Raw genomic sequence first — 56,719 nt, forward strand, 5'->3', positions numbered from 1 at the left:
AGCGTTTCGACGAACTGCGGGCATTGTTGCCAGTGGACCCGATTGAAAGCCAATACCTGGGCCAGGACATCCTCTGCCAGGTGATCACCCGCTACCCGCAAATCGCCCACCTGGTCCCGCGCGACCTGCTGTGGTATTTCGCCGGTGACTGCCTGCACTACATGCCTGACGACGAAATCGATTTGTACCAGGCGCTGGAAGAACGTCGCTTCGAAGCCGAACAGAACGATGAGCCGTTCGACTGGAATCAGGAGAAGCAACTGCTGTCGATGTCCAACGACGACAGCAAGCACTGATCCACGATCAGCAATACCAGAGGCCCGCACGGTGAACATGCGGGCCTTTTTCGTGGCAGCCGATGACGCCATCGCGGGCAAGCCTTGCTCCCACAGGAAAAACCGGACCATGGCGGGCTGACCTTGACCCCGTGGGAGCAAGGCTCGTCCGCGATGGAGCCTCTCAGGGCAAACCTTCACTTTCAGGCGTCTCATAGGCCGCCAACTCAGCTCCCCGACCAGGCTTGCCCAAGGTCGGCTCTTTCTCCAGGCACTCCACCAGATAATCGATAAACACGCGCAACTTCGGCGGCATGTACCGGGTTGGTGAATGCAGCAGCCAGGCACCACCATGGTAGGACGCCAGAAAGGTCCAGTCCGGCAACACCTGCACGATCACCCCCTGCTCCAACGCGTGACGTGCCGTGAAATAAGGCAGGCTGCCAATTCCGATATGCTGCAACACCGCCCCCAGGCGAACGCCGGTGTGATTGGCGGCATAACGCCCGCGCACACCGACCGTGATCGCCTTGGTGCCCTTTTTAAATTTCCAGCGCGCATCGCTTGGGGTTTCTCCCAGGTAGATGCAACTGTGGTTGAGCAAATCATGGGGATGCGTCGGTATGCCGTGTTCGGCCAGGTACTGAGGAGTGGCGCACAGCATATGATCGATCGTCAGCAGCTGGCGCCCCACCAGCCCGGCAGGTGGCCGATCAGTGATTCGAATGGCCAGGTCGACATGGTCATCGATCAGATCCACCTGCCGATCCTCCAGCAGCAACTCAACGTCCACCTTGGGAAAACGCCGCAAGAATTCCGGCATGTGCGGGTGAATCACAAACCGCCCCACCGCCTTGGGCACGCTCACCCGTATCAGCCCTTCTGCCTCATCCGTGAACTGGCCACTGATCTCCATGACCGACCTGGCGGCGCTGACCATTTCCTGGCAACGCTTGAACACCTCCTCGCCACCATCACTGAGCCGCAACTTGCGCGTGGTGCGTTGCAGCAAGCGAGTGGCCAGCGCTTTTTCCAGGCGCGAAATGCTGCGACTGACCGCAGACGGCGAGGAGCCGAGTTGACGAGCCGCTTCAGAGAAGCTGCCAGTCTCGACAACCTTGACGAAAATTGCCATTTCACCCAGCAGCGGCAACGGAAGATTTATGCTCACAGCGCAACAGTCCTTTGATGTTTGACCGGATTATCACGCTTTTCCCCGCTACCTATAATAAAAAACAGTATTTATCCGGATTCGGCACATGACGCTTCGCCTCTTTTTCCACAGTGATGACCTCAATGCCAACGTGGAAGTACTGGACTGCATGCCGCACGAGAACGAATTCGCCGTCGTGCTGCGGGCCACACTCTTTCACCCCCAGGGCGGTGGACAGCCTTTTGATACCGGCTGGATCGGCGAGAGCCAAGTGCTTCGTGTGGTCCAGGATCCCGACCGCATCATCCATTTTGTCGACCGCCCGATAACCCCGGGCATGACCCGGATTCGGATCGACGAGCAACGTCGCCAATTCAATACCCGCATGCATTCTGCCGGACATTTGATCGGCCACCTCGTCCAGGCCATGGGCTGGATGCCAGTCAAGGCGCATCACTGGCCAGGTGAAGGCCGGGTGCAATTCAAACCTGCCGAGTCCGCCCAAGAGGTCGACGTAAAGACTGTCCAGATCGGCCTCGATCAGTGGATTGCCGACGACCTGCCGCGCCTGACGTCGCTACGCGAAGGCGCACGGGAAATCAGCTTTGGCGAGCTCCCTGCCTATGGCTGCGGCGGCACTCATGTACGCAGCCTGAGGGAGTTGGGCACGGTCGCCATCGCCTCCGTCTCGTCGAAAAAAGGCGTGCTATCGGTTCACTACAGCGTGGACTGAGGCTGGGGCAGCCATTCACTTCTGGCGGTATTGCCGGTCACCTGATCCTTTGGATCTAAACAGCCACACACGCAAAAGGCCCGCTCAGTCTGACTGGCGGGCCTCTTCACTTCTCGGGAACAAATTCTGCACAAACAAAAACGCCGCTCAATGAGCGGCGTTTTCGTTAAATATGGAGCGGGAAACGAGACTCGAACTCGCGACCCCGACCTTGGCAAGGTCGTGCTCTACCAACTGAGCTATTCCCGCAAATGGCGTCCCCTAGGGGACTCGAACCCCTGTTACCGCCGTGAAAGGGCGGTGTCCTAGGCCACTAGACGAAGGGGACACGCTGCCCGGAACACATGGTGTGTGTTTCGGTGCCCAGAGCCGTATCCGAAGACTTGGTTCTGGTTTCACTCAGTGCTGCCCGAAAGCAACACTGTTTAAAAATGGAGCGGGAAACGAGACTCGAACTCGCGACCCCGACCTTGGCAAGGTCGTGCTCTACCAACTGAGCTATTCCCGCATTGGCGTCCCCTAGGGGACTCGAACCCCTGTTACCGCCGTGAAAGGGCGGTGTCCTAGGCCACTAGACGAAGGGGACACACGTACAACATTCACTCCCTACCGCGTTTCGCTGTGTGCTTTACGCTGTAAGTGGCGCGCATTCTATGGATGGATTGAGAGGTCGTCAACCCCCAGATATAAATTTATTTAAATCAATGACTTCGACCTGGATTCAGGCGCGTTTCGGGCTTTTCCGCCGCCCGGTGTCTGACGCCTATATTCTGACGCCTGCCAAGACGTTATAGTCGATCCGGGCCACAGATGATGGCCATATGCACCCAGTACAGAGATTACTTATATAAGGCGCATGACGGCCGATACAGGCTGGACACTGTCCGATTCAACCCGTCGTGCGGCGCTATGCGCTCCAATGCCAAGCCACTACACTCGCTCGCGAATCCCATAAAGAGGTCTTACCGGTGACTCCACTCATGATCACCCTGCTCGTCGTAGCCGGGATCGCGCTATTGATCGTCATTGGCTACATGAACAATGTGGTGGAAAACAACAAGCTGGAGAAGGCCCGCACCAAGGTTGAGCTCAACGACCGCCTGCGTCGTTGCGGTGAGATCACCGAGACGTTCCCTGGGCAGTTGATGACACCGGCACTCAAGCTGCTGTTGACGCGCCTGGAGCTCAATGTCTGCCAGCGCCTGCTCAACCTGGAAAAATCCAATGCCGGGCTCAAGGCCCGGATTGCCGAGCTGACGGCGCTGGTCGCGCAAGGGGAATCGATTCCGGTCAATAACCCGCCGGCGCCGATCCAGACTGAGGCCAAAGCCAAGGACGTACGTTTCCTGCTTGAGGCCCTGCACGGTCAAATTACCCGCGCAGCCCAGGACGGTTTCCTGCCCACCAACGAAGCCAAGCGCTGGATCCGTGAAGTTCGCCATATCCTGGTGCTGCTGCACATCGAGTTTTTCAACAATCTGGGCCAGCACTCGCTGCAGCAAAATCAACCTGGCCAGGCGCGACTGGCTTTCGAGCGCGGCGTTCAATACCTTCGCAAACAGCAGGAACCGCAGGTTTACGCCGAACAGCTGCAGTATCTGGAGAAACTCCTGGCTCGTGCCAATGCCCAGGTGATGGACAAGACTGCGCCTGCCGAAGACGAAGTGAACCAGTTGACCGAAGGCCTCAAGGACGTCGAAGCCGATGCGGACTGGAAGAAAAAAGTCATCTACGACTGATCGACCTGTGCAGGGGCGAGCTTGCTCGCTAAAAACGTCTGAGCGCTGCGGGGTGTCTGAATCCCCGAGTCATCGTTGACGACCATCGCGAGCTCGCTCCTACAGAGTCAGAGCCTGAAATGCCCCACCATCCCCTTCAGTTCAATCCCCAACTGCGCCAGCTCGATACTGGAAGCGGCATTGCCCTGCATCGCCAGCGAAGACTGGTCGGCACTGGCACGGATGCTCGTTACGCTTCTATTGATTTCCTCGGCCACCGAGCTCTGTTCCTCGGCGGCTGCAGCAATTTGCTGGTTCATCTGCTGAATCAATGACACGGCAGCCGCGATGCTGCCCAAGGCACTTTCGGTCTGCAGTGCATCGCTCACCGCCAGCTTGACCAGCTCCCCGCTGTTCTGGATCTGTTGCACCGATGAGTGCGCCGCAGAACGCAAGGCGCTTACCAGGCGTTCTATTTCCTCGGTCGATTGCTGGGTGCGCTTGGCCAGGGCTCGAACTTCATCTGCAACCACTGCGAAGCCCCTGCCCTGCTCTCCGGCGCGCGCGGCTTCAATCGCCGCGTTCAGCGCCAGCAGATTGGTCTGCTCGGCCACGCTCTTGATGACGCCGAGCACCGTGCCGATGTTCTGGATCTCGGCGCTCAGGCTTTCAATGCTTGAACTGGCCGAGGTCGCTGAATCCGCCAGCAGCTCGATCCGGGCCATGCTCTGGCGCACCACTTGCTGTCCGCTTTCGACCTTGCTGTCCGCCGTCTGCGCCGCTTGAGCGGCCTCCTCTGCATTACGCGCGACGTCATGCACGGTGGCGGTCATCTGGTTCATTGCGGTGGCCACCTGCTCGGTTTCCTCCTTCTGGCTACTGACCTCAAGATTGGTCTGCTCGGTGCCTGCCGATAACGACTGCGCCGAACTGGCCAACTGTTCGATGCCGGCCTGCAAGCCACTGACGATGGTGCTTAGCCCGGTCCCCATCTGCTGCATGGCGTGCATCAGTTGACCGATTTCGTCGCGCCGGGTCACCTCGACCGTCGCACTCAGATCCCCCGATGCAATTCGCTGGGCGACCTGGATCACACTGCGCAGAGGCGCCACGATCAGGCGGGTGATCACCCACGCGGCAATCAGGCCGGCCAGGAGTGCCAGCACAGAGGAACCGATGATCAGCAATGCATTCTTTTTCAGCTCTGCCTGCATGGACTGATCTTCGGCGACATAGGCCTGGTCCACTCGATCCACCACGTGGGCGGCACGCTGGTGCAACTGCGCATAGACGGTCTTTTCCTGAGCCAGCAGCCCGGTGTACTCCGCGAGTTTTTCGCTGAAACCGGCAATGTGGCCAGTCACTTCGTTGAGCACCGTCTTGTAGCCGTCATCCAGGACCGTGGATTTGAGCTGCTCAGCCTGGGCCAGCGCCTGGTCAGCCTGCTCGATCTTGCCCTGGCCGGCGCCGTCATCACCCTTGCGACTCAAGTCCAGGCGTACACGTGCCTCGTTCATCGCCTGCAGCATCAACCGCGAGACCTGACTGACCTGACCGGCCTGTTCGATGAATTGCGCGCCATCCTTGCCCTGGGACTCTTTCAGGGTGTAAGCCCCATCATCGGCGAGCCCGGCCTGCAAAACATCGAGGTTGTTGGCAACGCTTGAGACTGACCAATTGGCCATTTCCAAGGCCAGGTCCTTGGTCTGGCTGAGCGAGACGAACTCGTCGAAGGCTTTTCTATAAGCCGCCAGCGATTGCTCCACGTCATTCATGACCGGCACATTCGCTGCAGAGGCCTGCTTGAGCCCGGTCGCCAGGGCAATCAGCTCGTCGACCCCGGCGTGCAAGGCCTCGACGGTTTTAGCGTCGCCCCGCAAGGCGTACTCCTGCTCGAGCAAGCGGACCTTGAGCAGGCCGCTATTAAGCGAGGACATCTGTTTGAGATCATTGAAGCGCTGGCTGATGGCCTGCAATGACCATACGCCGATTGCCGCGATAAGCGCCGTCAACAACAGTACCAAGGCAAACCCCACACCCATTTTTTTTGCCATACCGAGGTTGGCAAAACGTCCTTGCACGGCCGATTTCATTGCACTGGGTCCCCTGATCGAGTCTATTCAAGCAGATTCGCAACGGGCACAAGGCAACACAAGACTCTGGCGTCGGAATAATGGCAAAAAGCTACGCACCCGTCGTTTTCAGAACGCTGGAGGTCGATCCGGCGAAGTCGCCATGAAGAAGCGGCGAGCCTGCGGATCACACGCATGGAAAGTGGCTGGATCTTACTTGGGTGACACAGTAAAAGATCGCAGCCTCGTTGCACTCGACAGCGCCTACACAGCGTCCTAAGCAGGGTCTGCGCAGGCTTGTGCGAAGCGGGCGGGTTAGAAGGCCGTTACGCCGCCGTCCACTGCCAAGGAGTGCCCGGTGGTGAAAGCGGCGCCGTCGCTGCACAGGTACAACACCGCACTGGCGATCTCCTCCACTTTGCCGATGCGACCGACCGGGTGCATCGCGTTGGCGAACTCGCCCTTCTTCGGATCCGCCTCATAAGCGCGGCGGAACATGTCGGTGTCGATCACCGCAGGGCACACGGCATTGACCCGGATTTTCTTTTTCGCATACTCGATCGCAGCCGACTTGGTCAGGCCGATCACTGCGTGCTTGGACGCCGCATAGATGCTCATCTTCGGCGCAGCGCCCAGGCCCGCCACCGAAGCCGTGTTGACGATGGCGCCACCGCCCTGGGCCAGCAGCAGAGGCAGCTGATACTTCATGCACAGCCATACGCCTTTGACGTTGACCCCCATGATGGCGTCGAACTCGTCAAGCGTGCCGTCCGCCAGCTTGCCCTTCTCGATTTCAATGCCGGCGTTGTTGAAGGCATAGTCCAGGCGCCCGTAGGTATTCACCACCTCGTCCATCAGGTGTTTCACTTCGCTTTCCTGAGTGACGTCGCAGCGCACGAAGGTCGCTTCGCCGCCCAGAGTACGAATCAGCGCCACGGTACCTTCGCCGCTTGCCGTGTCCAGGTCGGCGACCACCACTTTCAAGCCTTCAGCGGCGAATGCCTGGGCAGTCGCGCGGCCGATACCATTACCGGCGCCCGTCACTACTGCTACCTGACCAGAAAACGTCATGCTCATTGTCATGTCCTCGAAGAAAGCCGGGAAAGTGCGTGCACCCAGTCTAGACACAGGTGCCTGCAGCACGTCAGCACTATCAAGAGGCCGGTTGGCTGCCCATGAGTAGCAGTGATGAAACCGCCCAAGCGACTATCACTGCTCTGGATCGAACTGCATTCGCCGTATCAGCGAGACTTGCGGCCTGGGTCATGAAGGGCTATCAACAAGGCTTCATCCCTCTTGAGCGCCTGTCATGACTACCCAGACCAATCGCCAGTTCCTGCTCGCCAAACGTCCGGTGGGCCCGGCGACCCGCGAAACCTTCACCTATCAGCAAGTACCGGTTGGTGAACCGGGCGCAGGACAGATCCTGGTCAAAAACGAATACCTGTCCCTGGACCCGGCCATGCGTGGCTGGATGAACGAGGGCAAGTCCTACATTCCTCCGGTCGGTATCGGCGAAGTCATGCGTGCATTGGGCGTGGGCAAAGTCGTTGCGTCGAACAATCCCGGTTTTGCCGTCGGCGACTACGTCAACGGTGCCCTTGGCGTGCAGGATTATTTCCTCGGCGAGCCAAGGGGTTTTTATAAGGTCGATCCGAAACTGGCCCCGCTGCCACGCTACTTGTCAGCGCTGGGCATGACGGGCATGACCGCTTACTTCGCCTTGCTCGACGTCGGCGCGCCAAAAGAAGGCGACACCGTGGTGCTGTCGGGCGCCGCTGGCGCTGTGGGCAGCATTGCCGGGCAGATCGCCAAGCTCAAGGGGTGTCGTGTGATCGGCATCGCAGGTGGCGCGGACAAGTGCAAGTTCCTGATCGAGGAACTGGGTTTCGACGGCGCTATCGACTACAAGAACGAAGATGTGCACGCCGGCCTGAAGCGTGAATGCCCCAAAGGGGTCGACGTCTATTTCGATAATGTCGGCGGCGATATTCTCGATGCAGTGCTGAGCCGCTTGGCGATGAAAGCGCGAGTGGTTATCTGCGGCGCCATTAGCCAGTACAACAACAAGGAGGCGGTCAAGGGACCCGCCAATTACCTGTCGCTATTGGTCAACCGCGCTCGCATGGAAGGCTTTGTGGTGATGGACTACGCGGCGCAGTTCGCCGCCGCCGGGCAGGAAATGGCGGGCTGGATGGCCAAGGGACAACTCAAGAGCAAGGAAGATATCGTCGAAGGGCTGGAGACGTTCCCGGAGACGCTGATGAAGTTGTTCAGCGGGGAGAACTTTGGCAAGTTGGTGCTGAAGGTGTAACGCTGTCACGGACTGAATCAAAACCCTGTGGGAGCGGGCTTGTGGGAGCAAGGCTTGCCCGCGATTGAGGCGCCGCGGCCCATAGGCTCGACCGCGTCATCGTTCATCGCGGGCAAGCCTTGCTCCCACAGAGGTGGATTACGCCAGCTCGGCTACCACGGCGGCCAACGCCTTGGCTGGATCAGCCGCCTGGCTGATTGGACGGCCGNAGGTGGATTACGCCAGCTCGGCTACCACGGCGGCCAACGCCTTGGCTGGATCAGCCGCCTGGCTGATTGGACGGCCGATCACCAGGTAATCCGAACCGGCATCCAGCGCCTGCCGCGGGGTCAGGATGCGGCGTTGATCGTCCTGGGCGCTGCCGGCCGGACGAATACCTGGGGTCACCAGTTGCAACGACGGGTGAGCCGATTTCAGGGCCTGGGCTTCCAGCGCCGAGCACACCAGGCCATCCATTCCGGCTTTTTGCGCCAATGCAGCCAGGCGCAGTACCTGCTCCTGCGGTTCGATGTCCAGGCCGATACCTGCCAGATCCTCACGCTCCATGCTGGTCAGCACGGTCACGCCGATCAACAGCGGCTTTGGCCCCGTGCGCTGGTCGAGCACTTCGCGACACGCAGCCATCATGCGCAGGCCACCGGAGCAGTGCACGTTGACCATCCACACGCCCATTTCCGCAGCGGCTTTCACCGCCATGGCGGTGGTGTTGGGGATGTCATGGAACTTGAGGTCGAGGAATACTTCGAAACCCTTGTCGCGCAGGGTGCCGACAATTTCCGACGCACAGCTGGTGAACAGCTCCTTGCCCACTTTGACCCGGCAGAGAGTCGGGTCCAGTTGATCGGCCAGCTTCAGTGCGGCGTCACGGGTGGGGAAATCCAGGGCGACGATGATAGGAGTCTGGCAGACGGACATGGGCGGGCTCTCAGGCAGGACGAAATCGGCGCGCATTGTAGCGGAACCAGCGGCGCTGCGGGACCCGATGATCGGTAAATCGTCCCGACAGCTCAGGCAATACCAGCTTTTCCCTCAGCGCCGCTCTTCTATGCGGGCGTGACTCTTGCTCCAGTCCGTCAACAAGCTATAGGCCACGGCCAGCAACGTGGGGCCGATGAACAAGCCAATGAAGCCGAATGCGATCAGGCCGCCAAATACGCCCAGCAACACAATCACCAGCGGCAGGTTGCCGCCGCGGCTGATCAGGTAGGGTTTGAGCACGTTGTCGACGCCGCTGATGATGAATGTGCCCCAGATCCCCAGGAACACCGCCATCCCGTAATCACCTTTCCACGCCAGCCACGCCGTCGCCGGAATCCACACCAGTGGCGGGCCCATGGGAATCAGGCTGAGCAGGAAGGTCACGATACCGAGCACCAGGGCCCCGGGAACGCCGGCAATCAGGAACCCGACCAACGCCAGCAACGCCTGCGCCGCTGCCGTGCCGATCACTCCGTTGACCACCCGCTGTACCGTACCGGCCACCAGCTCGATGTAATAGCCGGCGCGATCGCCGATCAATCGTTCGAGCAAGCCATGGACGAAGGCCGCCAGGCGCGGGCCGTCGCGATAGAAAAAGAATACAAAGACGATGCTCAAGGTCAGTTCGAGGATACCGCCGCCGATCTGCGCACTGCGGGCCAGCAGCCAGTTGCCGACCTGCCCCAGGTACGGCTTGACCGCCACCATCATCGCTGCGCCCTGCTGGTCGATGCTGTCCCAGATCCCCACCAGCCGCTCGCCAATCAGCGGAATCGAACCAAGCCAGGTCGGTGCCTCGGGCAGGCCGTCGACCTGCACGTCCTTGATGAACGCCGTGGCATCGCGCACGTGATCGGCCAGGTTGAACCCCAGCCATACCAGGGGCACCGCTACCAGCAACATCCAGCCCAGAGTCAGCACGGCGGCGGCCAGGGATTCGCGACCGTTCAGCCAGCGAGTCAGCAGTCGCATCAGTGGCCAACTGGCAAATGCCAGCACCGCCCCCCAGAACAACGCCGACCAGAACGGCGCCATCACCCATAAGCTCGCGCCAAACAGCACCAGGAGCAGGATCTGCACCAACAGCCGATCATTGTTGATCATGTAGGTCTCGTCAGTCAGGAAAGAGTCGGCGAGCGCGCATCGGCGCTCGCCTGATGAAGCTTATCGCAATAGTTCGATGTGCAGGCCAGAGCCTTCGTTGCTGCCGGTTTCCATCCTTGCCGCGCGCACGCCCTGCTTTACCAGCGCCTGACGCCAGGCTTCGGCGTTCGCCCCGGAGACACTGACGCGCAGGCCGGTATCCAGGTTCAAGCCACGCGACAGCAAGCGCAACCAGGTCTCGTCGGGGGCGCCGGACAACTTCGCAAAGTCGAGTTCGCCCGTACTTTTAAGCTGTCGCAGCAAGGTGGCGGAGGTCGGCAGCAATTCGCCCAGTGGCGCGGCGGCGTCAAACTGCTCGGCATGCAGGTACGCTTTACGATTGCCCCTGGTGATGCTGTAGAGCGCTACCAGGGTATTGTCCCGGGGCGCCGCCAGACGCAACAGCAGATAGGCCTGTTGATCATCGGCCCCGTACAGTTTTGCGTTGCCAAACACCTCATTGGCCCACAGGCTGCTCTCCCCGCAGTCACGCGCCTGGCACCAGAACAACAACTCGGCGCCCTGCTTCTGCAAGGCCTCACGGGCCGCGGTAAAAGCGTCAGTGGAAGAGTGTTCCGGGGGCAGTTCGTAGGTGACGGAAGTGATCTGCCCACGCGCCGTGACCTGTCCGTCAAAGCGCAACTGCCCGCTGATCTTGCGGATCGACCCCAGCGGATAGATCCGTTCCATTTCCACAGCGGGGCGATAGTCGACGATTTGCGCATCGCCCATCCGCGGCAGCATCGGCAGGTCCTGGCTACCGGGCAAGTCGGCAGCAAACGACTGGGCACTGAAACAGCACAGCGCGACAAAACTGAGTGAGCGCATGGAAAGACTCATCGGATCGGCATGCCCTGGGCACGCGGGACGACCTGTTGGTCATTCGGGGTCGCTGCGGTGTAGAGATCTTTCATGGTTGTCTCCCATTTCAAGCCGCCCAGCCTCGACAGTTGCCAGGCGCAAGTCAAGGAACGGTGAAGAACCGATTGAAACAGTCTGCGACAAGATCCGCGCCAGCCTCATCATTCAGGTGCAGATGATGGCCACCTGGCAGTTGTTCCCGGCTGAAGGGTAGACGTTCCAGCAACGCCTCGTGTCTGGCGAGCATGCCATCGGCGGCGACCACCAGTTTGGCTCGGCAGCTGACCCGCTGCACAAAGGTCATCGCCTGTTCCGTGGTCAGGCGCAGGGGCGAAGGCAGCGTCAGGCGGTTGTCGGTGCGCCAGGTATAACCGCCCGGCACCGGCATCAGCCCGCGCTGAGCCAGCAACTCGGCGGCTTCGCGACTTACCGCTACCAGGCCTTTCATCCGCGCTTCGATGGCCCGGTCGAGCGTGGCATACACCGGCTTGCGCTTCTCCCGCAGGTCCAGTTGCGCCTGCAAGGCCATCCCCATCCGCTGCGCGGCATTTTCCGCATCGTCCGTAGGAGGAATGATGCCGTCGATCAGCGCCAGGTGCGTGACGCGTTCCGGCAGTGAACCGGCGATGATCAATGAAGCAATCGCCCCCATCGAATGGCCCAGCAGCGCAAAGCGTTGCAAACCCAGTTGCTCGGCCACTTGCAGTACATCGTGGGCATAGTCCCACATCGCGTAGCCGGCACCGGCGGGCCGGTGTCCGGAATGACCGTGCCCGGCCATGTCCAGGGCAATGATACGCAGGCCATGGAGTCTGGGCGCCAGCCGGGCAAAACTGTTGGCGTTGTCCAGCCAGCCGTGCAAGGCGATCACGGGCAGCCCGTCCTCAGGCCCGAACAAGTGTGCCGCCAATTCGATGTGCGGCAGGTTCAGGCGAATTTCTTCCACGGCATGGCTCATGCGCAATCCTGCTTGGGACGAGCTTGCCAGCGGCTGAACAGGTTCTTCAGCAGCGTGGCGGTATCCTGGGGACGCTCGAGCGGAAACATGTGGCCGCCGGGCATGGTCAGGGACTCACCCAGCGGCATGCGACCCACGGCACTGGCGTGATGGCGCATGACCACCCGGCTCTTGTGCCCGCGAACCACCGCCAGCGGCACTTTCAACTGCCGCGCCCGGCCAGGACTGGTATGGGGCACGCCCCGATAGATACTGATTTCCGTGGCAGGATCGAAGCGCAATCGCAAGGTGTCGCCAACCTGATGCAATCCGTGAAGCAGGTAGGCATCCAGGCACTCCGGATCAAAGCTGCGAAACAGGCTTTTGCCAGCAAAATAGCGGCGGGCGCTGTCCATGTCGCGGAATTCTTCGCGCCGGCCCAGGGTGCGGCCGGCCGGCGTCAGGCGATCGATGAAGCCAAAGCGCTTGGCGGCGCGAATCACCCATTGATCGGCACGAGTCAACACCGGCGAATCAAGCATCACCACCCCGCGATACAACTCCGGGCAGCGCAACGCGGCATGCAGGTGCAGCACGCCGCCGAAGGAATGGCCGACGCCCCACACCGGCTCCGGCTGCTGTTGCAGGTGATGGATCAGTTCATCCACGAGGTTGTACCAGTTGTCGTCCGCCGGAAAGCGCGGATCGTGGGCGTGCTGCTCCAGATGCGTGACCTGAAACTCAGGCGCCAGCGCCGCAAACAATTTGCCATAGGTTCCGGAGGGGAAACCGTTGGCGTGGGCGAAGAATATCTGTTGCGGCATACCGGCAAATCCATGAGCGAGAACATGGGGGTGATTGTCCGTAAGACGGTGGGTTACGGCAATGACCATAACGGTCAGGAATGGTGGTAGGAGATATCGCAGAGATTAAAAGATCGTCCGAAAGCTCGGGCCGCGTTCGAACGATTTTTTGACTTTAAAACCTCAGCGCGCCGGAGGATTCTCGCCCAGCGGCACCACGGCCATGGTCAGGCGCGACACGCAACTGGCCTTGCCCTCGTCACTGGTCAGGCGGATATCCCAGACGTGGGTGGTACGGCCGATGTGAATCGCCCTGGCCACTGCCGTCACCCGGCCACTGCGCAGGCCACGCAGGTGGTTGGCATTGATCTCCAGGCCCACGCAGTAGAACTTGCTGGCGTCGATGCACAGGTAACTGGCCATCGACCCCACGGACTCCGCCAGCACCACCGAGGCGCCGCCATGCAGCAGGCCATAGGGCTGGTGAGTGCGATGGTCGATGACCATGCTCGCGGTCAGGGACTCGTCGTCGAACGCTTCGAAGCGAATATCCAGCACCTCGCCAATGGTGTTTTTCTGGATAGCGTTCAACTGCTCAATGTTCGGGGTGGTGCGCCACAGGCTCATCGCTGACATCCTTTGTTGGTTTTGTTCGTCACTCAATCCTGCCACAGCACGGTCTCGTTGCGCTCGCTCCATTCCTCGAACCGCCCACCGTAAGCCGCTTCGATCACATTGCGCTTGATCTTCAGGGTCGGCGTGAGGAACCCGTTCTCCACTGCCCAGCTGTCCCTGACCACCACCAGGCGGCGCAAGCGTTCATGTTTATCCAGGGCACCATTGACCTCCTCCAGGAGTTTTTCCAGGCTCGCATGCAGGCCCGCGCGGCCAGTGCCCCCGGCGTCCTGCTGGCCAACGGCGGACAGCACGCACAAGCCCAGCGGCGCGCTCAAGCCATCGCCCACCACGCACACCTGCTCGATGCGCGAGTGCACCGCCAGGCGATTTTCGATGGGCGCCGGGGCCACGTATTTGCCTTTGCTGGTCTTGAAGATTTCCTTCAGGCGTCCGGTCAGGCGCAGGTTGCCCTCGGCGTCTTCTTCACCTTTGTCCCCGGTACGCAGAAAGCCGTCGGCGGTGAGGGTGTCGGCGGTTTTGTCCGGTTCCTTGAAGTAACCGAGCATGGTCGCGCCGCTGCGTACCAGCACTTCTCCGGAAGGCTCGATACGTACCTCGACATCGGGGCAGGGTTTGCCGATCCAGCCGGGTTTCTGCTGGCCGGGCAGGCAGATATGCGAGTAACCACAGCTTTCGGTCATGCCGTAGACCTCCAGCACATCCAGCCCGAGTTTGCGGTACCACAGCAGCAACGTCTGCGGCACCGGAGCTGCGCCGGATAACGCGACACGCAACGCGTCCAGGCCAAGCCCGGCGAGCACTCTGTGCCCCACGCGTTTGCCAATGATTGGCAAGCCAAGCAGGAAATCCAGGCGCTTTGCCGGAATCTTGCTGTAGACGCCCATCTGGAATTTGGTCCAGATCCTGGGCACCCCAAACAAGGCCGTGGGCCGGGCGCGTTGCAGGTCGGTGAGGAAGGTGTCCAGGCTCTCGGCAAAGAACACCGTTTGCCCGGTGTAGATCGACGCCAGTTCAACGAACATCCGCTCGGCCACGTGACACAGCGGCAAATAGGACAGCAGGCGGTCCGACTCGTTGAGGCCGAACAACTGCGTGCCGCGGCTCGTGGCGAAACCCAGATTGGCGAAACTGTGCATCACGCCTTTGGGCATGCCGGTGGTGCCGGAGGTGTAGATGATGGTCGCCAGTTCGTCGGCGGCAGGTTTGGGATCGTCCTGTATGGGAGAACTGGCCTGCAGGTCGGCCCAGCTGAAATTGAAAGTACCCGGAGGATGCAGTGGCAGGCTGATGGTCGGCAGATCGGCGGCAACGCCCCGGGACATGCCTGGCCAGTCGTCGAGCTTGCCAATGAAGGCCAGCGCCGCTTCGGAATGCTCGAGCACCTGGCTCACCGATTCGGCAGTCAGATTGGGGTAGAGCGGAACAGACACATGGCCGGCCATCCAGATCGCCAGGTCGGCAATGATCCAGTGCGCACAGTTTTTCGAGATCAGGGCGATGTGGCTGCCTTGGGGCAATTCCCGCGCTCGCAGCCAGTGGGCAGCGCAGCGTGCCTGATGACCAACGTCGGCCCAGGTCAGCGTTTCGATCTGTCCACCGCCCGTGGGTTGCACCAGATAACGCTGGCGGGGATGGCGGGCTTCACGCTCGTAGAAGACATCCAGAGGCAATCGAAAAGCGCCATGCATGCGACTCGCTCCTTTTATTGGTCTGGAGCAAGCGTAGTCAACCAAGCGATTGCTTGGTTGGATATTTTGTTGCCGTATGAACAAGGCCTGCACGCGATGGGGTCGCCTCGGTGGCCGGTTGTGCATCGGTGAACTCATCGCGGGCAAGCCTTGCTCCCACAGCGATCGCTGAACAATCAAGGATGCTTGATGCTGTTGAGCTTCATCGCCCCCGCGAGCGGTAAATCGCCCTCCAGCTCCGCCAGTCCGGCCGTAGACACTCGTTCCGGATCCTGCACATGGCCATGCTGCAGATACCCGAGCAGATTGCCCACCAGCGGGTTATGACTCACCAGCAGCGCATAATCGACAGATACCAGCTGCTCCGCCACGGCTTGTGGGCGGGAATCGGGAGTGAGCCAATCAACCGTGCGAATATCCGGCTTGAAACCCAAGGCTTCACGCACCAGTTCTGCCGTCTGCTGCGCACGCTTGAAAGGACTGGCGTAGATCGCCGTCAACGGCTCGCTGATCAGTAAAGCAGCACTGCGCAACACTTCGGCGCGGCCACTGGCCGTCAATTCCCGCTCGGAATCAGGACGTGTGCCGTGCGGCTCAGCCTCACCATGGCGCAATACCCAGAGTTTCATAGTTTCGGTTCCTCATCTCGGGCCGGATGCGGTGCTGGCGGCACTGCGTGCGGCGCTTCACCTTCAGGTGTGCGCGGCGTCGGCCAGTCGGCGAAAGGCCAGGGCTTCTGGTCACTGTGAAAGCTGCCGAAGCGACCGATCTGCGCCAGGAACTGGCTCAGGCTGTCGCCGAAATTCATCAGGCTGGAGCTCGGGGCACCGTAGATCAAACGATAGATCAACTGTACCAGCACCACTGCGCCAAGGATGAATTGCGCGACTTGCCAGACCAGCACGTAAACGATCATCCACAGCACGCGCAGCAGAATGGACTCGTATTTGGCTTCTTCTTTCGGTTCGTTCATTTCTCGCTCCCTGATTCAATAGATTGGACGTGCGTAGATAAATTCAGTTGAAACCACTGGTAGAAATGAAGTCGACGTCGGTTTTCGGTTCGCCGCGCATCAACAGCCCGATCACCTGCTCAAGCGTGCGCCCTTCAAACAGTATCGCGTGCAGTCCGGCGACCAGCGGCATATATACACCCACTTCCTGAGACTTGACCTTGAGCACCTTGAGCGTATTCACGCCTTCGGCGACCTCGCCCAGGCGCGTCACCGCGTCTTCCAGGCTCAAGCCCTGGCCAAGGGCAAAACCCACCTGGTAATTTCGGCTTTTGGGCGATGAACAGGTAACAATCAAGTCGCCAACGCCGGCCAACCCCAGGAACGTCATCGGGTTGGCACCCTGGTTCACTGCAAAGCGGGTCATTTCCGCCAATGCCCGGGTGATGAGCATGCTCTTGGTGTTTTCACCCATGCCCAGTGCCGCCGCCATGCCAGCGATGATCGCATAGACGTTTTTCAACGCCCCGCCCAATTCCACGCCGTAGCGGTCGGCACTGGCATAAACGCGGAAGGTGCGGCCATGCAACGCCTCCTGCACGCGCTGGCACAGCGCTTCGTCTTCACTGGCGACCACTGTGGCGGTCAGCGCATGCTCGGCAATCTCCCGGGCGAGGTTGGGCCCGGAGATCACGCCAATGCGGGCCTGCGGGGCGATTTCCTCAAGGATCTGGCTCATCAACTTGAAGGTGTGGGCTTCGATGCCTTTGGTCAGGCTCACCAGCAACTTGCCGCTCAAACGTTCGGCATGCGGCATCAGCACCGCGCGCAACGCGCTGGAGGGCAGCGCGACGAAACACAGGTCGCAGGCGTCCAGCGTGGCCTGCAGGTCGGTGACCGGCTCCACTGCTGGCAAAATCTTGATGCCCTTGAGGTAACGCGGGTTCTCACGATTGACCCGGATAGCCTCGGCCTGCTCCGGATCTCGCATCCACTGTCGGACCTGATGCCCGTTTTCAGCCAGGAGATTGGCCACGGCGGTACCAAAACTTCCGCCTCCCAGGACCGCGATTGGGCGCTGTTCAGTCATATGCAATCCGTTAATCCATACCAATGGCGATGCCGGCATTATACGGAGCGTCCCGGTCGCGGCCAGCCCTCACGTCAATTAGCCTCGCGAACCGCGACACGCGCAACAAATCCTCGGAAATGCCGGCATCCTCCATGGAAAAGTCGACCGGCTCGGTTAACATGCGCGCCCATTCACCACGATCAGGGATGTGTTGTGTCATTTGGTTCCACGTCATCGCGCTCGCCGCTGGTTCTGGCGCTGATTTTCAGCTCGCCATTGCTGGCAGACGACCTGTTCCTCGACGGCGAACCCTTGCCGCAAGTCCTGACGGCGACTCGGCTGAAGCAGTCGCCGGCGGCGGTACCGGGCAGCATGACGGTGATCGACAGCCAACTGATCACAGCCAGCGGCGCCCGGGACATCAGCGAACTGCTGCGCCTGGTGCCGGGGATGATGGTCGGCAACATCAGCGGCAACCAGGCAGCGGTGAATTATCACGGCACCAGCGCCAGCGAAGCACGGCGCATGCAGGTGCTGATCGATGGTCGCTCGGTTTATCGAGCCGGCTTGTCCACAGTGGACTGGAGCGATATTCCGGTGCCCCTGGACGACATCGAGCGCATCGAGGTATTCCGCGGTCCGAATACCGTCAGCTACGGCGCAAATGCCTTGATGGCGGTGGTCAATATCATTACCCGCCGCCCCGCCGACAGCCATGGCTCCCGGATGAAAATCATCCGCGGTCAGCGTGACATCAATGATTACTACGCCAGCCAGGGCTTGGGCTGGGATTCCGGCGATCTGCGCCTGTCGCTGTCCGGCCTGCAAGACGACGGCTTTGACTCTGACCGCAACGGCGCCGACTACCGCGACAGCCGTCGCCTCAACCGCATTAACCTCGCCGTCAGCCAGACACTCGATGAACGACAGAGCATTGACTGGCAGCTCAACGCCAAGGACGGCAGCAACCAACGGCCGTACACCTACAGGCCGGTGTTCTCGGGGATTACTGACGCGGGTAACAATTCCGACGTAGTTGCCAAGACCTACGCAGGCTCACTGCGCTGGAACCTCGACGTCGATCCCGATCACAGCCTTTATATCCAGGGCACCGCCCAGCACTGGGACCGCCAGCAGACATGGCGTGCCTGCGATGCCGAAGTGTCATTCAGCCCGGAACTGACCCGGCTGTGGCAGCTCAACCCCAACTACACCGAAGCGCTGGCGCGTAATATTGCACGCTTCACCACCACCGGTGCGCCGCCGGGCCCGGCTGCGGAACGGGAGCTGGGCAATCAGGTGCTGGGGCAATGGAACAATGGCGCCCGCCAGACCCTGTGCGGCGATATCGACCAGAGTACCCGGGAATCACGCTTCGACCTGGAATTGCAGGACACCCTGAGCCTGTCCGATAGCCTGCGCCTGGTCAGCGGCCTGAACTATCGTTACGACCGGGCAGATTCCGAAACCTACTTCAATGGCACCCTGAATGACACCACCTGGCGCACGTTCGGCCAGCTGGAGTGGCGCGCCACCGAGCACTGGTTGCTGCAGGGCGGCGCCATGTTCGAAGACACCCGGTTGATCGGCAGCTCCCTGACCCCGCGACTGGCCATCAACTACCTGATCAACCCGCTCCATGGCCTGCGGGCCGTGTACTCCGAAGCGATCCGCTCGCCGGACATGTTCGAGAACAACGTCGACTGGAGCTACCGGGTCACCAACCTGCGCCCCAGCGCATACGGACAATCCAGTGCGCGCTATTTCGTCAGGACCCGAGGCCCCGGTGACCTCGAGCAGGAACACATGCGTTCCCGGGAGCTCGGCTACAACGGCTACTTCATCGAGCTGGGGCTGGCGCTGGACGTCAAAGTGTTCCACGACGAAATCAGCGGGATGATCAGCGAACCTTTGCGCAACAATCAGTACATTGCCAGTAACGCCAACCAGGCCCGCTTTACCGGGGCCGAAACGCAAATGGACTGGAGCATCAACCGCACCGACCGCCTGCGCCTGACCTATGCCTACGTCGATGCTCACGCAAGCAATCCGGAAGATGAACTGCAGACCGCGCGCAACAGTGGCTCGGCCGGTTGGCTGAGAGACTGGGGGCACGGCTGGAACAGCGCCCTGTTCTACTACGGCGACGATGCGCTGAACGGCTACCGCTTCGAACGGGTCGACACACGTATTGCCAAGCGCATCCAGCTGGGCAAGGCCAGCCTGGAACTGGCCGGCGTGCTGCAGCAGCGCCTGGACCATCAACCCACTACCTTTATCGACAACCAGTACGACCAGCGCCAGGTGATGTATTTCAGCGCGCAGCTGGAGTTTTAGAATGCCAGGTCGTTTGTCAGGAAAGACGCCGACCATTGGCCGCCTGTTGGCCGGTTTGTGCCTGGCCATTGGCGGCCTGCTGAACCTGCTGACGGCAAATGCCGCCGATATTCTGCTCATCGGCGCCGACGACAGTCCCGGCATGCGCTCCTTCGCCGCGGCACTGAGCGAGCGGCGGCCGGGCGACCGGGTGCGTTTTGAACCACTGGCCAATCTGCCTGCGCCGGGAAAACTGCCAGGCAACACCCGACTGGTACTGCTCGACCCGCCAAGCCTCGACTGGCGCCTGCAGGATGCCCAAGGCCCGCCCACACTGGTGTTGCGCATCAGTCGTCTGCAGGCACGACAGCGCCTGGGGTCCGCCCTACCCCCGCACCTGAGCCTGCTATGGAGCGATCCGCCCCTTGAACGCCAATTGCGCCTGATCCGCATTCTGTTGCCCCAGGCAAAACGGATCGGCGTGCTCTACGATCAGCACAGTGAGTTCCTGATCAAGGAACTGCGCCAGGCTGCGGGCCCCCTGCGCATGGAGATCGTCGCCGAGCACTGGGACGACATCAACGACAGCCGCCCCCTGCAAAGCCTGTTGAAAAACAGCGACGTATTGCTGGGCCTCGACGATCCGGACCTGTACAACCCCAAGACTGTCAAAAACCTGCTGCTTAGCAGCTATTCACGGCAAATGGCGCTGGTCGGCCCGAACGCCGCCTTCGTCAAGGCGGGCAGCCTCGCCAGCACCTACAGCGACCAGAACGACTGGCTGGCCGTGCTCGACCGGTTGCTCGACCGCTCGCCAGCCACCTGGCCACGCACGCACTATCCCGATCGGTTCAAAGTCCTGAACAACCCGCAGGTTGCTCGTTCATTAGGTATTGAACAGATCAATGAAGCATCTGTCGCAACACAGTTGGCCGAAGGAGTAAGCCGCCCGTGACCTTCCATCGTCGTTGGGACATCAACACCCGCACGCAACTGATCAGCCTCGGCCCTGCCCTGTTGCTGACGCTGCTGTTGATCAGCTTTTTCACCTTCGTGCGCATCCAGGACTTGCGCCAGGAGCTCAATCACACCGGTCAGCTGATTGCCAACCAACTGGCGCCCGCCGCTGAGTATGGCGTCATTTCCGGCAACAACGAGGTGCTCGAAGGCCTGCTTAAAGCCACCCTGGCCACGCCCAATGTGCGTTTCCTTGAAGTCCAGGACAGCGCCAACCGCATCCTGGTGTACGTCGAGCAACCTTCGGAAACCCATAACCGCTCACAGCAGGTCGAGGTGTTCCAGGCCCCCGTACGCCTGCAACGGATCGCGCTCAACAATGATTTCTTCCAGAACAGCCGGGTCGCCAGCATCGCCCCCACCGAGGATTACCTGGGGCGGGTAATCGTCGGCCTGTCGAACGACGCATTCAATCAGCGCCAGCAGGAAATCCTGCTCAAGGCCGCGATCCTGGCATTGTTTGCGCTGCTGTTTACGTTCCTGATCGCCCGGCGCCTGGCAGGCAGCCTGTCGCAACCGATTCGCGACATCGGCAACGCGGTCAAGGCCATCCAGGACGGTGACTACAAGACGCCCCTGCCGATTGTCGATGACACCGAGCTGGGCGCACTGTCCCAGCACATCAACAACCTCGCCAGCGGCCTCGAGCAAGCCAGTCGCGAACAGCACCAGGCAATGGAGCAGTTGATCCAGACGCGCGAAGAAGCGGAAAAGGCCAACAACGCCAAATCCGACTTCCTGGCGATGATGAGCCACGAACTGCGCACCCCGATGAATGGCGTGCTGGGCATGCTGCAGTTGCTCGAAACCACCGAGATGACCGAGGAACAGGTCGAGTATGCAGCGCTTGCTTCGGAGTCCACCGAACACCTGCTCAAGGTGATCAACGACATCCTCGACTTCTCGCGAATCGAGCGGTCGGCGCTGGAACTTGAGCACATCCCGTTCAACCTCGCGGACTTGATCAGCAGTTGCGCCCAGGCATTCCAGCACAGCGCGGCTCAGCGCGGGCTGGAGTTGGCGCTGCTGATTCCCGAAGACATGAAGTCGCTGCAGGTTCAAGGCGACCCGACGCGCATCCGGCAGGTTCTGGTGAACCTGGTCGGCAACGCGCTGAAATTTACCGAGCACGGTCGCGTCAGCATCGAAGCGCAATGGCAATCGCTCGACCATGAGCTGTTGTGGTTCACCTGCACCGTGCGCGACAGCGGCATCGGTATTTCGGCCGAGAGCCTGGAGTTGATGTTCAACGCATTCCAGCAGGCCGACAGCTCCATTTCCCGGCGCTACGGCGGCACCGGGCTGGGCCTGCCGATTGCCCGCACCCTGGCCGAACGCATGGGCGGCACCTTGCGCGCCAGGAGCGAAGAAGGCCTGGGTTCAGTGTTTACCCTGGAAATTCCCCTGGCGCTGTACAAGCAGAAGCTGCCTGTCATCACGCAGCGCCTGCCCGCGGACCAGGGCGGTGGCATGGGACGCAACGTGCTGCTGGTGGAGGACAATCCGGTCAATCAGACCGTCATCGAAGCAATGTTGCGCAGTCTGGGCTTTACTGTCAGCGTCGCCGTCGATGGTGCTCAGGCGGTACGCAGCGCGGAAAGCCTGATGTTCGAGGCCATCCTGATGGACTGCCGCCTGCCGGTCATGGACGGCTACGAGGCCACCCGGGAAATTCGCAAACTGCCCGGCTGCGACAACGTGCCGATCATCGCCCTGACCGCCAACGCCTTGCAGGGCGATCGCGAAGCGTGTTTAACGGCGGGAATGAACGATTACCTGGCCAAGCCCTTCAAACGCAATGACCTACAGCAAATTCTGCAACGTTGGGTGCAGTAGTACAGGCCTTTTGACCATCTGCGACTGGCGTGAAAGGCGAAAGTGCGGCAGTCTTAGGCACCCGAACAGGCCCGAAAAGGGGCTTGAAAAATAATTTCAGTGCACAAGTGTACTTTCATGTCCTTGGTGCTGTGACTTTCACCACAACGCAATAGTCTATGAGTAGGCTGCTGACTCGAGGCATTAAACGCTTCGATCGGCCGGGAAGATTCGCCCCACCTGCCGCATCGGATTATTGAGGAGCTCGCATGACCAAACAAAACGCCTTTACTCGGGAAGACCTGCTGCGCTGCAGTCGCGGTGAGCTGTTCGGCCCAGGTAACGCGCAACTGCCCGCCCCCAACATGCTGATGGTTGATCGAATCACCCACATCAGCGAAGAGGGTGGCAAGTACGGCAAAGGTGAATTGGTCGCCGAGCTGGATATCACTCCGGACCTGTGGTTCTTCGCCTGTCACTTCGAAGGTGATCCGGTGATGCCAGGCTGCCTGGGCCTCGACGCCATGTGGCAACTGGTCGGCTTCTTCCTTGGCTGGCAAGGCCTGCCAGGTCGCGGTCGCGCACTGGGTTCGGGCGAAGTGAAGTTCTTTGGTCAGGTCCTGCCGACCGCGAAGAAAGTTACGTATAACATTCAGATCAAGCGTGTGCTCAAAGGCAAGCTGAACCTGGCCATCGCCGATGGCTCGGTCAGCGTCGACGGCCGCGAGATCTACACCGCCGAAGGCCTTCGGGTCGGCGTATTTACATCCACTGACAACTTCTAAGGGTTATCCGCATGCGCCGCGTCGTTATCACTGGTCTGGGCATCGTTTCGTGCCTGGGCAATGACAAAGAGACCGTCTCCGCTAACCTGCGTGCAAGTCGCCCGGGCATCCGGTTCAACCCGGAATATGCCGAAATGGGTCTGCGTAGCCAGGTTTCCGGCTCCATTGACCTTCCTCTCGAAGAACTGATCGATCGCAAGATCTATCGCTTCGTTGGCCACGCGGCGGCTTACGCCTACCTGGCCATGAAAGACGCCATCGCCGACTCCGGTCTGACCGATGAGCAGGTCTCGAACCCGCGTACCGGCCTGATCGCCGGTTCCGGTGGCGCCTCCACGCTGAACCAGATGGAAGCGCTGGACATTCTGCGCGAGAAAGGCGTGAAGCGCGTCGGCCCGTACCGTGTCACGCGGACCATGAGCAGCACCGTTTCCGCTTGCCTGGCCACCCCGTTCAAGATCAAGGGCCTGAACTACTCCATCGCTTCTGCCTGTGCTACCAGTGCTCATTGCATCGGTACCGCCATGGAACAGATCCAGATGGGCAAGCAGGACATCGTGTTCGCCGGCGGCGGTGAAGAGGAGCACTGGAGCCAGTCGTTCCTGTTCGACGCCATGGGCGCACTGTCCAGCCAGTACAACGAAACCCCGGAAAAAGCTTCCCGTGCCTACGACGCCAAGCGTGACGGTTTTGTCATTGCCGGCGGTGGCGGCATGGTCGTGGTCGAGGAGCTCGAGCACGCTCTGGCGCGCGGCGCGAAGATCTATGCGGAAATCGTCGGCTACGGCGCGACCTCTGACGGCTACGACATGGTCGCTCCGAGCGGCGAAGGCGCCATCCGCTGCATGCAGATGGCCATGTCCACCGTTGACGCCCCGATCGACTACCTGAACACCCACGGCACGTCGACTCCAGTCGGCGACGTCATGGAGATGAAAGGTGTACGTGAAGTGTTCGGCGACAAGGCCCCGGCCATCAGCTCCACCAAGAGCCTGTCGGGTCACTCCCTGGGCGCCGCCGGCGTTCACGAAGCGATCTACTGCATGCTGATGATGGAAGGTAACTTCATGGCGGGCTCGGCCAACATCGACGAACTGGACCCGGAAGTGGCAGACATGCCGATCCTGACCAAGACTCGCGAAGACGCCACCATCAATACCGTGATGAGCAACAGCTTTGGTTTCGGTGGCACCAATGCCACCCTGGTACTGAAGCGCTGGTCGGGCAAGTAATACGCCCTACCGCTGCTGCGCTACACAAAAAACGCCCCGACTGGTTCGGGGCGTTTTTTTTGGTTTGGGCGCCGCCATTCCCTGCGAGCGCAGGCAAAACCTGCGATCTTTTGATATGAAAAATCAGGATCAAAAGATCGCAGGCTTCGCCAGCTCCTACGGGCTATCGTGGGTCAAAACCCTCTTTGAACATGAAGCTTTTGTCATGAAACCAAACGCCCTGCGACCGAATGTCGCGGATTTAAAGGGCTGCAGGGCTTTCTCGATTTTCATGAAAAACTGTTACCCAAATGGCCTGTTTACTTAGCCTGCTATCAAAACTTATAACAGAGACCTGCACATGCATTGGTGCAGGTAACTGAAATTGGAGCAAGCAGATGACTGTGAAAGTAACTGAACGCGACGATTCACACATGTCCCATGAAGGTGTAGCCGCCGGCATCCGGATCTGGGATGTGCATCAGCAGGACCTGCTGGTCGGCATGTTTCACTCAGAGACCGACGCGCACAACTACAAAGCCGAACTGGAAACACTGGAGCAGCAACGCGAACTTCGTTCCGCCTAGGCGCTGCGCCTGAGTCACTACAGCATTGAAAACGACAAACCCCGCCATGAGCGGGGTTTGTCGTCGTTGGGCGCCCTAACGGCTTACCACATCAAATCGTCAGGGATCTGATAGGCCGCGTATGGATCGTCCTCGGCAGCGACTTCTTCGGTCTGCACATTCATGTAGACGATACGTTGCGGATCCCGCTCCTGGATCTTCAGGGCTGCTTCACGCGGTATGACTTCATAGCCGCCGCCGTGGTGCACGATCGCCAGCGAACCGCTGCTGAGCTTGTTGCGCATCAGCGTATTGACGCAGATCCGCTTGACCTTCTTGTCGTCAACGAAGTTGTAGTAGTCCTCGGTCGTCAACTTGGGCAGGCGCGAGGCTTCGATCAATTGCTTGACCTGTGCGGCACGGGCCTTGGCCTCTACTTTCTCTTGCTGCTGACGATTGAGCTCCTGGTCACGCTTGACCTTTTCGGCCTGCGCCTCCTGGGCCAGGCGCTGCTGGGTATCATCCTGCTCGGCCTGACCTTTATGGACCAGACGCTGCTGCTTCTGCTTTTCTTTGCCGACCTGTTTGGCCTGCTTCTGGTTGACCAGCCCTGCTTTGAGCAACTGGTCGCGAAGGGAAATGCTCATGGTGCTTAGTACTCACTTAGGCAACTGCTCAACCGCAGTTGGGCATATTCTTTTCCTGGCGTTTGGCTTCGCCCCACAAGGCGTCCAACTCTTCGAGGGTGCAATCTTCCATGGGACGGTGGGTGTCGCGCAATGCCTGTTCGATGAATCGGAAGCGTCGTTCGAATTTGCCGTTGGCGCCGCGCAGTGCGGTTTCCGGATCGACCTTGAGGTGGCGCGCCAGATTAACCACGGAAAACAGCAGGTCGCCAACCTCATCGGCCACCGCCGCAGGGTCGTTATCGGCCATGGCCTGGAGCACTTCATCGAGTTCTTCGCGAACCTTGTCCAATACCGGCAAGGCGTCCGGCCAGTCGAAACCGACCTGCGCTGCGCGCTTCTGCAATTTTGCCGAACGGGACAGTGCGGGCAACGCGGCAGGCACGTCATCGAGCAGTGACAGCTGCTGGGGCGTCGTGCACTGCTCGGCGCGCTCTTGGGCCTTGATCTCTTCCCAGCGCTGCTTGACCTGTTCCTCGCTCAAGCGCGGAACATCCAGTGGCGCGTACAGATCGCCAGTGGGGAACACGTGGGGATGACGGCGAATCAGCTTGCGGGTGATGCTATCGATGACGCCGGCGAATTCGAAGCGCCCTTCTTCCCGGGCCAGCTGGCTGTAGTAAACCACCTGGAACAGCAAATCCCCCAGCTCACCCTGCAAGTGGTCGAAGTCACCCCGCTCGATGGCATCAGCCACTTCGTAGGCTTCTTCGAGGGTGTGCGGGACGATGCTGGCGTAGGTTTGCTTGATGTCCCAAGGGCAACCGAACTGCGGGTCGCGCAGGCGGCTCATCAGGTGCAGCAGATCTTCAAGTGAATACATCAATCAATCTCTATCCGCTCTTTGTAGCAGCGAGCTTGCTCGCGATGAACATGAGAGCGACGTGTTCATCCAGACAGCACGCGTTATCGTTGACGTCCATCGCGAGCAAGCTCGCTCCTACAGTAAAGAGTCAAGCCCCCAACTCAGGGGGTACGGTTACGCCGGGTTTCGATGATGTTCGGCAACTGGGAAATCCGCCCCAGCAACCGACCCAATGCATCCAGCCCCGGAATCTCGATGGTCAGGGACATCAGTGCGGTGTTGTCCTCTTTGTTCGAGCGGGTATTGACCGCCAGCACGTTGATCCGCTCGTTCAGCAAGACCTGGGACACGTCACGCAGCAGACCGGAACGGTCGTAGGCGCGAATGATGATGTCCACCGGATAGGTGAGCACCGGCACCGGGCCCCAGCTGACCTGGATGATGCGCTCCGGCTCGCGCCCGCCCAGTTGCAGCACCGAGGCACAGTCCTGACGGTGAATGCTCACGCCACGCCCCTGAGTGATGTAACCGACGATGGCATCCCCCGGCAACGGCTGGCAGCAACCGGCCATTTGCGTCATCAGGTTGCCGACGCCCTGGATCTGGATGTCACCGCGCTTGCCCGGTTTGTAGCCGGTGGCTTTGCGCGGGATCAGTTCCAGCTGCTCGTTGCCGCGTTCCGGCTCGACCAGTTGCTGCGCCAGGTTCACCAGTTGCGCCAGGCGCAAATCGCCGGCACCCAGGGCAGCGTACATGTCCTCGGCGGTTTTCATGTTGGCCTTGTCGGCCAGCTTGTCAAAATCCACCGCTGGCAGACCGAGGCGATTGAGTTCGCGTTCGAGCAGGGTTTTACCGGCCGCGACGTTCTGGTCGCGCGCCTGCAATTTGAACCAGTGAACGATTTTCGCCCGCGCCCGCGAAGTGGTCACGTAACCCAGGTTCGGGTTCAGCCAGTCGCGGCTCGGCGTGCCGTGCTTGCTGGTAATGATCTCGACCTGTTCGCCGGTCTGCAGGCTGTAGTTAAGCGGTACGATGCGCCCGTTGATCTTCGCGCCACGGCAGTTGTGACCGATTTCGGTGTGCACGCGGTAGGCGAAGTCCAGCGGCGTCGCGCCCTTGGGCAAGTCGATGGCGTGACCGTCCGGGGTGAAGATGTAGACCCGGTCCGGCTCGATGTCGACCCGCAGCTGCTCGGCCAGACCACCGATATCGCCCAGCTCCTCATGCCACTCGAGCACCTGACGCAGCCAGGAGATTTTCTCTTCGTAGTGATTGGAACCGGACTTGACGTCGGTGCCCTTGTACTTCCAGTGCGCACACACGCCCAGCTCGGCTTCTTCGTGCATGGCGTGGGTGCGGATCTGCACTTCCAGCACCTTGCCCTCGGGGCCGATCACCGCAGTGTGCAGCGAACGGTAGCCGTTCTCTTTCGGGTTGGCGATGTAGTCGTCGAATTCTTTCGGGATGTGCCGCCACAGGGTGTGGACGATGCCCAGCGCGGTGTAGCAATCGCGCATTTCCGGCACCAGCACTCGAACCGCACGCACGTCGTAGATCTGGCTGAACTCCAGGCCTTTGCGCTGCATCTTGCGCCAGATCGAATAAATGTGTTTGGCCCGGCCACTGATGTCGGCATCGACACCGGTCGCCTGCAGCTCGACCTTCAGCTGGTTCATCACGTCGGCGATGAACCGCTCGCGATCCAGCCGGCGCTCGTGCAGCAACTTGGCAATCTGCTTGTACTGATCCGGTTCCAGGTAACGGAAGGACAGGTCCTCCAGCTCCCACTTGATATGGCCGATGCCCAGGCGATGGGCCAGCGGCGCGTAGATGTCGAACACCTCGCGGGCGACCCGGTTGCGTTTCTCGTCGTCAGCGGTTTTTACCGCGCGGATCGCGCAGGTGCGTTCGGCCAGCTTGATCAGTGCCACACGGACATCGTCGACCATCGCCACCAGCATCTTGCGCAGGTTTTCCACCTGGCCCTGGGTACCCAGCACCAGGGATTGCCGGGGGCTCAGGCTGGCGCTGATCGCCGCCATGCGCAGCACGCCGTCGATGAGCTTGGCGACCACCGGCCCAAACCGCTGGCTGACTGCCGGCAGCTCGATCTGGCCTTCGCGCACGCCGCGGTACAGCACCGCAGCCACCAACGAGTCCTGATCAAGCTTGAGGTCGGCGAGAATTTCGGCGATTTCAAGCCCGGTGCGAAAACTCGACGTGCCTTCGGACCACAGGTTCTTCGCCGCATTGGCCTGTTGCTCGGACGCGCGGGCGAACTCGCACGCTTGCTTCAAGGCTTCGCGATCCAGTGCCAGATCGACACTGACCGCATGATCGAGCCAAGCCTCGAGATTGATACTGCCGTCGGTGTTGATCGGCTGGTGTGCTCTCACCTGTACCATCTTGCTTACCTTCCCTACGACGCAGATTCAATGCGTCAAATCGCTGACCTTTATTGCCGGGTACGCTCGTGGGGCTAATTCGAGCGCTGTACGGGCGAGTCAGTCGGACCAGACGAGCCGTCCTGGCTCGCTTCAAATAACGCCATGGCCTCGACATGTGCCGTCTGAGGAAACATATCGAGAATCCCGGCACGTTTTAACCGGTAGCCCTGCTTGATCAATTCGACCGTGTCACGCGCCAGCGTTGCCGGGTTGCACGACACATACACCAGACGCTTGGCGCCCAGCGCCTTGAGCTTGCGCACGACCTCGTAGGCACCGTCACGCGGTGGGTCCAAGAGTACCGCACAAAAGCCTTCGACTGCCCACTCGGCATCAGTCAAAGGCTGGGATAAATCGGCCTGAAAAAAATGAGTGTTATGCAGATTGTTGCAAGCTGCGTTGGCGGCTGCACGCTCGACCATGGTCTGCACACCCTCCACCGCCACCACTTCGCGTACCACCTTGGCCAATGGCAGGGCAAAGTTGCCCAGGCCACAGAACAGGTCAAGTACCCGCTCATCCGGCTGCGGCTTGAGCCAATCCAGTGCTTGGGCGACCATGGCCTCGTTGACGCCGGCATTGACCTGGACGAAGTCGCCGGGTCGGTAGGCCAGTTCCAGATCCCAGCGCTCCAGGCGATAGCCCAGGGACTGATCGGCATTCACCGGTTGCGGTTCGCCTTCACCCTGCAGCCACAGTTGCGCGCCATGGAAAGCGCAGAACTCCTTGAGAATGGTCAGGTCCGCCTCGGACAACGGCGCCATATGCCGCAGCAGCACCGCCAGCGAGGATCCACTGAACAGTTCGACATGCCCCAGCGCCTGAGGTTTGCTCAAGCGCCGCAACATTTCCGGCAATCGCGTCATGATCGGCTGCAAGGGCTGTACCAGCACCGGACATTCGCTGATTGCAACGATGTCCTGACTGCCAGCAGCACGGAAACCGACTTCGAGTTTCCTGGCTTTCATGTCCCAACGCACCGCCACTCGGGCGCGACGTCGGTAACCGAATTCCGGACCGCTCAACGGCGCTGCCCACTCCTGAGGTTCGACACCGGCGACCTTGGATAATTGCTCGGCCAGCATGCGTTGTTTCAGTGCAAGCTGTTCGTCATGGGGCAGGTGCTGCACGCTGCAGCCACCACAGCGACCGAAGTGTGGGCAAGGTGCAGGGCGGCGCAGCTCACTGGCCTGGAACACCCGCTCGGTTCGCGCCTCCACCACCTTGCCGTGAGTACCGAGCACTCGCGCTTCAACTTCTTCACCCGCCAAGGCCCCCAGGACAAACCAGGTGCGACCTTCGAAAAATGCGATCCCGCGGCCGTCATTGGCCAGGCGCTCGATCGTCAGACGCTGCTTCTTGCCCGTCGGGATCTGGGGTGACTTGCTGCCGCCTGTCGGCTGGAAGCGCAGGCCTCTCTCGTGCTTGGCCATCAGTTGGCCGCGTCGAAAATGCCGGTCGACAGGTATCGGTCGCCACGGTCGCAGATGATCGCAACGATCACCGCGTTTTCAACTTCTTTGGACAGGCGCAGCATCGCTGCCACCGCACCGCCCGAGGACACGCCGCAGAAAATGCCTTCTTCACGAGCCAGACGACGGGTCACGTCCTCGGCTTCGGCTTGCGCCATGTCGACGATGCGGTCCACGCGATCAGCCTGGTAGATTTTTGGCAGGTATTCCTGCGGCCAGCGGCGAATACCTGGAATGGCCGAGCCTTCCATGGGTTGCAGACCGACGATCTGCACGCTGTCGCTCTGCTCTTTGAGGTAGCGCGAAACGCCCATGATGGTGCCGGTGGTGCCCATGGAGCTGACGAAATGGGTAATGGTGCCTTGGGTCTGGCGCCAGATTTCCGGGCCGGTCGTGGTGTAGTGCGCTTCAGGATTGTCGCCGTTGGCGAACTGGTCCAGCACCTTGCCCCGACCTTCGGCTTCCATGCGCTGGGCCAGGTCACGCGCGCCTTCCATGCCTTCTTCCTGGGTTACCAGAATGAGTTCGGCACCGTAGGCGGTCATGGCGGCCTTGCGTTCGGCACTGGAGTTGTCCGGCATGATCAGGATCATCTGGTAACCCTTGATCGCGGCCGCCATCGCCAGCGCGATCCCGGTATTACCCGAAGTCGCCTCGATCAGCGTGTCGCCAGGCTGAATCTGCCCGCGCAATTCGGCACGGGTAATCATCGACAGCGCAGGACGGTCTTTGACCGAACCCGCCGGGTTGTTCCCTTCCAGCTTGAGCAGAAGAGTATTGCTGGTGGCGCCAGGCAGGCGCTGCAAACGAACCAGCGGGGTGTTGCCGACGCAATCGGCGATGGTTGGGTACTGCAATGTCATGGCGTATTCGCAATCCAGACTGCGGGGGCGCCCATCATACCGGCAAACCCGCAAAGGCCATATCACGCAAAGTGCAGTGCTTATGGCTTGTGGGAATAAGGCCGCTATTCAGTTTGCCTCCACACATCATCTAGACGACACAAATACCCGTGGGAGGGGGCTCGCCCGCGAAGACGGCTGCGCTGCCAGCGCCTTCATCCGCCACCAGTCGCATATTCAGGCGCAAACCAGTCCCGGTATTCTGCGCCCAGATAATTCCGCCCTGGCGCTGCACGGCATTGCGCGCGATGCTCAGGCCCAGGCCGAATCCGCCGTTGCCCGGGCGCGAACCGTCGAGCCGGGTGAAGGGTGAGAAGATTCGCTCAAGATCGGTGTCAGCCACGCCGCCGCCCTGATCCTCCAGCCACAGATGCCAGAAGTTGCCGTCGCGCCGGCCTCCCAGGGTCACCACTGCTCCTTGGGGCGAATGGCGGATGGCGTTGCGCAGGATATTTTCCACCGCCTGGGCCAGGGTGTTGAGGTTGCCACGCACCCAACAGGAGGCATCCACGGTGCACACCAATTGCCCGCTCGGCCAGCAACTCTCGTAGCAGGCATTTTCCGTGAGCATCTCCCACAGTGCCTGAATCTGGATCGCTTCATCGGGCAACGGCGCGCGCTCTGTGTCGAGCCAGGCCAGCTGCAGGGTGTCCTCGACCAGCCGCTGCATGCCGTCGACTTCCCGACCGATTCGCTCGCGCAATTGCGCCAGGTCCTGCTCGCTGTCGCTGGCCACCCGCAGGCGGCTCAGGGGCGTACGCAATTCGTGGGACAGATCGCGCAGCAGTTGTTGTTGCAGGGCCACTGTGCCCTGCAACCGCTCGGACATGTGATCGAAGGCGCGGCCCAGCTCCCCCAATTCATCCTGTCGATCAGTGGTGCGGCTCGACAGGCGCACGCCCAACTGGTCGGCACGCCAGGCATTGGCCTGTTCACGCAGGTTATTCAGCGGTACGACCAGCAGGCGATACAGCCCGACGCACAGCAGCAAAGTAAACAGCCCGGGAATCACGCCATTGGTGATGACCCGCCAAAACAGCCGATACTGGCCAGGTACAAAACGTTGCGGCAACTCGATCACCAGGCTGCCCACGGACGAGTCGCCAGGAAAGGGTACTCGCAGCCACGGCAGGCCTTTCTTGTGGATGGGCCAGTCGAGGCCGCGCAGAAAAGTCAGGTGCTGGATCTCTTTGTCCGTCAGCTCCTGGCTGCTTAACGACTGCAGATCCCCACTGATGACGCCGACCCACCCCGCTTCACGCTGGCGCATGCCCTGCAACCAGCTATCGACGCCGGTCTGCTGCCCCTGCTCCCAGGCGCGCTCGGCCTCGGCGGCGTAGCGCGTCAAGGTGCCTCGGGCGTCATCGGAGAGAAACTGATTGCGCTCTTCCATGTAGCGGCCCCAGGACCAGCTCAGCCAGATCATCAGCAAGCAGAACGCCACCAGCAAAAACGCCAGTTTCCAGAACAGCGAATGCCGCCCCGGCAGGTCAGACCACTTCATCAGCAGCACTTAACACATAGCCTTTGCCCCAGACCGTGCGCACTTCGCGTTCCAAGTAGTCGATGGCCTTGAGTTTGCGGCGAATCTGGCTGATGTGCATGTCCAGGCTGCGATCGTGGGCGGCATAGCCGCGCTGCAGGACTTGCTGATAAAGGAAGGCCTTGCTCAATACTTCATCGCCGTTGCGGTTCAAGGTTTCCAGCAGGCGGTACTCGCTGCGAGTCAGGCCTGCGGCCCGATCCCGATAGACCACGTCAAAGCAGCCGTCGTCGAACCGCAGGCAGTCGGCCGCAGGCGCAGGGGCGACCGGCGCCGGTCGACGGTCCAGCGCCACCCGCCGCAATATCGCTTCGATACGCACCCGCAACTCCGCCATGCTGAACGGTTTGGGCAGGTAATCATCAGCCCCCAGCCGAAAGCCACTGATGCGATCGGCTTCCGCCCCCAGCGCCGACATCAGCAGCACCGGAGTCGAATGGCTCTCGCGCAACTGGGTCAGCGCCTTGAGCCCGTCCAGGCCTGGCAGCAGAATATCCATCAGCACTACGTCGAAGCGTTGCTCACGCGCCAGGTCCAGCCCCTCCTGGCCGTTTTGGCACCAGGTCACCTGGAAGCCGCTGCGCCCAAGATGCTCGTGCACATAGGCACCAAGAACGAGGTCGTCTTCGATGGAAAGTATGCGCGGATGATCGCTAGAGATGGGATTCATGAGTATCTGCAAATAATTCTCAGTTGACAGATTATTCAAGATTGCCTCGCCAGGGGCAACACAAGCTTCACTCCGGACCTCAATAGGCTGAGCGGGCCGACGAATGACCGGCACAATTTTTACGGGGATCGGCCGCGAGCAAATCGCTACACTGCGCAGGTGGCGCGTACCGGACGTAAGCGCAGGTCATTAAATCGCTGGATGCAGGAGAGATGCGTGCTCAAGAAACTGGGAATAAAAGGCCGTGTATTGCTGCTGACGCTGTTGCCGACCAGCCTGATGGCACTGGTGCTGGGCGGCTATTTCATCTGGATGCAGCAGTCCGACCTGCAAACCCAGCTGATGCAGCGCGGCGAAATGATCGCCGAGCAACTGGCGCCACTGGTCGCCCCCGCCATGGGGCACCACAACAACGAGCTGCTCGAACGCATCGCCACCCAGTCGCTGGAGCAGCAGGACGTGCGCGCGGTCACCTTCCTCGCCGCCGACCGCACGCCGCTGGCTCATGCCGGCCCGACCATGCTCAATCAGGCCCCCCTGGGCGACGGCTCGCAACTGCTGCGCCGCAGCGGCAATGACGCGACGCGCTACCTGCTGCCGGTCTTCGGCAAGCATCGTAACCTGGCCGGCGACCTGATCCCCGACGAGGCTGATCGCCTGCTCGGCTGGGTCGAACTCGAACTGTCCCACAATGGCATGCTGCTGCGTGGTTATCGCAGCCTGTTTGCCAGCCTGCTGCTGATTGTTGCGGGCCTGGGCGGTGCGGCGCTGCTGGCCTTGCGCATGGGCCGTACCATCAACCGCCCGATCGGCCAGATCAAACAGGCCGTGGCGCAACTCAAGGACGGCCACCTGGAGACCCGCCTGCCACCCCTCGGCAGCCAGGAGCTGGACGAACTGGCGGCGGGCATCAACCGTATGGCCGGGACCCTGCAAAACGCCCAGGAAGAACTCCAGCACAGCGTCGACCAGGCCACCGAAGACGTGCGCCAGAACCTGGAAACCATCGAAATCCAGAACATCGAGCTGGACCTGGCGCGCAAGGAAGCCCTGGAAGCGAGCCGGATCAAGTCCGAGTTCCTGGCCAACATGAGCCATGAAATCCGCACCCCGCTCAACGGCATCCTGGGTTTCACGCACTTGCTGCAAAAAAGCGAATTGACCCCGCGGCAACTCGACTACCTGGGCACCATCGAAAAGTCCGCCGACAGCCTGCTGGGCATCATCAACGAGATTCTCGACTTCTCCAAGATCGAAGCCGGCAAGCTGGTGCTCGACCATATTCCGTTCAACCTGCGCGACCTGTTGCAGGACACCCTGACCATCCTCGCCCCCGCCGCCCACGCCAAACAGCTGGAGCTGGTCAGCCTGGTTTATCGCGACACGCCGTTGTCGCTGGTAGGCGATCCGCTGCGACTCAAGCAGATCCTCACCAACCTGGTGAGCAATGCGATCAAGTTCACCCGCGAAGGCACCATCGTCGCCCGCGCCATGCTCGAAGACGAGCATGAAGACAGCGTGCAACTGCGCATCAGTATTCAGGACACCGGCATCGGCCTGTCCAGCCAGGACGTACGCGCTTTGTTCCAGGCCTTCAGCCAGGCCGACAATTCACTGTCACGGCAACCCGGTGGCACCGGCCTGGGCCTGGTGATCTCCAAGCGCCTGATCGAGCAGATGGGCGGCGAGATCGGCGTCGACAGCACCCCGGGCGAAGGCTCGGAATTCTGGATCAGCCTGAGCCTGCCCAAGACCCGCGACGACGCCGAGGACCTGCCCGGCCCGCCGCTGCTGGGGCGCCGTGTTGCGGTATTGGAGAACCATGAGCTGGCGCGCCAGGCCCTGCAGCATCAGCTGGAAGACTGCGGTCTTGCGGTGACGCCTTTCAACACGCTGGAAAGCCTGGCCAATGGCGTGACCGGTGTGCACCAGACCGAGCAGGCGATCGACCTCGCTGTACTGGGCATTACCAGCAAAGACATGCCACCCGAACGCCTCAACCAGCACATCTGGGACCTCGAACACCTGGGCTGCAAAGTGCTGGTGCTGTGCCCGACCACCGAACAGACGCTGTTCCACCTGTCCGTGCCCAACCCTCACAGTCAGCTCCAGGCCAAACCGGCCTGCACCCGCAAACTGCGACGGGCGCTGTCCGACCTGGTCAACCCGCGCCACATCCGCAGCGAGCCGGACGAGCCGTTGTCCAGTCGTGCGCCCAAAGTGCTGTGTGTCGACGACAACCCGGCCAACCTGTTGCTGGTGCAAACCCTGCTCGAAGACATGGGCGCCAAGGTGCTGGCGGTGGAAAGTGGCTTTGCTGCAATCAAGGCGGTGCAGAGCGAGACCTTCGATTTGGTGCTCATGGATGTGCAAATGCCCGGGATGGATGGGCGCCAGAGCACAGAAGCGATTCGCCAATGGGAGAGTGAGCGCCACTGCACGCCGCTGCCGATCGTCGCGCTGACCGCCCATGCCATGGCCAACGAAAAACGCGCCCTGCTGCAAAGCGGCATGGATGACTACCTGACCAAGCCGATCAGTGAGCGGCAACTGGCGCAGGTGGTGTTGAAGTGGAGTGGCCTGGCCCTGCGCAATCAGGGGCCCGAACGCGCGGGCGATCGACACGGCGGCGCCCCGGAACTGCAGGTGCTCGATCACGAGGAAGGCTTGCGTCTGGCTGCCGGCAAGGCAGACCTGGCGGCGGATATGCTGGCCATGTTGCTCGCGTCCCTGGAAGCCGACCGCGAAGCCATCCGGTTTGCCCGGGACATCGACGACCACAACGCGCTGATCGAGCGGGTCCACCGCCTGCATGGTGCGACCCGCTACTGTGGCGTGCCGCAATTGCGCGCCGCCTGCCAACGCAGCGAAACCCTGCTCAAGCAGCAAGACCCGCGCGCCTACAGTGCCCTCGAGGAACTCGACCGGGCGATCAATCGCCTGGCGGCACAGGCCCGCATCAACGCCTGACCGAACGCTGATCAACCGGAGGATCCGATGCGCACCCTTTTATTCAGCAGCCAGACCTACGACCGCGACAGTTTTCTCGCCACCGAGCTCCCCGTCGACCTCGAACTGCAGTTTCAACCCGCGCGCCTGAGCATCGATACAGTCGCCCTGGCAGAAGACCACGAGGTGGTTTGCGCCTTCATCAATGATGACCTCAGCGCGCCCGTGCTCGAACGCCTCGCTGCGGGAGGCACGCGCCTGATCGCGCTGCGCTCGGCCGGCTACAACCACGTCGACCTGGCCGCTGCCAAACGTCTGGGCCTGCCCGTCGTGCGCGTGCCGGCCTACTCGCCGCATGCCGTGGCCGAACACGCGGTAGCGCTGATCCTGGCGCTCAATCGGCGCCTGCACCGCGCCTACAACCGCACCCGCGAAGGGGATTTCAGCCTGCACGGCCTGACCGGCTTCGATCTGGTGGGCAAAACAGTTGGCATCGTCGGCACCGGGCAGATCGGTGCGACTTTGGCGAAAATCATGCACGGGTTTGGCTGCCAGCTGCTGGCGTATGACCCCTACCCCAACCCGCAGGTCGAAGCCCTCGGCGCTCGCTACCTGGGCCTGCCGCAATTGCTCGCCGAGTCGCAGATCATCAGCCTGCACTGCCCGCTCAACGACCAGAGCAAGCACCTGATCAACCGTGAATCACTGGCGCACATGCAACCCGGCGCCATGCTGATCAACACCGGGCGCGGCGGCCTGGTGGATACGCCGGCACTGATTGACGCACTCAAGGATGGGCAACTGGGTTACCTGGGCCTGGATGTCTATGAAGAGGAGGCGCAACTGTTTTTCGAGGACCGCTCCGACCTGCCGTTGCAGGATGACGTGCTGGCGCGGCTGCTGACCTTTCCGAACGTGATCATTACCGCGCACCAGGCCTTCCTGACCCGCGAAGCATTGGGCGCGATTGCCGCCACTACCTTGCAGAATATTGCCGCGTGGGCGGCCGGAACCCCGCAAAATCAAGTGGATGCCGGTTGAACCGGATCGAAGGTCGAAGGCCCACAGCATGATCGGCGGATGTCCGTGCTAGCATGCCGCGCATATTTGGAGGACCCATGGTCGAACACGATTTCCGCTATACCCTGATGAACCCGCAGCACACCCTCACCGAATGCCGCGCCCTGGTCCCAGGGCGTTATCAGGTCACCGGCAACGGTGGCTCGATTCGCAACAATGACGTGCTGGTCGTGACGCTCAAAGGCAGCAAGGACCTGGCCATGCGCCTGACCGTAGAAACGGTTCGCCACCTGATCAACCCACCCGGGCAATGGGTGGCGGTGGCCAGTGGCCCGGTGTTCGGCGAACTGGCGATCCACACCTGGAAAGTCAACTGCGACAGTTGTGCCAAAGAGCTGAGTTTCGAGTTTGCGGTCGACGCCAAGCTGGGCAACAAGGCTGAAAAGCCGGCTGCCACTGCGCGGATCGCCGAGTTGGGCTGGAGCACTGTCGGCCAGAAGCACCTGTGCCCGAAATGCCAGGAGCCTGCGTGATGAAACGCCTTGCCCTGACCGCATTGGTTGGCGCCAGCCTGCTGGGCTGCGCCGCTCAACCGGTGCAACTGCAACAGAACCGCAGCTACATTCTGGAGTGGATCGGCGAACGTCCTTTGATGGACTACAGCCACCTGACCATCACCCTGGGTGAAGACGGTCGTGCCTATGGCAATGGCGGCTGCAACCACTGGTTCGCGCCCTACACCCTGGAAGGCGACAAGCTGAGCTTCGGCAAGGTCGGCAGCACCCGCAAACTCTGCGCGCCGGCGCTGATGGAGCAGGAGAAACGTTTCCTCCAGGCCCTGGAGCACGTGCAGCGCTGGGATGTGTCACCGATCGACCAGGTGCGCTTCTGGCCGGCTGAAGGCAAGCCGATGCGCTGGTGGCTTGAAGAGGGTTAAATCCTGAAAAGATCGCAGCCTTCGGAGACCGCTGAACACCGTAAGAGCTGCCAAAGGCTGCGATCTATTCCTGAGACCTCTTAATTCCTGGCCTGCAACGCCGCCAGCTTCGCCAGCAGCCCCGCCGCTGTCTGCTCACCCATCAATTGCTCACGCACCTTGCCCTTGTCGTCGATGATGTAGGTCACCGGCAACGCCTCGCTGCGCGGCACCTCGAACAGCTCTGCAGGATCCTGTGCCAGCACCGTGAAGCCGATGCCCAGCTTCTCACTGGCGCTTTTCAGTTCTTCGCCCTGCACGTTATCGAAGTTGACCCCGAACACGCCGATGTTTTTGTCCTTGAGCTGCTCGGCCAGGGCATTGAGTTCCGGAATCTCCGTGCGGCACGGCCCGCACCACTCGGCCCAGTAGTTGAGCACCAGCCATTGTTTGTCCAGACGCTCGGCAGCCACTTTCCGGCCGTTCTGGTCGACCCCGTAATCGTTGCCACACCCCCCCAGCAATAACGTGCCGATGATCACCAGTGTCGCTGCCAGTCGTCTGTTCATGTCGTGATCCTTGTCAAAAAAAGAATACTGCCGCGACCCATTGCCTCCCGAGGTTCTGGAATACGCGCCGCACAGTTAGAATAGCCGCCACCTTACGCAAGATGCGACCCGCACATGACCGATCTGACGCTTTATCACAACCCGCGCTGCTCGAAATCCCGCGGTGCGCTCGAACTGCTCGAGGCCCGAGGCCTGACACCTGAGGTAGTGCGCTACCTGGAAACGCCGCTGGACGCCGCGCAAATCCAGAGCCTGCTGAAAAAACTCGGCATCGGCGCCCGGCAACTGCTGCGCTCCGGCGAGGACGAATACAAGACCCTCAACCTGGCCGACGCCAGCCTCAGCGAAGCACAATTGATCGCAGCCATCGCCGCGCACCCGAAGCTAATGGAGCGGCCGATTCTTGAGGTGGGCGACAAAGCCGTGATCGGCCGACCGCCGGAAAACGTGCTGGAGTTGCTGCCGTGAGCGCGCCGTACATTCTGGTGCTGTATTACAGCCGCAGTGGCTCGACCAATGAAATGGCCCGGCAGATCGCCCGTGGCGTTGAGCAGTCCGGGATGGAGGCTCGCTTGCGAACGGTCCCGGCGATCTCCACTGAATGCGAGGCCGTATCGCCAGATATTCCGGCAGAAGGTGCGCTGTATGCGAGCCTCGATGACCTGAAAAACTGCGCAGGCCTGGCGCTTGGCAGCCCGACTCGCTTTGGCAACATGGCCGCGCCGCTCAAGTATTTTCTCGACGGCACCAGTAACCTGTGGCTGACCGGTGCTTTGGTGGGCAAGCCGGCCGGGGTGTTCACCTCTACCGCCAGCCTTCATGGCGGCCAGGAAACCACGCTGCTCTCGATGATGCTGCCGTTGCTGCACCACGGCATGTTGATCACCGGCCTGCCGTACAGCGAATCGGCCCTGCTGGAAACCCGCGGAGGCGGTACGCCCTATGGTGCCAGTCACCACGCCGGGGCCGATGGCAAAAGCGGCCTGAATGAACACGAAGTGGCGCTGTGCCGCGCGTTGGGCCTGCGCCTGGCAAAGACTGCGCAAAAGCTGGGGAACTGACGTGGCGAAAAAGCCGAAGGTATTGCCGTCCATTGAATGGCTCGAACCGCGGGTTCGGGCCATGCGAGTGATCAGCCTGCTGTGCTATCTGGGGCTGGTGGGCTTGCTGTGCGTTTATTACCTGCTGATCGCCGACCTGCATGGCGCGCGGCCGTGGGTGATCCTGCTGATCGAGCTGGTGCCGCTGTTGCTGCTGGCACCCGGGATGATCCTGGGCAGCGCCCGCGGGCATTCGTGGATGTGTTTTGTAGTGAACCTGTATTTCATCAAGGGCGCACTGGCGGCCTATGACCCGAACCGGCAATTGTTTGGCCTGTTGGAGATGGGCGCGAGCGTGGCGGTGTTCTGCTCGGCACTGATGTATGTGCGGTGGCGGTTTCAGCTCAATCGCAAGTTGGCGGGTGAAGGTGACATCTCCGTCGCCTGATAGACCGCCTTCGCGGGCAAGCCCGCTCCCACAGGGGATTTGCGCACAACCCGAATCCCCTGTGTGGGCGGGCTAGCTCGCGAAGGACTCAACTCGGTCTTAGTGATTCACGGTATATGCCAGCATCATCGAAATCTGGCTCATCGCCCGCCCGCCACTCTGCTCATGCCACTGGTTGAACACATCCTGCACCAGGGCCAGGTCGCGCTGGCTGGTCGGGACCTTGTCGACGATTTTTTGCGCATTCAACCCCGCCACCACGTCATAGCTCGGCACGAACGTGTCCTTGCCGACCATCCTCAGGAATCGCGGCGCCGACAGCCCGCCCAACTGATGGCCACGCTTTTTCAGGAAGGTCCACAGCCCGACGATATCGGTCACCGGCCAATCGGCAATCATCGACCCGAAACTGCCCTGCTCGTGTGCGACATCGAGGATGAACTGCGCGTTGCGCGGCACGCTCTTGAGTTTGCCCAAATGCCGGATGATCCGCGCATCCTGCATCAGGCGCTCCAGATGTTCGGCGCTCATCAGCACGACTTTTTCCGGGTCGAACCTGAAGAACACTTCCTCGAAGGCCGGCCATTTGGCGTCCACCAGACTGTGCTTGAGCCCGGCGCGGAAAACGCGCAAGGCCATGGTGGACAGGTAACGATCATCACTGATCTTGCGCAACTGCGCAGGTGACTTGGGAACGGGCATATGGGCTTCCAGTTCAGCTGCCGAACCGAAGCGGTTCAGGCAGTATTCGTGTAGCCACTTGTAATCGCGCATGCCCTCTCCTGAGGATTAAAAAAGTAAAACCGGTGTTTTGATCAGAGGTTGACGACGTTGACGAACCGCGACGCGGCGGTTTCATCGATCTTGAGACTGGTGAAGTCGAACAAGGTGCGATCGGCCAGCTGTGACGGGATCACATTCTGCAAGCTGCGGAAAATGCTCTCGGTACGCCCCGGGGTCTTGCGCTCCCACTCCTGCAGCATGTCCTTGACCACCTGACGCTGCAGGTTCTCCTGAGAACCACAGAGGTTGCACGGAATGATCGGGAATTGCTTGAAGTCCGAATAAGCCTGGATGTCCTTTTCGTTGCAATACGCCAGCGGGCGAATCACCACGTTGCGGCCATCATCGGCGCGCAATTTTGGCGGCATGGCCTTGAGCGAGCCATTAAAGAACATGTTCAGGAAAAACGTTTCGACAATGTCGTCGCGGTGATGACCGAGGGCCATCTTGGTCGCGCCAATTTCATCGGCAAAGGTGTACAGCGTGCCACGGCGCAAGCGCGAGCACAGCGAGCAAGTGGTCTTGCCTTCCGGGATCAGTTCCTTGACCACCGAATAAGTGTCTTTCTCGACGATGTGATACTCGACGCCCAACTCTTTCAAGTAGGCCGGCAGGACATGCTCGGGGAAACCCGGCTGCTTCTGGTCCATGTTCACGGCGACGATGTCGAACCTGATCGGCGCCACCTTCTGCAAATGCAGCAGCACATCGAGCATGGTGTAACTGTCCTTGCCGCCGGACAGGCACACCATCACCTTATCGCCATCTTCGATCATGTTGAAATCGGCGACAGCTTCACCCGCCTGGCGGCGAAGGCGCTTCTGCAGTTTGTTCTGGTTGACGGTAAGAGTGCCCATGACGCGAAATCCGTGAGGTGTGACGAAAGGCGAGCATTTTACGCAAAAAGCCGATCTTGGCGTAATACCCCGGCCAACACACAAACCCATCGCGATTAAGTCGGGCCTTTACAGCGCAATTTGCTCTAAGCCCTATCACCTCTACGGTTAAGTCCTTCCTATACTGCGACATAAGGTCGCATGACTATCCAGACCTATCCCTTACTTGGCCACCTTGGCCCGTAGGCGCTCCACCGGGGGGCGATGGTAAAAACAAGAGGAGTGACTGGCATGATCCATCACGTAGTGGGGCTCTTCACCCACCCTGACCAAGAATGGAAAGAGATCCGTGGCGACCAGGAGGAAAGCATCAGCCACATGTACCTCACCCACACCCTGATTCTCGCGGCGATTCCGGCCGTGTCGGCGTTTATTGGCACAACCCAGGTGGGTTGGGTCATCGGCAACCGGGCACCCGTGATGCTGACCCAGGAAAGCGCGCTGTGGATGACCATCATGTCTTACCTGGCGATGCTTGGCGGCGTGGCCGTGATGGGCGCGTTTGTGCACTGGATGGCTCGCACCTACGATGCCAACCCGAGCCTGGCCCGTTGTGTTGCCTTTGCGACCTATACCGCAACGCCGCTGTTCATTGGTGGCCTGGCGGCGCTGTATCCGCACATGTGGCTGGGAATGATCGTTGGCACCGCAGCCATTTGCTACACGGTGTACCTGCTGTATGTCGGCCTGCCGACCTTCATGAACATTCCATCGGACGAAGGTTTCCTGTTTTCGAGTTCTGTACTGGCCGTAGGGTTGGTGGTGCTGGTGGCCATCATGGCGTTCACGGTGATTGTTTGGGGACTGGGCGTGGGGCCCGTCTATACCAACTGACTTCTAATAAAAAATATCTGCCAATACAGGCCGCCGTAAGGCGGCCTCTTAATGTCCGGGAATTGATCGGCCACGACCATTCGGCGCACGGACGATTCGCAACCACCCGGGGTTGCGGCATACTCGACGTCTCTGGAGACCCATCAAGCATGCCCGAGCAACTCAATACCCGCGTCGAAGATTGCTACCAACTCGCTGAATCCTTCTTTAAACGTTCATTCAAACGCCCCGTGGTGAGCCTCAAGCTGCGCGGGCAGAAAGCCGGTGTCGCGCATTTGCACGAGAACCTGCTGCGCTTCAACCCGCAGCTTTATCGGGAAAATACCGACGATTTCCTCAAGCAGACCGTGGCTCACGAAGTGGCGCACCTGATTGCCCATCAACTGTTCGGCGACCGCATCCAGCCCCATGGCGAGGAGTGGCAGCTGATCATGCGCGGGGTTTACGAACTGCCGCCCAACCGCTGCCACACCTATGACGTCAAACGCCGCAGCGTCACCCGCTATATCTACAAATGCCCGTGCGCCGACAGTGATTTCCCGTTTTCTGCCCAGCGTCACGGGCTGGTGAGGCAGGGCCGTCGGTATCTGTGCCGCCGGTGCCGCAACACCTTGGTGTTCAGTGGGGAGATGCGGGTCGAGTAGTACCGTTTTTTTGCAGTGACAGTGCCGGCCCCATCGCGAGCAAGGCCGCTACAGAACCACCTTGGCACGCCGTAAGTCCAGGATCCGCTCGGCGCTGAACCCCAACTCCCGCAACACCTCATCCGTATGTGCCCCCAGCTGCGCGCCGATATGCCTGGGCTCCGGCAAGCCTTCGGAGAACTTCAGCGCACAGGCGATCTGCGCCTGGGTCGTGCCATCTCCCCGGGGCACCTGCGTAACCACCTGGCGCGCTTGCAGTTGCGGATGCCGAACCGCCTCACCCAGGCTCAATACCGGCTCGACGCATGCATCGAGCTCGGCAAACAGCGCGCTCAATTCGGCAAAGTCGTGTTTCTCGAATTCAATCCTCAACGCGTCCTTGAGCTTTTTCTGATGTTCCGGTTGTGGTGACAGCCCCAGTTTGGCCATGTCTTCCAGGCCCAACGCCGTACACAACTGCTTCATGAACGCAGGCTCCAGGCTCCCCACCGACAGCCAGCGTCCGTCGCGAGACCTGTAATAGTCGTAGAAACTGCCACCATTAAGTACCTGGTTTTCCCGCGCCGGCTCCTCACCACAGGCCAGGAAACCCGCACCAGACATGGCATTCAGGGTGAACGCGCAATCGGTCATGCTGACATCCAGGTATTGCCCGTGCCCCGTCTGCTGCCGCGCAATCACCGCAGCCAGCAGGCCGATCACACCATGCAGCGAGCCTCCCGCGATGTCGGCCACCTGCATGCCCAGTGGCAATGGCCCACTGTCGGCCCGGCCGGTATGGCTGGCCAGCCCCGCCAGCGCCAGGTAATTGATGTCGTGGCCGGCGCGGTCCTTGTAGGGGCCGGTCTGGCCGTAACCGGTGATCGATACATAAATCAGCCTTGGGTTGATTGCCTTGAGGGCTTCATAACCCAGGCCCAGGCGCTCCATGACCCCAGGGCGAAACTGCTCGAGCAGGATGTCGTGGTCGTGCAGCAACTGCCTGATGACTTCCAGGGCTTCAGGCTGCTTGAGGTCCAGCGCCAGGCTGCGCTTGTTGCGATTGAGGTAAGCATGGCTCGCCGACACACCCTGGTCGTGCGGTGGCAAGACCCGGAGCAGGTCCATGCGAGTCGGCGACTCGATGCGCAACACGTGCGCCCCCATGTCCGCCAGCATCAGTGAGGCGAACGGCCCCGGTAACAGCGTGGAAAAATCCAGGATCTTCAGTGAAGCCAGTGGCCCGAACATGAGTAACCTCCAATGCGTTCCCCCAAGCCTAGGCAGACGATGGCATTGCAGCAATTACCGGATGCATCAGTCGCAGTGACCGTTGCGCTCAAATCCCAACCATGAAAAAACCCGCCGAAGCGGGTTTTGTCAAAACAGCAGTCTTATTTGACGTTGCTTGGGGTCGGACCTTCGGCAACGCCCAGGTCGTCTTCTTCACGTTCGTCGGCAATACCACGACCGCCGGAAGCCAGTTCGGCTTGCATGACATCGACGTCCAGTTCCTTGACCCACTTGGCCACGACCAGGGTCGCAACAGCGTTGCCCACCAGGTTGGTCAGGGCGCGGGCTTCAGACATGAAGCGGTCGATACCAAGGATCAGCGCCAGGCCGGCAACTGGCAGGTGGCCAACGGCAGACAAGGTCGCGGCCAGCACGATGAAACCACTCCCGGTCACGCCGGCAGCCCCTTTGGAGGACAGCAGCAACACCACCAGCAGCGTGATCTGGTGGGTGATGTCCATGTGGGTATCGGTTGCCTGGGCAATGAACACCGCAGCCATGGTCAGGTAAATGGCAGTACCGTCGAGGTTGAACGAGTAGCCGGTCGGGATCACCAGACCTACCACGGATTTCTGAGCGCCCAGGCGTTCCATCTTGATCAGCATGCGCGGCAGTACCGATTCCGAAGAAGAAGTACCCAGCACGATCAGCAGTTCTTCACGGATGTAGCGAATCACTTTCAGCACGCTGAAGCCGTGGGCGCGGGCGATACCGCCCAATACGATCAGGATGAACAGCAGGCAGGTGATGTAGAAGCAGGCCATCAGCTGACCCAGCTGCACCAGCGAGCCAACGCCGTAGGCACCGATGGTGAACGCCATCGCACCGAAGGCACCGATGGGCGCAAGCTTCATGATCATGTTGATGATGTTGAACATGACATGGGCGAAGCGATCAATGAAGTCCAGCAGCGGCTTGCCGTAGGCACCCAGGCGATGCAGGGCGAAACCGAAGATCACCGAGAACATCAGCACTTGCAGGATGTCGCCGGTCGCGAACGCACCAACGATGGTGGACGGGATCACATTCAGCAGGAAGCCAACGACGCTTTGATCAGCACCGGCCGCCACATACTGGGCGACTTTGGACGCATCCAGAGTGCTCACATCGATGTGCATGCCGTTGCCTGGCTGCACGATGTTCACCACCACCAGGCCAACCAGCAGGGCGATGGTCGAAACGATTTCGAAATAGAGCAGCGCGTAACCGCCAGTCTTGCCGACCGACTTCATGTTCTGCATGCCAGCAATACCGCTGACGACGGTGCAGAAGATGATGGGGGCAATGATCATTTTGATCAGTTTGATGAACCCGTCACCCAGCGGCTTGAGGGCTACGCCGGTCTGCGGGTAGAAGTGACCGAGCAGGATGCCGATGGCGATGGCAACGATCACCTGGAAATACAGGGATTTGTACAGTGGCTGACGAGTCGTCATTGCAAAGTTCCTCAAGAGTGCCCGCGAACAACATCCATCTGTTGTCCATGACACCTGAATTGCGAACCCTCCTGCACTGGAGGGATTTGTTTTTTCGAGCTGCGCGATGGCAGACATCTACGCGTTACATCGCAAGGCCCGTGCCACCTTTATAAAACTGCCTGCAAGCCGTTGGACATCAAGCCTTGCAAGTTTTTCAGCGTCCCCGGGGCGCTGGGCTGAAGTGGCGGATTTCCGCCCATCAGCCCGATCACGTCCGGTAAATTGGCGGATATCCGCCTTGTTGAGACGCCACTCTCGTGTCTACTATCCGCCGTTCAACGGACGGACTTTCACTCTATGCGCGAACGCACCATCGCCAGCCATTTCGCCCGTGCCGCCCTCGGTGGTGCTCGCCGAAGCGGGTACGATTATTCAGGCCTGCTCCAGCAACTGGGCATTAGTCCCGAGCTGCTTGAGGAGCCCCGTGCGCGGATTGCCCCCGAGCAATTCACCCGATTGCTCCAGGGACTGTGGGCAGCGCTGGATGACGAATTTCTCGGTTTCGGGCCAACAGTCAGTCGGCCCGGCAGCTTCGCAATGATGTGTCACGCCCTGATCCACTGCCGTAATCTGGATAAGGCCCTGCATCGCGGCTTATTGTTTTATAGCCTATTCCCCGACGGCCCGCGCCTGACGATCAGCCGCGAGGGCGAAATGATCCGCCTGAGCCTGGACGATTCGCAGTTCCGTGATCCGGACCACTTCCTCACCGAAAGCCAGCTGATGGTCTGGCATCGACTGGGTAGCTGGCTGATTGGCCAGCGCATCCTGCTGGAACAGGCGACATTCAGCTATCCGCGTCCCGACCACGGCGCCGAATATGACCTGCTGTTCTCCTGCCCCCTCGAATTTTCCGCCAGGCAGAGCAGCCTGGTGTTCCACAGCCGTTACCTGGATAGGCCGCTGTTGCAGGACGAGCGCACCCTCAAGCACTTTCTGCAGCGCTCGCCTGCCGACCTGCTGGCACGCCCCGACGATGGCAACAGCTTGAGCAGCCGGCTGAGACGACTGCTCAGTCGGGACAGTTCGCGCTGGCCTGACCTGGAAGCAGTGGCCGCGCACCTGAACATCAGCCCGCAGACCCTGCGCAGGCATTTGCGCGAGGAAGGTACAAGTTTTCAGGGGTTGAAGGATCAACTACGCCGGGACATCGCGATTTACCACCTGAGCCGCTCAGACCTGTCGTTGCAACAGATCGCCGAACAACTGGGATTCTCCGAGCCCTCGGCGTTCCACCGGGCGTTCAAGAAATGGACCGGATTGACGCCGGGAGCCTATCGGGCGCAGGAAAACTGAGCACTCTAGACCACCGGAAAATGAATCCGGAACGCCGCCCCACCCATCGGCGAGTCGTCGAGGGTGAGCTTCGCGCTGTAGCTTTCGATGATGTCCTTGACCACGGCCAGGCCGATCCCCTGCCCCGGATGCTGACGATCCAGACGCTCGCCACGCCGCAGAATTCGCGCACGCTGGTCCGAAGGCACACCGGGACCGTCATCCTCGACGCACAATTCGATGCCCTCTGCGGTGTCGCGCATGCTGACTCGCACCTCACCCAGGCACAGGCGATAGGCGTTCTCCAGCAGGTTGCCCAACATTTCCAGCAGCGCCCCCTGTTCGATTGGCACATAGCAAGGCTCTGGCAGGTCAAAGGACACCTGCACACGCTTGTCGCGATACACCTTGTCCAACGTGTCACACAGGCTTTGCAATACCGGGCGCAAGAGCACCTGATGGCGTACCAGGCCACTTTTGCGCAGGCTGGCCCGTTGTAACTGGTAGCTGATCTGCTGGCTCATGCGCTCGATCTGGGTTTGCAGCACCCGGGCCTGTTCGCGATTTTCAGGACGCTGCGCCATGTCTTCGCTGACCCCTTGAAGAACAGTCAGGGGCGTTTTCAAGCTATGGGCCAGGTCATCGAGGGAATCACGGTAGCGACTGCGCTGCTCACGTTCACCGTGCAGCAAACGGTTGAGGGAGCCGGTCAGGCGCAACAGTTCACGGGGGTGTTGCTCACTGAGGCTTTCACGGGTTCCGCCTTCGATTTCGTCCAGTTCCTGGCTCAGCCGGCGCAACGCGCGCAAGCCCCAGGTCAGGCCGATCCACAGCAACGCCAGCAGGACCAGCAGTGCAGCGCCGAAGCCCAGGTAGAGATTTTCCCGCAGCCCGTCGAGGGTGACCTCGTACTCACGTACCGGCTGCAAAGCGACGATACTGAACGCCGCGCTCTGGCCGCCGAGCAACTTGACCTCGACGTCGTAGACGAAGAACTCCTGGCCATTGGCTTCGCGAATTCTGGCGAACTCGTTGCCGCGCCCGTCGTAACGGGGCGTGTAATTGATGTGTTCCTCCTGGGTACCGTTCGAGCGCCAGACCAGGAGACCATCGCGATCGTAGATGTAACCCAGCAGCCGGCCGTCAGTCAGGTTGAAGCGCTCGTCAGGCAGCTGCTCCGGCATCTTCAGTCGGTTGTCTTCAACACGGGCGGCAGAGATCAACGTGGTGACGTCCGACGCCAGTCGCTGTTCGATGGAGTCTTGCAATGCCAGACTGAAAGCGCCCTGCATCGCCGGCAGTAACGCCAGCATGAACAACACTGCCAGGATCGTGGCAGCGAGCATCAAGCGCACACGTAGCGAACGAATCAAGTGCAGCGCTCGGTAAACAGGTAGCCGAGGCCACGGACGGTATCGATCGGTTTAAATCCGCCAGGCCCCTCGAGCTTGCGGCGCAGGCGTCCCACCAGGACTTCAATGACGTTCGGATCGCGCTCGTCATCATCAGGGTAGAGTTGCTCCATCAAGCGGTCCTTGGGTACCACCTGCTGATGGTGGCGCATCAAATACTCCAGGATGCGGTACTCATAGGCGGTCAGTGCCAACGGTTGATCATCCAGGCTGGCCTGCTTGCGATTGAGGTCGAGCAGCAACGGCCCAGCCACGATCGTTGACTGGGTAAAGCCACTGGAGCGGCGCAACAGGGCATTGAGCCGGGCGTCCAGCTCCTCGAACTGAAACGGCTTGACCACGTAATCGTCGGCGCCGGCGGCAAGGCCTTCGACTTTATCCTGCCAATTACCGCGGGCGGTCAGAATCAGGATGGGAAAGACCCTGCCCTGGGAACGCAACTGGCGAATAAGGTCGAGCCCGCCCATGCCTGGCAGCCCCAAGTCGATCACCGCGAGATCATGGTTGAATTGCTCGGCCTGGTAGAGGGCCTCTTCCGCGTTGGCCACGGACTGCACCACATGACCACTGTCCGTGAGGCGGGTTTGCAGGTGATGGCGCAACAGCGCTTCATCTTCTACGACCAGCAATTTCATAACGCCCTCCCAGGCACACATCAACATCTGCCGAGGCACGACAGCGCACCTCGATGGTTAACACAGCGACGCCGAATCCACCTGTTCAGGTTGATCCGGCGCAAACCTTTCGCGACGTGCCGCTTAAAAAGCGTAGTTCGCCGCCAGATACGTCTGGGCACTGCTGGTCAAATCCACCGAGCCCTTCTTGCTGCCGCCACGGCTCAATTCGGTGCTGGCATTGCTGCGTAGATAACGGTAACCCAGTTCCAACGAGGTGTTTCGAGAAACCTGTTGCAAGATCCCCATCTGCCCTCCGAGGGCATAACCAATGTTGGTGTCGCGGCTATAGCCTCGTGTTTCCTGCGACAATTTGGCCAAACCGGCCGTGGCACCGCCAAACAGCTTGGTGTTACCACCCACCGGGTAGAACACGTCATAGCTACCCAAGAGATTTTCCTGGCGCAGGTTCAAGCCGTCATGGCTCCTGCCCGACACGTTGTCGTAAGTGGCGTAGTAGCGACCTTGGCTGTTTTGCTGACCCAGGCGAACGCCAAAAGTAGTGCTTTTGTCGATCGCGACGGCGCTCGGATGGTTGAAGTTGTCATTCATGGCACGGGACTTTTTGATCTTGTCGCTGGTCTGTCCAAGAGTAAAGCTGGCGAAGGTGTCATTGGCCATGGCAGCGGTACTCGCGCCCATAACGGTGATAGCCAGCAGCAATTTTTTGAATCCAGTCATTGGGTGTTTCCTTGTGTTGTCATGTGCTTGTTGGGTATGGGAGAAGATTACTCAGCTCGCCCTGAACTCACCCTGAACGCCTTCTGAACCTGGGCTGAACCAGACAGAACCGACCTTTTTCGATGACTGACTTGCGGGAGATCCAACCATGCGTGCGTTTCTTGCCCTCGTATTAATCGCCTTGAGCGGACTCAGCCAGGCGGCCATCCAGACCCGGGAAATCCCCTACCAAAGCGCCGACGGCACCCGGCTCATCGGTTATTACGCCTACGACGACTCGATCAAGGGCCCGCGCCCGGGGGTAGTGGTGGTGCATGAATGGTGGGGACTCAACGACTATGCCAAACGCCGCGCCCGCGATCTGGCCGGCCTGGGATACAGCGCCCTGGCCATAGACATGTATGGCGACGGCAAGAATACCGAGCACCCCAAGGACGCCATGGCCTTCATGCAGGCCGCTCTCAAGGACAGCTCGGTGGCGAGTGCGCGCTTTCAGGCCGGGCTTGACCTGTTGAGACAGCAACCGCAGACCGACCCACGAAAACTCGCGGCCATCGGTTACTGCTTCGGTGGGGCGGTGGTGCTCAACGCCGCACGCCAGGGCGTGCCGTTAGCGGGTGTGGTGAGCTTCCATGGTGCGCTGGCAACCCAGACGCCGGCGACGCCCGGAGCCGTGAAGGCGAAAATCCTGGTGGAACACGGGGCATTGGACAGCATGGTCACTGCCGACAACGTCGCGGCGTTCAAGACGGAAATGGACAAGGCCGGCGCGGACTACCGCTTCGTCAGCCTGGAAGGCGCCAAGCACGGCTTCAGCAATCCGGATGCCGATCGCCTCGGTCACGGCGAGCATGGCGGGCCGGATATCGGTTACAACAAGGCTGCGGATGTAAAATCCTGGGCGGACATGCAGGCCTTTCTCAAGAAAATCTTTTCCTGACTGAAAGGTGAGCAATGTCTGGGTGGCGAGGCAGCGTCCTCGTCACCCAGGGCAGACAAAAGATCTTCAACTCTACCCAGCCAGGAGGCAACCCGGCAAAATGCCTGACATGAACCATTCCCCCGCCCTGCCCGCCTGCTGCACGCTACTCGACGCTCATTGGCCGCTGCCGTTTGCGCTGCCCGAAACTGTCCTGCTCAGCACTCACTTCGACAGTACGCTGCTGACCAACGATGACTTTGCACGCAGTGCCATCGCCGCGCCAGCCAGCATCCAGCGCTCGGTCGCCAAGCGCCAGGCGGAGTTTCTCGCCGGGCGGGTGTGTGCCCGAGCGGCGTTGCAGCAACTGGAGGGGCTGGATTTCAGCCCGGCGATAGGTGAAGACCGGGCGCCGGTCTGGCCGGCGCACATCAGTGGTTCGATCACCCACAGCACCGGGCGTGCAGCAGCGATCGTCGCGAAAAAAGCCCACTGGCGCGGCCTGGGCATGGACCTGGAAAATATCCTGAACCCGGAGCGAGCCGAACGGCTGGCCGGGGAAATACTGACGGCACCTGAGTTAAAGCGCATGGCGGCCGGTCGGCGCGAGCAGCTGGCGATACTGGTGACGCTGACGTTCTCGGTAAAGGAAAGCCTGTTCAAGGCCTTGTATCCGATCGTGCAGCAGCGCTTTTACTTCGAGCATGCCGAAGTGCTCGAGTGGAACGAAGCCGGGGAGGTAAAATTGCGATTGCTCACGGACCTGTCCAGCGAATGGCGTAACGGGGCCGAGCTGCAAGCGCAGTTTGCGGTGATGGACGGGCAGTTATTGAGCCTGGTCAGTATCCAGGCCTGATGGTTTCAGCGCTCGAGAGGACCCCATCGCGAGCCAGCCCGCGCCCACAGGGGTCTCAACGCTTTTCCTGATGCCTCGGCCAGCTCAGGCTGAAACAGGCGCCGCCCAGGCTCTTGCTCTTGCCGATCAGCGCACGGCCATCGTGCCAATGAATGATCCGCCGGACGATCGACAACCCCAACCCATGCCCGCCCGAGGCCCGGGTGCGACTGTCGTCCAGGCGCAAAAACGGAGTGAAGATGCGTTCCCAGGCCACCTCCGGCACGCCGGGCCCGTCGTCCTCGACATCGATCCGGCAGCGCTGCTGCCCCACCTGATAGCTGACAGTCACCCTGGTCGTTGCATGCCGCATGGCATTACTGACCAGGTTCTGCAAAGCACGATGCAGGTAACGCGGTTCGGCCTCGACCCAGGCGTCATCACAATCGGCGGCAGACAGGCACAGACCTCGTTGCACCGTGACATCGGCCCGCAGTGGCGCCAGCTCCTCGATGACCTGGCTGACCAGTGCATCCAGATCGATCCGCTGAAAATTCAAGGCCGGGGAACCCTGCTCGAGGCGCGCGTAGGTAAGCATTTCGTCCACCAGCTTATCGAGGTCCTCGATGTCGTGGTCCATGCCCTCACAGTACTTGTGCAGCGCCTGAGGCGTCGTGGCCGAGCCGATCATCTCCAGGCCAAAGCGCAGGCGCGCCACTGGCGTGCGTAGCTCGTGGGACACCGCACGCACCAGTTCCCGCTGAATCGCCAGCAACTGCTGCAAATGCTCGGCCATGCCATTGAAGGCCGACGCCAGGCGCCCTACCGAGTCCGCACCGCGAGCTGGCACCCGGGTTTCCAGGCTGCCCTTGGCGATGCGGGTGGCGGCGGCTTCCAGCCCGCGCAAGCGGCGTTCCAGCTGACGCACCAGCAGGTAGACAATCAGGCCGATCAGGCTCAAGCCGAGGACCGCGATCAGTACCAGCCACTGTGCGGGGTAAGGGTTCATCTGGTACAGCGGACCGATCTCCAGCACCCACGGGGTACCGACCATGCCGGCAAACACCCGGATCGAATCGCCCTCCTTGCCCAGCGCCATCACCGTGTCGCCCTCGGACACCCGCCGACTCTGGTCTTCGTCCATGTCCGCCTGATCAACGGTGACCAGCCGCAAGTCGAAGCCAAAGCCCTTGTCCTCCTTGAGCTCGGCCAGCCGTCTGGGCTGCTCGGCCACCGGAACGCGCACCAGTTCGTCAGCCAGCAGGTAGATGGTCGCCCGGGCCAATTGCTCGCTGATCTGCTGCACCTCCCCGGTCAGCATCAACTGTTCCTTGTCACTGACCAGCCTGTACACCCTCGCTGCGTGCGGTCCGGTCTGCTCCACCAGCGCCTGGCCGCGGAGCACGCGGGTACGCTGGGTTAGATCGAGATCGGTCTGGGCAAACGTCTTCAGCGTGAGTGGAATACCCAGCAGCCGCTCCCAGACCAGCAGCGCCCGGTGGCGCTCGGTCTGGTTCATCGGTTGCAGGTTGTCAGCCATCAGCGAGAATGTGCCATGGGCCAGGCGTTCACGGTATTGCTCGCTGCGCACCTCGTTAAGCAGGTGCAGGGCAAGCACGCCGAGTACCGCCACCAGGATCAGTGCTGCGCACATCCCGCCGTAGATTCGCAGGAAGATCGAGTTCACAGGGTGCAGGCTTCCGGAACGAACAGATAACCCTTGCTACGGATGGTTTTGATCAATCGCGGGTGGTCCGGGTCGTCGCCGATTTTCGGGCGGATACGCGAGATGCGCACGTCGATGGAGCGGTCCTGGCCGTCATAGCCGATACCGCGCAGTGCGGTGAAGATCTCTTCCCGGGACAGAATGCGCCCGGCGTTGTCTACCAGCAGCCACAGCAGATCGAATTCGGCGCTGGTCAGTTCGATGCTGACATCACGCAGCCAGGCTTCGCGCAAGGCGTTGTCCACCACCAGCGGACCGAATTGCAGGCGGCGTTGTTTTTCCGGGGCCACTTCCGGCCCTTCGCTGCGGCGCAACAACGCCTGGATACGCGCCAACAGCAGTCGCGGCCGGACCGGTTTGCACACATAGTCATCAGCCCCCAGATCGAGGCCCAAAATCTGATCGGTGTCGTCGGTGCGGGCGGTCAGCATCAGGATCGGCCCGTCGTAGCGGTCGCGGACCTTGCGACAGATGCTCAAGCCGTCCTCGCCGGGAAGCATCAAGTCAAGGATCACCAGGTCAGGCTGTTCCTTGAGGATCCGCGCTGCGGCCAGCGCGCCATCGCCCTCGATCGAAACGCGCAGGCCGTTGGCTTCCAGGTAATCGCGGGTCAGTTCGGCCAGACGCTGATCGTCCTCCACAATCAATACCTGCCAGGCTTCTTGCTCCACGGTGACCTCTGCTTGTCGAAACGCTCATAAAGGAAGGCTCCCCCCGTCTTTTTGTAATGAATAGGGAGGAAAATAATGCGTGTGTACAGGCCGATTGTATAAACGGCGGCCACCGAGAACACAAGCTGGCAAATGCGTTCGGATATGACCATTTTTTGTGGTAGGGTTCGCGCCCTTAAAAAACCACCCGGCTGTTTTCGACCGGCAAAAAACCGTGACAAACGGTCTGGTCCAGCAGGGTCGCGGGCTACGGGCGCGTTCCAGGTTTCACGCACAATATACGCACAGGTTTATCCACAGGTAGTACGTTGCAACACCCTCAAAAACGCTCTATCTTGTAGCCCGACAGAAAAAAAACCCTACATGTAGGGTTTTGCAGGAAAAACCAAACACAAACCGGATATCAAATTCAAGCGCTTTAATCGCCTCTGTCTGGTTGATTTTTACGTATTTATGAAAGACCAGACCGTGCAAGCGGATGGCTACTGTTTTTGGGCCGAAATCGGCAAAAGCGGTACGGGTGTTGCAGTCTCCAACTGTCACCCAAATGGAATGCGGATCCAGGTTCAAGACCTGGACCCAAGACTTCGGCATGGAAGCGGCGCCCCAATAGCCCCTTCCTGATCTGTCCCGAAGTTGTATGCCCGGCGGCTCGCCGGTTGTAGTGCTTCAGGACAGAACGGTGGGCACCGTGATGGTGCCCAAACAAACATAGAGAATGTGGAGACAACCCCCCATGCAAACCGACACAACTCGCGAGAACCCGCAGGGCTCCTTGCCGCAGGCCGCTGATTCGACTTCGGATCTGTCCGCCACCGCGCCTGGCCAGCTGCGCGTGATCAAGCGTAACGGCACTGTCGTTCCTTATACCGACGACAAGATCACCGTCGCGATCACCAAAGCGTTTCTCGCAGTTGAAGGCGGCACCGCTGCCGCTTCGTCGCGAATCCATGACACCGTTGCGCGCCTGACCGAACAGGTCACTGCAACTTTCAAGCGTCGCATGCCATCGGGCGGCACCATCCACATCGAAGAAATCCAGGACCAGGTCGAACTGGCCCTGATGCGTGCGGGCGAGCAGAAAGTGGCTCGCGACTACGTGATCTACCGCGACGGTCGTTCGAAAGAGCGCGCAGCCCACGCCCCTGCCGAACAATCGGTCAACGCTCACCCGTCGATCCGCATCACCCGCGCCGATGGCACCTTTGCGCCTCTGGACATGGGCCGCCTGAACACCATCGTCACCGAAGCGTGCGAAGGCCTGGAAGAAGTAGACGGCGACCTGATCCAGCGCGAAACCCTGAAGAACCTGTACGACGGCGTGGCCCTGACCGACGTCAACACCGCCCTGGTAATGACCGCCCGTACCCTGGTCGAGCGGGAGCCAAACTACTCGTTCGTCACCGCGCGCCTGCTGATGGACACCCTGCGTGCCGAAGGCCTGGGCTTCCTGGGCGTCGCCGACAGCGCGACCCACCACGAAATGGTCGACCTGTATGCGCAGGCCCTGCCTGCCTACATCGCCAAGGGTATTGAATTCGAATTGCTGAACCCGATCCTGGCCACTTTCGACCTGGAAAAACTCGGCAAGGCGATCAACCACGAGCGCGACCAGCAGTTCACGTACCTGGGCCTGCAGACCCTGTATGACCGTTACTTCATCCACAAGGACGGTATCCGCTTCGAACTGCCGCAGATCTTCTTCATGCGCGTGGCCATGGGCCTGGCGATCGAAGAGAAGAACAAGGAAGATCGTGCGATCGAGTTCTACAACCTGCTGTCGTCCTTCGACTACATGTCGTCGACCCCGACGCTGTTCAACGCCGGTACCCTGCGTCCACAGCTGTCCAGCTGCTACCTGACCACCGTTCCGGACGACCTGTCGGGCATCTACCACGCGATCCACGACAACGCCATGTTGTCCAAATTTGCCGGTGGCCTGGGCAACGACTGGACCCCGGTGCGTGCCTTGGGTTCGTACATCAAGGGCACCAACGGCAAGTCCCAGGGCGTCGTGCCGTTCCTGAAAGTGGTGAACGACACCGCCGTTGCCGTTAACCAGGGTGGCAAGCGCAAAGGCGCTGTATGTGCCTACCTGGAAACC

54 protein-coding genes, 4 tRNA genes and 1 pseudogene (2 of these 59 running past the window's edge) are annotated in these 56,719 nt (G+C 60.7%); 23 read left to right on the top strand and 36 right to left on the bottom strand.

Features of this window, described 5'->3' with window-relative positions:
• A protein-coding gene (locus HYI44_RS25740; RefSeq protein ID WP_225570854.1) for a PA2817 family protein crosses the window boundary here: on the top strand, positions 1-296 show its 3' portion. 112 nt of this gene lie to the left of the window's left edge; the window shows 296 of its 408 coding nt (coding positions 113-408); its start codon lies off the left edge, out of view; the stop codon is at positions 294-296.
• Positions 297-459: 163 nt separating this feature from the next.
• Here the strand turns inward: HYI44_RS25740 and HYI44_RS25745 are convergent, their stop codons facing one another.
• On the bottom strand, positions 460-1,446 hold the full coding sequence (locus HYI44_RS25745; RefSeq protein WP_225570855.1) for a LysR family transcriptional regulator: 987 nt from the start codon (positions 1,444-1,446) through the stop codon (positions 460-462).
• Positions 1,447-1,534: 88 nt separating this feature from the next.
• Between HYI44_RS25745 and HYI44_RS25750 the strand changes: the two genes are divergently transcribed.
• The gene (locus HYI44_RS25750; protein WP_225570856.1) at positions 1,535-2,161 is read left to right on the top strand and encodes an alanyl-tRNA editing protein; all 627 of its coding nucleotides are present in this window, start codon (positions 1,535-1,537) and stop codon (positions 2,159-2,161) included.
• Positions 2,162-2,334: 173 nt separating this feature from the next.
• On the opposite strand, the gene HYI44_RS25755 is transcribed toward HYI44_RS25750, so the two are convergent.
• The 4 genes from HYI44_RS25755 to HYI44_RS25770 form a co-directional block, all read right to left on the bottom strand.
• Positions 2,335-2,410 (bottom strand) — tRNA-Gly (locus HYI44_RS25755).
• Between the two features lie 3 nt (positions 2,411-2,413).
• Positions 2,414-2,489, bottom strand: a tRNA-Glu gene (locus tag HYI44_RS25760).
• Between the two features lie 104 nt (positions 2,490-2,593).
• Positions 2,594-2,669: transfer RNA gene (locus HYI44_RS25765), tRNA-Gly, on the bottom strand.
• A gap of 2 nt (positions 2,670-2,671) precedes the next feature.
• Positions 2,672-2,747 (bottom strand) — tRNA-Glu (locus HYI44_RS25770).
• A gap of 394 nt (positions 2,748-3,141) precedes the next feature.
• Here HYI44_RS25770 and HYI44_RS25775 point away from each other — a divergent pair.
• Entirely contained in the window at positions 3,142-3,900 is a 759-nt protein-coding gene (locus HYI44_RS25775) for a hypothetical protein (RefSeq protein WP_045061751.1), read from the top strand.
• 107 nt (positions 3,901-4,007) lie between these two features.
• On the opposite strand, the gene HYI44_RS29705 is transcribed toward HYI44_RS25775, so the two are convergent.
• The 3 genes and pseudogenes from HYI44_RS29705 to HYI44_RS25785 form a co-directional block, all read right to left on the bottom strand.
• The gene (locus HYI44_RS29705) at positions 4,008-4,721 is read right to left on the bottom strand and encodes a methyl-accepting chemotaxis protein (protein WP_412548513.1); all 714 of its coding nucleotides are present in this window, start codon (positions 4,719-4,721) and stop codon (positions 4,008-4,010) included.
• Positions 4,707-5,972 (bottom strand): annotated as a pseudogene (locus tag HYI44_RS29710) (methyl-accepting chemotaxis protein); the annotation flags it as partial. The gene HYI44_RS29705 and the pseudogene HYI44_RS29710, both read right to left, overlap by 15 nt.
• A gap of 294 nt (positions 5,973-6,266) precedes the next feature.
• Positions 6,267-7,028, bottom strand: a complete 762-nt coding sequence (locus HYI44_RS25785) for an SDR family oxidoreductase (protein ID WP_122839112.1) — start codon at positions 7,026-7,028, stop codon at positions 6,267-6,269.
• Positions 7,029-7,260: 232 nt separating this feature from the next.
• On the opposite strand from HYI44_RS25785, the gene HYI44_RS25790 reads away from it, so the two are divergent.
• A complete protein-coding gene (locus tag HYI44_RS25790) occupies positions 7,261-8,265 on the top strand; it encodes an NADP-dependent oxidoreductase (protein WP_122839111.1) in 1,005 nt (334 codons plus the stop codon).
• Between the two features lie 216 nt (positions 8,266-8,481).
• Here the strand turns inward: HYI44_RS25790 and pyrF are convergent, their stop codons facing one another.
• The 11 genes from pyrF to HYI44_RS25845 form a co-directional block, all read right to left on the bottom strand.
• Entirely contained in the window at positions 8,482-9,180 is a 699-nt protein-coding gene (pyrF, locus tag HYI44_RS25795) for an orotidine-5'-phosphate decarboxylase (protein WP_045061815.1), read from the bottom strand.
• Positions 9,181-9,294: 114 nt separating this feature from the next.
• A complete protein-coding gene (locus tag HYI44_RS25800) occupies positions 9,295-10,347 on the bottom strand; it encodes an AI-2E family transporter (RefSeq protein WP_122839109.1) in 1,053 nt (350 codons plus the stop codon).
• 60 nt (positions 10,348-10,407) lie between these two features.
• Complete coding sequence (locus HYI44_RS25805) at positions 10,408-11,214, bottom strand: DUF4892 domain-containing protein (RefSeq protein ID WP_225570858.1); 807 nt, start codon at positions 11,212-11,214, stop codon at positions 10,408-10,410.
• Positions 11,215-11,350: 136 nt separating this feature from the next.
• A complete protein-coding gene (locus tag HYI44_RS25810; protein ID WP_045061757.1) occupies positions 11,351-12,205 on the bottom strand; it encodes an alpha/beta hydrolase in 855 nt (284 codons plus the stop codon).
• Positions 12,202-13,008 carry an alpha/beta fold hydrolase gene (locus HYI44_RS25815; protein ID WP_122839107.1) on the bottom strand — a complete coding sequence of 269 codons (807 nt, stop codon included), beginning with the start codon at positions 13,006-13,008 and terminating at the stop codon, positions 12,202-12,204. The genes HYI44_RS25810 and HYI44_RS25815 overlap by 4 nt, the downstream gene beginning before the upstream one ends.
• Before the next feature lie 162 nt (positions 13,009-13,170).
• Positions 13,171-13,614 (bottom strand): hotdog fold thioesterase, encoded by a 444-nt coding sequence (locus HYI44_RS25820; protein ID WP_045061759.1) that lies wholly within the window; start codon positions 13,612-13,614, stop codon positions 13,171-13,173.
• 32 nt (positions 13,615-13,646) lie between these two features.
• On the bottom strand, positions 13,647-15,314 hold the full coding sequence (locus tag HYI44_RS25825; protein ID WP_225570859.1) for an AMP-binding protein: 1,668 nt from the start codon (positions 15,312-15,314) through the stop codon (positions 13,647-13,649).
• Positions 15,315-15,490: 176 nt separating this feature from the next.
• Positions 15,491-15,943 (bottom strand): phosphohistidine phosphatase SixA, encoded by a 453-nt coding sequence (gene sixA, locus HYI44_RS25830; protein ID WP_045061761.1) that lies wholly within the window; start codon positions 15,941-15,943, stop codon positions 15,491-15,493.
• On the bottom strand, positions 15,940-16,287 hold the full coding sequence (locus tag HYI44_RS25835; protein ID WP_225570860.1) for a DUF4389 domain-containing protein: 348 nt from the start codon (positions 16,285-16,287) through the stop codon (positions 15,940-15,942). Before HYI44_RS25835 ends, sixA begins: the two co-directional genes overlap by 4 nt.
• Positions 16,288-16,330: 43 nt before the next feature.
• Complete coding sequence (locus tag HYI44_RS25840) at positions 16,331-17,356, bottom strand: NAD(P)H-dependent glycerol-3-phosphate dehydrogenase (protein WP_225570861.1); 1,026 nt, start codon at positions 17,354-17,356, stop codon at positions 16,331-16,333.
• Positions 17,357-17,366: 10 nt separating this feature from the next.
• Positions 17,367-17,558 carry a hypothetical protein gene (locus tag HYI44_RS25845; RefSeq protein WP_205893467.1) on the bottom strand — a complete coding sequence of 64 codons (192 nt, stop codon included), beginning with the start codon at positions 17,556-17,558 and terminating at the stop codon, positions 17,367-17,369.
• On the opposite strand from HYI44_RS25845, the gene HYI44_RS25850 reads away from it, so the two are divergent.
• From HYI44_RS25850 to HYI44_RS25875, 6 genes are all read left to right on the top strand, one after another.
• Positions 17,552-19,675, top strand: coding sequence for a TonB-dependent receptor plug domain-containing protein (locus HYI44_RS25850; protein WP_225570862.1), 2,124 nt, complete (start codon positions 17,552-17,554; stop codon positions 19,673-19,675). The two genes, HYI44_RS25845 and HYI44_RS25850, sit on opposite strands and share 7 nt — an antisense overlap.
• A gap of 1 nt (position 19,676) precedes the next feature.
• The gene (locus tag HYI44_RS25855) at positions 19,677-20,609 is read left to right on the top strand and encodes an ABC transporter substrate-binding protein (protein ID WP_225570863.1); all 933 of its coding nucleotides are present in this window, start codon (positions 19,677-19,679) and stop codon (positions 20,607-20,609) included.
• A complete protein-coding gene (locus tag HYI44_RS25860) occupies positions 20,606-22,507 on the top strand; it encodes an ATP-binding protein (protein WP_122839100.1) in 1,902 nt (633 codons plus the stop codon). Before HYI44_RS25855 ends, HYI44_RS25860 begins: the two co-directional genes overlap by 4 nt.
• Positions 22,508-22,755: 248 nt before the next feature.
• On the top strand, positions 22,756-23,271 hold the full coding sequence (fabA, locus tag HYI44_RS25865) for a 3-hydroxyacyl-[acyl-carrier-protein] dehydratase FabA (protein WP_010211704.1): 516 nt from the start codon (positions 22,756-22,758) through the stop codon (positions 23,269-23,271).
• An 11-nt stretch (positions 23,272-23,282) separates the two neighbouring features.
• Positions 23,283-24,503 (top strand): beta-ketoacyl-ACP synthase I, encoded by a 1,221-nt coding sequence (gene fabB, locus HYI44_RS25870; protein WP_045061767.1) that lies wholly within the window; start codon positions 23,283-23,285, stop codon positions 24,501-24,503.
• A 377-nt stretch (positions 24,504-24,880) separates the two neighbouring features.
• Positions 24,881-25,069 carry a hypothetical protein gene (locus tag HYI44_RS25875; protein ID WP_045061768.1) on the top strand — a complete coding sequence of 63 codons (189 nt, stop codon included), beginning with the start codon at positions 24,881-24,883 and terminating at the stop codon, positions 25,067-25,069.
• Positions 25,070-25,152: 83 nt separating this feature from the next.
• On the opposite strand, the gene HYI44_RS25880 is transcribed toward HYI44_RS25875, so the two are convergent.
• From HYI44_RS25880 to HYI44_RS25910, 7 genes are all read right to left on the bottom strand, one after another.
• Positions 25,153-25,695, bottom strand: coding sequence for a DUF2058 domain-containing protein (locus tag HYI44_RS25880; RefSeq protein WP_045061769.1), 543 nt, complete (start codon positions 25,693-25,695; stop codon positions 25,153-25,155).
• Between the two features lie 28 nt (positions 25,696-25,723).
• The gene (gene mazG / locus HYI44_RS25885) at positions 25,724-26,557 is read right to left on the bottom strand and encodes a nucleoside triphosphate pyrophosphohydrolase (RefSeq protein ID WP_225570864.1); all 834 of its coding nucleotides are present in this window, start codon (positions 26,555-26,557) and stop codon (positions 25,724-25,726) included.
• Between the two features lie 143 nt (positions 26,558-26,700).
• Positions 26,701-28,944: a GTP diphosphokinase gene (gene relA / locus HYI44_RS25890; protein ID WP_045061771.1), complete on the bottom strand. Its 2,244-nt coding sequence runs from the start codon at positions 28,942-28,944 to the stop codon at positions 26,701-26,703.
• A 74-nt stretch (positions 28,945-29,018) separates the two neighbouring features.
• Entirely contained in the window at positions 29,019-30,419 is a 1,401-nt protein-coding gene (rlmD, locus tag HYI44_RS25895; RefSeq protein WP_225570865.1) for a 23S rRNA (uracil(1939)-C(5))-methyltransferase RlmD, read from the bottom strand.
• The gene (cysM, locus tag HYI44_RS25900; RefSeq protein ID WP_045061773.1) at positions 30,419-31,321 is read right to left on the bottom strand and encodes a cysteine synthase CysM; all 903 of its coding nucleotides are present in this window, start codon (positions 31,319-31,321) and stop codon (positions 30,419-30,421) included. The genes rlmD and cysM overlap by 1 nt, the downstream gene beginning before the upstream one ends.
• Positions 31,322-31,451: 130 nt before the next feature.
• On the bottom strand, positions 31,452-32,864 hold the full coding sequence (locus HYI44_RS25905) for a sensor histidine kinase (RefSeq protein WP_318653949.1): 1,413 nt from the start codon (positions 32,862-32,864) through the stop codon (positions 31,452-31,454).
• Positions 32,851-33,573 carry a response regulator transcription factor gene (locus HYI44_RS25910; protein ID WP_225570866.1) on the bottom strand — a complete coding sequence of 241 codons (723 nt, stop codon included), beginning with the start codon at positions 33,571-33,573 and terminating at the stop codon, positions 32,851-32,853. Before HYI44_RS25910 ends, HYI44_RS25905 begins: the two co-directional genes overlap by 14 nt.
• 216 nt (positions 33,574-33,789) lie before the next feature.
• Here HYI44_RS25910 and HYI44_RS25915 point away from each other — a divergent pair, with 216 nt between their 5' ends.
• The 4 genes from HYI44_RS25915 to HYI44_RS25930 all read left to right on the top strand — a co-directional run bounded on the left by HYI44_RS25915 (position 33,790) and on the right by HYI44_RS25930 (position 38,479).
• Positions 33,790-36,543, top strand: a complete 2,754-nt coding sequence (locus HYI44_RS25915; RefSeq protein WP_122839096.1) for a response regulator — start codon at positions 33,790-33,792, stop codon at positions 36,541-36,543.
• Positions 36,544-36,570: 27 nt separating this feature from the next.
• Positions 36,571-37,563: a 2-hydroxyacid dehydrogenase gene (locus HYI44_RS25920; RefSeq protein WP_225570867.1), complete on the top strand. Its 993-nt coding sequence runs from the start codon at positions 36,571-36,573 to the stop codon at positions 37,561-37,563.
• A gap of 77 nt (positions 37,564-37,640) precedes the next feature.
• Positions 37,641-38,075, top strand: coding sequence for a hypothetical protein (locus HYI44_RS25925; protein ID WP_045061779.1), 435 nt, complete (start codon positions 37,641-37,643; stop codon positions 38,073-38,075).
• Positions 38,075-38,479, top strand: a complete 405-nt coding sequence (locus HYI44_RS25930) for an META domain-containing protein (RefSeq protein WP_045061780.1) — start codon at positions 38,075-38,077, stop codon at positions 38,477-38,479. The genes HYI44_RS25925 and HYI44_RS25930 overlap by 1 nt, the downstream gene beginning before the upstream one ends.
• 80 nt (positions 38,480-38,559) lie before the next feature.
• Here the strand turns inward: HYI44_RS25930 and HYI44_RS25935 are convergent, their stop codons facing one another.
• Positions 38,560-39,027, bottom strand: a complete 468-nt coding sequence (locus tag HYI44_RS25935) for a TlpA disulfide reductase family protein (RefSeq protein ID WP_225570868.1) — start codon at positions 39,025-39,027, stop codon at positions 38,560-38,562.
• A 114-nt stretch (positions 39,028-39,141) separates the two neighbouring features.
• Between HYI44_RS25935 and arsC the strand changes: the two genes are divergently transcribed.
• From arsC to HYI44_RS25950, 3 genes are read left to right on the top strand one after another with little or no spacing between them, the layout of a single operon-like run.
• On the top strand, positions 39,142-39,495 hold the full coding sequence (gene arsC, locus HYI44_RS25940; protein WP_122839093.1) for an arsenate reductase (glutaredoxin): 354 nt from the start codon (positions 39,142-39,144) through the stop codon (positions 39,493-39,495).
• Entirely contained in the window at positions 39,492-40,088 is a 597-nt protein-coding gene (gene wrbA / locus HYI44_RS25945) for an NAD(P)H:quinone oxidoreductase (protein ID WP_045061783.1), read from the top strand. Before arsC ends, wrbA begins: the two co-directional genes overlap by 4 nt.
• A gap of 1 nt (position 40,089) precedes the next feature.
• Positions 40,090-40,515 (top strand): DUF2069 domain-containing protein, encoded by a 426-nt coding sequence (locus HYI44_RS25950; RefSeq protein ID WP_045061784.1) that lies wholly within the window; start codon positions 40,090-40,092, stop codon positions 40,513-40,515.
• 99 nt (positions 40,516-40,614) lie between these two features.
• Here the strand turns inward: HYI44_RS25950 and HYI44_RS25955 are convergent, their stop codons facing one another.
• Both HYI44_RS25955 and ttcA read right to left on the bottom strand, forming a co-directional pair.
• Positions 40,615-41,289, bottom strand: a complete 675-nt coding sequence (locus HYI44_RS25955) for a DNA-3-methyladenine glycosylase I (protein WP_225570869.1) — start codon at positions 41,287-41,289, stop codon at positions 40,615-40,617.
• A gap of 41 nt (positions 41,290-41,330) precedes the next feature.
• Positions 41,331-42,155, bottom strand: a complete 825-nt coding sequence (gene ttcA, locus HYI44_RS25960; protein WP_122839091.1) for a tRNA 2-thiocytidine(32) synthetase TtcA — start codon at positions 42,153-42,155, stop codon at positions 41,331-41,333.
• Between the two features lie 270 nt (positions 42,156-42,425).
• Here ttcA and HYI44_RS25965 point away from each other — a divergent pair, with 270 nt between their 5' ends.
• Both HYI44_RS25965 and HYI44_RS25970 read left to right on the top strand, forming a co-directional pair.
• A complete protein-coding gene (locus HYI44_RS25965; protein ID WP_122839090.1) occupies positions 42,426-43,028 on the top strand; it encodes a Yip1 family protein in 603 nt (200 codons plus the stop codon).
• A 149-nt stretch (positions 43,029-43,177) separates the two neighbouring features.
• Positions 43,178-43,672 carry a SprT family zinc-dependent metalloprotease gene (locus HYI44_RS25970; RefSeq protein ID WP_045061788.1) on the top strand — a complete coding sequence of 165 codons (495 nt, stop codon included), beginning with the start codon at positions 43,178-43,180 and terminating at the stop codon, positions 43,670-43,672.
• 48 nt (positions 43,673-43,720) lie between these two features.
• Here the strand turns inward: HYI44_RS25970 and HYI44_RS25975 are convergent, their stop codons facing one another.
• Positions 43,721-44,902: a CaiB/BaiF CoA transferase family protein gene (locus HYI44_RS25975; RefSeq protein WP_225570870.1), complete on the bottom strand. Its 1,182-nt coding sequence runs from the start codon at positions 44,900-44,902 to the stop codon at positions 43,721-43,723.
• Positions 44,903-45,045: 143 nt separating this feature from the next.
• Positions 45,046-46,380 (bottom strand): dicarboxylate/amino acid:cation symporter, encoded by a 1,335-nt coding sequence (locus HYI44_RS25980; RefSeq protein ID WP_122839088.1) that lies wholly within the window; start codon positions 46,378-46,380, stop codon positions 45,046-45,048.
• A 339-nt stretch (positions 46,381-46,719) separates the two neighbouring features.
• Here HYI44_RS25980 and HYI44_RS25985 point away from each other — a divergent pair, with 339 nt between their 5' ends.
• Entirely contained in the window at positions 46,720-47,718 is a 999-nt protein-coding gene (locus HYI44_RS25985; RefSeq protein ID WP_225570871.1) for an AraC family transcriptional regulator, read from the top strand.
• Positions 47,719-47,723: 5 nt separating this feature from the next.
• Here HYI44_RS25985 and HYI44_RS25990 read toward each other — a convergent pair whose 3' ends face one another.
• The 3 genes from HYI44_RS25990 to HYI44_RS26000 form a co-directional block, all read right to left on the bottom strand.
• Positions 47,724-49,070 carry an ATP-binding protein gene (locus HYI44_RS25990; protein ID WP_122839086.1) on the bottom strand — a complete coding sequence of 449 codons (1,347 nt, stop codon included), beginning with the start codon at positions 49,068-49,070 and terminating at the stop codon, positions 47,724-47,726.
• Complete coding sequence (locus HYI44_RS25995) at positions 49,067-49,744, bottom strand: response regulator transcription factor (RefSeq protein WP_122839085.1); 678 nt, start codon at positions 49,742-49,744, stop codon at positions 49,067-49,069. Before HYI44_RS25995 ends, HYI44_RS25990 begins: the two co-directional genes overlap by 4 nt.
• Before the next feature lie 123 nt (positions 49,745-49,867).
• Positions 49,868-50,464, bottom strand: coding sequence for a hypothetical protein (locus HYI44_RS26000; RefSeq protein WP_201147843.1), 597 nt, complete (start codon positions 50,462-50,464; stop codon positions 49,868-49,870).
• A 148-nt stretch (positions 50,465-50,612) separates the two neighbouring features.
• Between HYI44_RS26000 and HYI44_RS26005 the strand changes: the two genes are divergently transcribed.
• Positions 50,613-51,404: a dienelactone hydrolase family protein gene (locus HYI44_RS26005; protein ID WP_225570872.1), complete on the top strand. Its 792-nt coding sequence runs from the start codon at positions 50,613-50,615 to the stop codon at positions 51,402-51,404.
• 109 nt (positions 51,405-51,513) lie between these two features.
• Positions 51,514-52,239, top strand: coding sequence for a 4'-phosphopantetheinyl transferase family protein (locus HYI44_RS26010; RefSeq protein WP_205940071.1), 726 nt, complete (start codon positions 51,514-51,516; stop codon positions 52,237-52,239).
• Between the two features lie 55 nt (positions 52,240-52,294).
• Here the strand turns inward: HYI44_RS26010 and HYI44_RS26015 are convergent, their stop codons facing one another.
• Positions 52,295-53,905, bottom strand: a complete 1,611-nt coding sequence (locus tag HYI44_RS26015) for an ATP-binding protein (protein ID WP_225570873.1) — start codon at positions 53,903-53,905, stop codon at positions 52,295-52,297.
• Positions 53,902-54,615: a response regulator gene (locus HYI44_RS26020; protein WP_045061798.1), complete on the bottom strand. Its 714-nt coding sequence runs from the start codon at positions 54,613-54,615 to the stop codon at positions 53,902-53,904. The genes HYI44_RS26015 and HYI44_RS26020 overlap by 4 nt, the downstream gene beginning before the upstream one ends.
• Positions 54,616-55,351: 736 nt before the next feature.
• On the opposite strand from HYI44_RS26020, the gene HYI44_RS26025 reads away from it, so the two are divergent.
• Positions 55,352-56,719: the 5' portion of a ribonucleoside-diphosphate reductase subunit alpha gene (locus tag HYI44_RS26025; RefSeq protein ID WP_122839079.1), read on the top strand. It continues 1,527 nt past the right edge of the window; the window shows 1,368 of its 2,895 coding nt (coding positions 1-1,368); its start codon is at positions 55,352-55,354; the stop codon falls past the right edge of the window.

Source organism: Pseudomonas sp. Y24-6, from assembly GCF_020295325.1.
GTDB lineage: Bacteria > Pseudomonadota > Gammaproteobacteria > Pseudomonadales > Pseudomonadaceae > Aquipseudomonas > Aquipseudomonas gregormendelii.

Coding starts and splice junctions, on each gene's coding strand:
- HYI44_RS25835 (WP_225570860.1), bottom strand. CDS start 16,287: ATGAACGAACCGAAAGAAGAAGCCAAATACGAGTCCATTCTGCTGCGC.
- HYI44_RS25925 (WP_045061779.1), top strand. CDS start 37,641: ATGGTCGAACACGATTTCCGCTATACCCTGATGAACCCGCAGCACACC.
- HYI44_RS26010 (WP_205940071.1), top strand. CDS start 51,514: ATGAACCATTCCCCCGCCCTGCCCGCCTGCTGCACGCTACTCGACGCT.
- HYI44_RS25955 (WP_225570869.1), bottom strand. CDS start 41,289: ATGCGCGATTACAAGTGGCTACACGAATACTGCCTGAACCGCTTCGGT.
- HYI44_RS25980 (WP_122839088.1), bottom strand. CDS start 46,380: ATGACGACTCGTCAGCCACTGTACAAATCCCTGTATTTCCAGGTGATC.
- HYI44_RS25880 (WP_045061769.1), bottom strand. CDS start 25,695: ATGAGCATTTCCCTTCGCGACCAGTTGCTCAAAGCAGGGCTGGTCAAC.
- HYI44_RS25810 (WP_045061757.1), bottom strand. CDS start 12,205: ATGAGCCATGCCGTGGAAGAAATTCGCCTGAACCTGCCGCACATCGAA.
- HYI44_RS25985 (WP_225570871.1), top strand. CDS start 46,720: ATGCGCGAACGCACCATCGCCAGCCATTTCGCCCGTGCCGCCCTCGGT.
- HYI44_RS25935 (WP_225570868.1), bottom strand. CDS start 39,027: ATGAACAGACGACTGGCAGCGACACTGGTGATCATCGGCACGTTATTG.
- HYI44_RS25840 (WP_225570861.1), bottom strand. CDS start 17,356: ATGACTGAACAGCGCCCAATCGCGGTCCTGGGAGGCGGAAGTTTTGGT.
- HYI44_RS25820 (WP_045061759.1), bottom strand. CDS start 13,614: ATGAGCCTGTGGCGCACCACCCCGAACATTGAGCAGTTGAACGCTATC.
- HYI44_RS25785 (WP_122839112.1), bottom strand. CDS start 7,028: ATGAGCATGACGTTTTCTGGTCAGGTAGCAGTAGTGACGGGCGCCGGT.
- rlmD (WP_225570865.1), bottom strand. CDS start 30,419: ATGGCCAAGCACGAGAGAGGCCTGCGCTTCCAGCCGACAGGCGGCAGC.
- pyrF (WP_045061815.1), bottom strand. CDS start 9,180: ATGTCCGTCTGCCAGACTCCTATCATCGTCGCCCTGGATTTCCCCACC.
- HYI44_RS25775 (WP_045061751.1), top strand. CDS start 3,142: ATGATCACCCTGCTCGTCGTAGCCGGGATCGCGCTATTGATCGTCATT.
- HYI44_RS25805 (WP_225570858.1), bottom strand. CDS start 11,214: ATGCGCTCACTCAGTTTTGTCGCGCTGTGCTGTTTCAGTGCCCAGTCG.
- HYI44_RS25790 (WP_122839111.1), top strand. CDS start 7,261: ATGACTACCCAGACCAATCGCCAGTTCCTGCTCGCCAAACGTCCGGTG.
- HYI44_RS25910 (WP_225570866.1), bottom strand. CDS start 33,573: ATGAATCCCATCTCTAGCGATCATCCGCGCATACTTTCCATCGAAGAC.
- HYI44_RS25750 (WP_225570856.1), top strand. CDS start 1,535: ATGACGCTTCGCCTCTTTTTCCACAGTGATGACCTCAATGCCAACGTG.
- fabA (WP_010211704.1), top strand. CDS start 22,756: ATGACCAAACAAAACGCCTTTACTCGGGAAGACCTGCTGCGCTGCAGT.
- HYI44_RS29705 (WP_412548513.1), bottom strand. CDS start 4,721: ATGAACCAGATGACCGCCACCGTGCATGACGTCGCGCGTAATGCAGAG.
- HYI44_RS25930 (WP_045061780.1), top strand. CDS start 38,075: ATGAAACGCCTTGCCCTGACCGCATTGGTTGGCGCCAGCCTGCTGGGC.
- HYI44_RS25845 (WP_205893467.1), bottom strand. CDS start 17,558: ATGACACAACACATCCCTGATCGTGGTGAATGGGCGCGCATGTTAACC.
- HYI44_RS25920 (WP_225570867.1), top strand. CDS start 36,571: ATGCGCACCCTTTTATTCAGCAGCCAGACCTACGACCGCGACAGTTTT.
- HYI44_RS25815 (WP_122839107.1), bottom strand. CDS start 13,008: ATGCCGCAACAGATATTCTTCGCCCACGCCAACGGTTTCCCCTCCGGA.
- HYI44_RS25855 (WP_225570863.1), top strand. CDS start 19,677: ATGCCAGGTCGTTTGTCAGGAAAGACGCCGACCATTGGCCGCCTGTTG.
- HYI44_RS25970 (WP_045061788.1), top strand. CDS start 43,178: ATGCCCGAGCAACTCAATACCCGCGTCGAAGATTGCTACCAACTCGCT.
- HYI44_RS25965 (WP_122839090.1), top strand. CDS start 42,426: ATGATCCATCACGTAGTGGGGCTCTTCACCCACCCTGACCAAGAATGG.
- HYI44_RS26000 (WP_201147843.1), bottom strand. CDS start 50,464: ATGACTGGATTCAAAAAATTGCTGCTGGCTATCACCGTTATGGGCGCG.
- sixA (WP_045061761.1), bottom strand. CDS start 15,943: ATGAAACTCTGGGTATTGCGCCATGGTGAGGCTGAGCCGCACGGCACA.
- HYI44_RS25875 (WP_045061768.1), top strand. CDS start 24,881: ATGACTGTGAAAGTAACTGAACGCGACGATTCACACATGTCCCATGAA.
- HYI44_RS26005 (WP_225570872.1), top strand. CDS start 50,613: ATGCGTGCGTTTCTTGCCCTCGTATTAATCGCCTTGAGCGGACTCAGC.
- fabB (WP_045061767.1), top strand. CDS start 23,283: ATGCGCCGCGTCGTTATCACTGGTCTGGGCATCGTTTCGTGCCTGGGC.
- mazG (WP_225570864.1), bottom strand. CDS start 26,557: ATGTATTCACTTGAAGATCTGCTGCACCTGATGAGCCGCCTGCGCGAC.
- HYI44_RS25800 (WP_122839109.1), bottom strand. CDS start 10,347: ATGATCAACAATGATCGGCTGTTGGTGCAGATCCTGCTCCTGGTGCTG.
- HYI44_RS25825 (WP_225570859.1), bottom strand. CDS start 15,314: ATGCATGGCGCTTTTCGATTGCCTCTGGATGTCTTCTACGAGCGTGAA.
- ttcA (WP_122839091.1), bottom strand. CDS start 42,155: ATGGGCACTCTTACCGTCAACCAGAACAAACTGCAGAAGCGCCTTCGC.
- HYI44_RS25975 (WP_225570870.1), bottom strand. CDS start 44,902: ATGTTCGGGCCACTGGCTTCACTGAAGATCCTGGATTTTTCCACGCTG.
- HYI44_RS25995 (WP_122839085.1), bottom strand. CDS start 49,744: ATGAAATTGCTGGTCGTAGAAGATGAAGCGCTGTTGCGCCATCACCTG.
- HYI44_RS25905 (WP_318653949.1), bottom strand. CDS start 32,864: ATGAAGTGGTCTGACCTGCCGGGGCGGCATTCGCTGTTCTGGAAACTG.
- cysM (WP_045061773.1), bottom strand. CDS start 31,321: ATGACATTGCAGTACCCAACCATCGCCGATTGCGTCGGCAACACCCCG.
- arsC (WP_122839093.1), top strand. CDS start 39,142: ATGACCGATCTGACGCTTTATCACAACCCGCGCTGCTCGAAATCCCGC.
- relA (WP_045061771.1), bottom strand. CDS start 28,944: ATGGTACAGGTGAGAGCACACCAGCCGATCAACACCGACGGCAGTATC.